The 54,280-nt window shown below is 74.7% G+C and carries 45 protein-coding genes and 1 tRNA gene; 20 read left to right on the forward strand and 26 right to left on the reverse strand.

What is annotated here, in order from left to right; translation table 11 throughout:
- Window positions 1-68: 68 nt before the first annotated feature.
- The gene (locus tag NT8_RS05680) at window positions 69-1,025 is read right to left on the reverse strand and encodes an ABC transporter substrate-binding protein (protein WP_067965001.1); all 957 of its coding nucleotides are present in this window, start codon (window positions 1,023-1,025) and stop codon (window positions 69-71) included.
- Between the two features lie 266 nt (window positions 1,026-1,291).
- On the opposite strand from NT8_RS05680, the gene NT8_RS05685 reads away from it, so the two are divergent.
- The 14 genes from NT8_RS05685 (at window position 1,292) to NT8_RS05750 (ending at window position 14,633) form a co-directional block, all read left to right on the forward strand.
- Window positions 1,292-2,125, forward strand: coding sequence for an IclR family transcriptional regulator domain-containing protein (locus NT8_RS05685; RefSeq protein ID WP_067965003.1), 834 nt, complete (start codon window positions 1,292-1,294; stop codon window positions 2,123-2,125).
- A gap of 178 nt (window positions 2,126-2,303) precedes the next feature.
- On the forward strand, window positions 2,304-3,137 hold the full coding sequence (locus NT8_RS05690; RefSeq protein ID WP_067965005.1) for a CoA transferase subunit A: 834 nt from the start codon (window positions 2,304-2,306) through the stop codon (window positions 3,135-3,137).
- The gene (locus NT8_RS05695; RefSeq protein WP_174549527.1) at window positions 3,131-3,886 is read left to right on the forward strand and encodes a CoA-transferase subunit beta; all 756 of its coding nucleotides are present in this window, start codon (window positions 3,131-3,133) and stop codon (window positions 3,884-3,886) included. The genes NT8_RS05690 and NT8_RS05695 overlap by 7 nt, the downstream gene beginning before the upstream one ends.
- Before the next feature lie 34 nt (window positions 3,887-3,920).
- The gene (locus NT8_RS05700) at window positions 3,921-5,096 is read left to right on the forward strand and encodes a thiolase family protein (RefSeq protein WP_067965008.1); all 1,176 of its coding nucleotides are present in this window, start codon (window positions 3,921-3,923) and stop codon (window positions 5,094-5,096) included.
- Between the two features lie 12 nt (window positions 5,097-5,108).
- Window positions 5,109-5,855: a protocatechuate 3,4-dioxygenase subunit beta gene (gene pcaH / locus NT8_RS05705; protein WP_067965010.1), complete on the forward strand. Its 747-nt coding sequence runs from the start codon at window positions 5,109-5,111 to the stop codon at window positions 5,853-5,855.
- A complete protein-coding gene (gene pcaG / locus NT8_RS05710) occupies window positions 5,855-6,415 on the forward strand; it encodes a protocatechuate 3,4-dioxygenase subunit alpha (RefSeq protein WP_067965011.1) in 561 nt (186 codons plus the stop codon). Before pcaH ends, pcaG begins: the two co-directional genes overlap by 1 nt.
- Window positions 6,416-6,446: 31 nt before the next feature.
- Window positions 6,447-7,790 carry a 3-carboxy-cis,cis-muconate cycloisomerase gene (gene pcaB, locus NT8_RS05715; RefSeq protein ID WP_174549528.1) on the forward strand — a complete coding sequence of 448 codons (1,344 nt, stop codon included), beginning with the start codon at window positions 6,447-6,449 and terminating at the stop codon, window positions 7,788-7,790.
- A gap of 51 nt (window positions 7,791-7,841) precedes the next feature.
- Window positions 7,842-8,972 (forward strand): bifunctional 3-oxoadipate enol-lactonase/4-carboxymuconolactone decarboxylase PcaDC, encoded by a 1,131-nt coding sequence (gene pcaDC / locus NT8_RS05720; protein ID WP_067965015.1) that lies wholly within the window; start codon window positions 7,842-7,844, stop codon window positions 8,970-8,972.
- 1 nt (window position 8,973) lies between these two features.
- Window positions 8,974-10,143: a 4-hydroxybenzoate 3-monooxygenase gene (locus tag NT8_RS05725; RefSeq protein WP_067965017.1), complete on the forward strand. Its 1,170-nt coding sequence runs from the start codon at window positions 8,974-8,976 to the stop codon at window positions 10,141-10,143.
- A gap of 136 nt (window positions 10,144-10,279) precedes the next feature.
- Complete coding sequence (locus NT8_RS05730) at window positions 10,280-11,143, forward strand: TetR/AcrR family transcriptional regulator (protein ID WP_067965018.1); 864 nt, start codon at window positions 10,280-10,282, stop codon at window positions 11,141-11,143.
- Window positions 11,140-12,039, forward strand: a complete 900-nt coding sequence (locus NT8_RS05735) for a BKACE family enzyme (RefSeq protein WP_067965020.1) — start codon at window positions 11,140-11,142, stop codon at window positions 12,037-12,039. The genes NT8_RS05730 and NT8_RS05735 overlap by 4 nt, the downstream gene beginning before the upstream one ends.
- Window positions 12,036-13,094: a 3-hydroxyacyl-CoA dehydrogenase NAD-binding domain-containing protein gene (locus NT8_RS05740; protein ID WP_067965023.1), complete on the forward strand. Its 1,059-nt coding sequence runs from the start codon at window positions 12,036-12,038 to the stop codon at window positions 13,092-13,094. Before NT8_RS05735 ends, NT8_RS05740 begins: the two co-directional genes overlap by 4 nt.
- On the forward strand, window positions 13,091-13,552 hold the full coding sequence (locus tag NT8_RS05745) for a thioesterase family protein (protein WP_067965024.1): 462 nt from the start codon (window positions 13,091-13,093) through the stop codon (window positions 13,550-13,552). The genes NT8_RS05740 and NT8_RS05745 overlap by 4 nt, the downstream gene beginning before the upstream one ends.
- A gap of 226 nt (window positions 13,553-13,778) precedes the next feature.
- Window positions 13,779-14,633: an SAM-dependent methyltransferase gene (locus NT8_RS05750; RefSeq protein ID WP_369406287.1), complete on the forward strand. Its 855-nt coding sequence runs from the start codon at window positions 13,779-13,781 to the stop codon at window positions 14,631-14,633.
- 31 nt (window positions 14,634-14,664) lie between these two features.
- Here the strand turns inward: NT8_RS05750 and aspT are convergent, their stop codons facing one another.
- From aspT to NT8_RS05780, 6 genes are all read right to left on the reverse strand, one after another.
- Window positions 14,665-16,356, reverse strand: a complete 1,692-nt coding sequence (aspT, locus tag NT8_RS05755; protein WP_067965028.1) for an aspartate-alanine antiporter — start codon at window positions 16,354-16,356, stop codon at window positions 14,665-14,667.
- Window positions 16,357-16,471: 115 nt separating this feature from the next.
- A complete protein-coding gene (locus NT8_RS05760) occupies window positions 16,472-18,100 on the reverse strand; it encodes a bifunctional aspartate transaminase/aspartate 4-decarboxylase (RefSeq protein WP_067965030.1) in 1,629 nt (542 codons plus the stop codon).
- A 105-nt stretch (window positions 18,101-18,205) separates the two neighbouring features.
- Window positions 18,206-18,484, reverse strand: a complete 279-nt coding sequence (locus tag NT8_RS05765) for a hypothetical protein (protein WP_067965032.1) — start codon at window positions 18,482-18,484, stop codon at window positions 18,206-18,208.
- Window positions 18,481-19,575 (reverse strand): helix-turn-helix domain-containing protein, encoded by a 1,095-nt coding sequence (locus NT8_RS05770; RefSeq protein ID WP_245646043.1) that lies wholly within the window; start codon window positions 19,573-19,575, stop codon window positions 18,481-18,483. The genes NT8_RS05765 and NT8_RS05770 overlap by 4 nt, the downstream gene beginning before the upstream one ends.
- A gap of 149 nt (window positions 19,576-19,724) precedes the next feature.
- Window positions 19,725-20,186: a hypothetical protein gene (locus NT8_RS05775; protein ID WP_067965034.1), complete on the reverse strand. Its 462-nt coding sequence runs from the start codon at window positions 20,184-20,186 to the stop codon at window positions 19,725-19,727.
- A 343-nt stretch (window positions 20,187-20,529) separates the two neighbouring features.
- Window positions 20,530-20,602, reverse strand: a tRNA-Asn gene (locus NT8_RS05780).
- 140 nt (window positions 20,603-20,742) lie between these two features.
- Here NT8_RS05780 and NT8_RS05785 point away from each other — a divergent pair.
- On the forward strand, window positions 20,743-21,051 hold the full coding sequence (locus NT8_RS05785; protein WP_067965036.1) for a hypothetical protein: 309 nt from the start codon (window positions 20,743-20,745) through the stop codon (window positions 21,049-21,051).
- A gap of 13 nt (window positions 21,052-21,064) precedes the next feature.
- Window positions 21,065-21,550 carry a hypothetical protein gene (locus tag NT8_RS05790; protein ID WP_067965079.1) on the forward strand — a complete coding sequence of 162 codons (486 nt, stop codon included), beginning with the start codon at window positions 21,065-21,067 and terminating at the stop codon, window positions 21,548-21,550.
- 152 nt (window positions 21,551-21,702) lie between these two features.
- Here NT8_RS05790 and NT8_RS05795 read toward each other — a convergent pair whose 3' ends face one another.
- Complete coding sequence (locus NT8_RS05795; protein ID WP_067965038.1) at window positions 21,703-24,591, reverse strand: FAD-binding and (Fe-S)-binding domain-containing protein; 2,889 nt, start codon at window positions 24,589-24,591, stop codon at window positions 21,703-21,705.
- A 610-nt stretch (window positions 24,592-25,201) separates the two neighbouring features.
- Here NT8_RS05795 and NT8_RS05800 point away from each other — a divergent pair.
- On the forward strand, window positions 25,202-25,687 hold the full coding sequence (locus NT8_RS05800; RefSeq protein ID WP_067965040.1) for a pyridoxamine 5'-phosphate oxidase family protein: 486 nt from the start codon (window positions 25,202-25,204) through the stop codon (window positions 25,685-25,687).
- A 185-nt stretch (window positions 25,688-25,872) separates the two neighbouring features.
- Here NT8_RS05800 and NT8_RS05805 read toward each other — a convergent pair whose 3' ends face one another.
- From NT8_RS05805 to dnaG, 3 genes are all read right to left on the reverse strand, one after another.
- Window positions 25,873-27,213 (reverse strand): glycoside hydrolase family 18 protein, encoded by a 1,341-nt coding sequence (locus NT8_RS05805; RefSeq protein WP_067965041.1) that lies wholly within the window; start codon window positions 27,211-27,213, stop codon window positions 25,873-25,875.
- 250 nt (window positions 27,214-27,463) lie between these two features.
- Window positions 27,464-28,609 (reverse strand): RNA polymerase sigma factor RpoD, encoded by a 1,146-nt coding sequence (gene rpoD / locus NT8_RS05810; protein ID WP_067965043.1) that lies wholly within the window; start codon window positions 28,607-28,609, stop codon window positions 27,464-27,466.
- A gap of 71 nt (window positions 28,610-28,680) precedes the next feature.
- Window positions 28,681-30,561 carry a DNA primase gene (gene dnaG / locus NT8_RS05815; protein ID WP_067965046.1) on the reverse strand — a complete coding sequence of 627 codons (1,881 nt, stop codon included), beginning with the start codon at window positions 30,559-30,561 and terminating at the stop codon, window positions 28,681-28,683.
- 146 nt (window positions 30,562-30,707) lie between these two features.
- Here dnaG and NT8_RS05820 point away from each other — a divergent pair, with 146 nt between their 5' ends.
- From NT8_RS05820 to NT8_RS05830, 3 genes are read left to right on the forward strand one after another with little or no spacing between them, the layout of a single operon-like run.
- On the forward strand, window positions 30,708-32,057 hold the full coding sequence (locus NT8_RS05820; protein WP_067965048.1) for an extracellular solute-binding protein: 1,350 nt from the start codon (window positions 30,708-30,710) through the stop codon (window positions 32,055-32,057).
- Between the two features lies 1 nt (window position 32,058).
- On the forward strand, window positions 32,059-32,952 hold the full coding sequence (locus NT8_RS05825) for a carbohydrate ABC transporter permease (protein ID WP_245646044.1): 894 nt from the start codon (window positions 32,059-32,061) through the stop codon (window positions 32,950-32,952).
- Entirely contained in the window at window positions 32,949-33,791 is an 843-nt protein-coding gene (locus tag NT8_RS05830) for a carbohydrate ABC transporter permease (RefSeq protein ID WP_067965050.1), read from the forward strand. Before NT8_RS05825 ends, NT8_RS05830 begins: the two co-directional genes overlap by 4 nt.
- 53 nt (window positions 33,792-33,844) lie before the next feature.
- Here the strand turns inward: NT8_RS05830 and mmsB are convergent, their stop codons facing one another.
- The 15 genes from mmsB to ppdK all read right to left on the reverse strand — a co-directional run bounded on the left by mmsB (window position 33,845) and on the right by ppdK (window position 54,058).
- Window positions 33,845-35,116, reverse strand: coding sequence for a multiple monosaccharide ABC transporter permease (gene mmsB, locus NT8_RS05835; protein ID WP_084468666.1), 1,272 nt, complete (start codon window positions 35,114-35,116; stop codon window positions 33,845-33,847).
- A 7-nt stretch (window positions 35,117-35,123) separates the two neighbouring features.
- The gene (gene mmsA / locus NT8_RS05840) at window positions 35,124-36,635 is read right to left on the reverse strand and encodes a multiple monosaccharide ABC transporter ATP-binding protein (RefSeq protein WP_067965082.1); all 1,512 of its coding nucleotides are present in this window, start codon (window positions 36,633-36,635) and stop codon (window positions 35,124-35,126) included.
- Between the two features lie 73 nt (window positions 36,636-36,708).
- The gene (chvE, locus tag NT8_RS05845; protein WP_067965052.1) at window positions 36,709-37,791 is read right to left on the reverse strand and encodes a multiple monosaccharide ABC transporter substrate-binding protein; all 1,083 of its coding nucleotides are present in this window, start codon (window positions 37,789-37,791) and stop codon (window positions 36,709-36,711) included.
- A 35-nt stretch (window positions 37,792-37,826) separates the two neighbouring features.
- Window positions 37,827-39,341, reverse strand: a complete 1,515-nt coding sequence (arfA, locus tag NT8_RS05850; protein ID WP_067965054.1) for an arabinosylfuranosidase ArfA — start codon at window positions 39,339-39,341, stop codon at window positions 37,827-37,829.
- A 97-nt stretch (window positions 39,342-39,438) separates the two neighbouring features.
- Window positions 39,439-40,449: an arabinan endo-1,5-alpha-L-arabinosidase gene (locus NT8_RS05855; protein WP_067965055.1), complete on the reverse strand. Its 1,011-nt coding sequence runs from the start codon at window positions 40,447-40,449 to the stop codon at window positions 39,439-39,441.
- A gap of 28 nt (window positions 40,450-40,477) precedes the next feature.
- Window positions 40,478-41,350, reverse strand: coding sequence for a carbohydrate ABC transporter permease (locus NT8_RS05860; RefSeq protein ID WP_067965057.1), 873 nt, complete (start codon window positions 41,348-41,350; stop codon window positions 40,478-40,480).
- Window positions 41,347-42,285, reverse strand: a complete 939-nt coding sequence (locus NT8_RS05865) for a carbohydrate ABC transporter permease (RefSeq protein ID WP_067965059.1) — start codon at window positions 42,283-42,285, stop codon at window positions 41,347-41,349. The genes NT8_RS05860 and NT8_RS05865 overlap by 4 nt, the downstream gene beginning before the upstream one ends.
- Window positions 42,286-42,328: 43 nt before the next feature.
- Window positions 42,329-43,633 carry an extracellular solute-binding protein gene (locus tag NT8_RS05870; protein WP_067965061.1) on the reverse strand — a complete coding sequence of 435 codons (1,305 nt, stop codon included), beginning with the start codon at window positions 43,631-43,633 and terminating at the stop codon, window positions 42,329-42,331.
- A gap of 187 nt (window positions 43,634-43,820) precedes the next feature.
- Window positions 43,821-45,179: an L-fucose/L-arabinose isomerase family protein gene (locus NT8_RS05875; RefSeq protein WP_245646048.1), complete on the reverse strand. Its 1,359-nt coding sequence runs from the start codon at window positions 45,177-45,179 to the stop codon at window positions 43,821-43,823.
- A 35-nt stretch (window positions 45,180-45,214) separates the two neighbouring features.
- A complete protein-coding gene (locus tag NT8_RS05880; RefSeq protein WP_067965066.1) occupies window positions 45,215-45,910 on the reverse strand; it encodes an L-ribulose-5-phosphate 4-epimerase in 696 nt (231 codons plus the stop codon).
- 8 nt (window positions 45,911-45,918) lie between these two features.
- Window positions 45,919-47,601, reverse strand: a complete 1,683-nt coding sequence (araB, locus tag NT8_RS05885) for a ribulokinase (protein WP_245646045.1) — start codon at window positions 47,599-47,601, stop codon at window positions 45,919-45,921.
- Window positions 47,602-47,626: 25 nt separating this feature from the next.
- Window positions 47,627-48,655, reverse strand: coding sequence for a LacI family DNA-binding transcriptional regulator (locus NT8_RS05890; RefSeq protein ID WP_174549529.1), 1,029 nt, complete (start codon window positions 48,653-48,655; stop codon window positions 47,627-47,629).
- Window positions 48,656-48,850: 195 nt separating this feature from the next.
- Complete coding sequence (locus tag NT8_RS05895) at window positions 48,851-50,110, reverse strand: deoxyguanosinetriphosphate triphosphohydrolase (RefSeq protein WP_067965070.1); 1,260 nt, start codon at window positions 50,108-50,110, stop codon at window positions 48,851-48,853.
- A gap of 39 nt (window positions 50,111-50,149) precedes the next feature.
- Window positions 50,150-51,247, reverse strand: coding sequence for a YdcF family protein (locus NT8_RS05900; RefSeq protein ID WP_084468667.1), 1,098 nt, complete (start codon window positions 51,245-51,247; stop codon window positions 50,150-50,152).
- A gap of 132 nt (window positions 51,248-51,379) precedes the next feature.
- Window positions 51,380-54,058: a pyruvate, phosphate dikinase gene (ppdK, locus tag NT8_RS05905; protein ID WP_067965073.1), complete on the reverse strand. Its 2,679-nt coding sequence runs from the start codon at window positions 54,056-54,058 to the stop codon at window positions 51,380-51,382.
- Window positions 54,059-54,280: the final 222 nt, after the last annotated feature.

Genomic DNA, 54,280 nt, shown 5'->3' on the forward strand with positions numbered 1-54,280 from the left:
GGCCCCCGCCGGACCCTGCGGTCCGGCGGGGGTGGGTTTGGGGGTCGCGGTGGTGGCTGTCATGGCGCTCACTGGCGGAAGAGCTCGTCCAGGTTCGGCTCCGACTCCACGACCTCGTCCTCGACCAGCAGGTCGGCGATGACCTGGGCGGACTCCTGGTCGGCCTCGGTCGGGAAGGCGGGGAGGCGGATCTCCTCGATGAGCTGGGCGTCCATCTCGGTGTAGGTGGTGAGGATGCGCCGCACCTCCTCGGGGTGGGCGTCGGCGTAGGCCAGGGACTCGTGCATGGCGGCGGTGAACGCGTCGACCATCTCCGGGTCCTCGGCGATGACCTGCTCGGTGGTGAAGTACGAGGCGATGGAGAGCGACTCGTGGGCGTCGACGAAGTTGGAGGTGACCTCGGTGGCGCCGGCCTCCAGGGAGGTGGTCAGGTAGGGCTCGACCACCCAGGCGGCGTCGACGTCGCCGCCCTCCAGGGCGGCGGGCATGTCCGGGAACGGCATCTCGATGAACTCGATGTCGGCGGGGTCGCCGCCGTCCTTGCGCACGGAGTTGCGGACGGTGGTGTCGCCGATGTTCTTCAGGTTGTTCACGGCGACGGTCTTGCCGGCGAGGTCGGCCGCGGAGGTGATGTCGCTGCCCTCGGGGGCGACGACGCCGCCGAAGTCGTTGCCCTGCTCGCCGGTGGTGGTGACGCCGTTGCTGACGATCTGCACCGGGAGGTCCTGGTCGCGGGCGACGAGCAGCGAGGTGATGTTGCCGAACGCGAAGTCGTAGGTGCCGTTGACGACGTTGGGGATGGCCTGGGCGCCGCCGCTGGTGTTCTCGACGGTGACGTCGAACCCGTGGTCCTCGAAGAAGCCCTGCTCCACGCCGAGGTGGAGGGGGGCCACGTCGACGATGGGGATGGCGCCGACGGTGATGGCGGTGAGACCGCCCTCGCCCTCCTCGGCTTCACCGCCCCCGCAGGCGGACGTGGTGGCCAGAACCGTCACTCCGGCCAGAGCGAGGATCTTTCGACGCATCGGGGGGTCTCCTGGTCTTCAAAAGGGGGCTGGGGGTCAGAGTGCGCGCCGACACGGCGGCGACCGCTGGGAGCGACGGATCCGCGCCTCGGCGCCCGCTCCGGTCCCCAAATGTGAAGTGACCGCCGCCCGACGGCACGCGGATACGCTGTGCGTCTTGCGAACGATCGTTCTGAACGCGAACGTAAGGGAATTCCATCGGCGCCGTCAACCCGTCAGCGGCCACTGTGTTCGATATGAGAACATCCCCCAGAGGAAGGGGGCACATGACCGCGAACGAGCGCGCCACCACGAGTGTCTCGCACCCGCAGGCTCCGCGGGGAGACCACTTCGTGCAATCCCTGGAACGCGGTCTCGCCGTGGTGCGCGCCTTCTCGGCGCGCACCCCCGCCATGACGCTGAGTGAGGTCGCGCGGGTGACCGGGCTCACCCGGGCGGCCGCCCGGCGCTTCCTGCTGACGCTGGCCGACCTGGGGTACGTGCGCACCGACGGCCGGATGTTCGCGCTCACGCCGCGCGTGCTGGAGCTGGGCTACGCCTACCTGTCCTCGGCCGGGCTGCCCGAGGTCGCCCAGCCCCACCTGCAGCGGCTCACCGCCGAGGTGCGCGAGTCCTCGTCGGTGTCGGTCCTCGACGGGCCCGACGTCGTCTACGTGGCCCGCGCCGCGACCGCGCGCATCATGACCGTCGCCATCAGCGTCGGGACCCGGTTCCCCGCCTACGCCACGTCGATGGGCCGGGTGCTGCTCGCCGGGCGCACGCCCGCCCAGCTCGACGCCTACCTGGAGGCCGCCGACCTGCGCCGGCTGACGGCGCACACGGTCACCGACCCCGACCGGCTGCGCGCCGAGGTCGCCCGCGCCCGCGCCCAGGGCTGGGCGATCGTGGACGAGGAGCTGGAGGAGGGGCTGCGGTCGGTGGCCGCGCCCGTGCGCGACCGCGACGGCGCGGTCATCGCGGCGGCCAACGTCTCCGTGCACGCCAACCGGACGTCCATCACGGAACTACGGCGCGACCTCCTTCCGTCACTCCTCGCGACCACCGCCCGCATCGAGGCGGACCTCGACATCGCCTCCCGGGCGAGCACCCGCCTGGTGTGAGGCCCGGGCGCCCGCGCCCCGCGCCCGCCCGCACGCCGTCCCGCCGCGCCCGCGCCCGGCCGCCGCCGGCCCGGCGCCACCCGCCCCTTGACCGGTGTTCCGACCGGCGTTACCTTCTGACCATTCGTGTTCGCCTTGAGAACACTTATTCGGCATCCGAACGAAGGACGGAACGCACATGATCGTGCCGCTGGACGAGGCCGTCCGCGAGCTCGTCCGCGACGGGGACACGGTCGCGCTGGAGGGCTTCACGCACCTGATCCCGGTGGCCGCCGGCCACGAGATCATCCGGCAGGGCCGGCGCGACCTCACCCTGGTGCGGATGACGCCCGACGTCGTCTACGACCAGATGATCGGCGCGGGCTGCGCGCGCCGCCTGGTGTTCTCCTGGGGCGGCAACCCCGGGGTGGGCTCCCTGCACCGCTTCCGCGACGCCATCCAGAACGGGTGGCCGCACCCCCTGGAGATCGAGGAGCACAGCCACGCCGGCATGGCCAACCGCTACGTCGCCGGCGCCTCCGGGCTGCCGTTCGCCGTGCTGCGCGGCTACGTCGGCACCGACCTGGTCGACCGCACCCCGACCATCGCCCCGATCACCTGCCCGTTCACCGGCGAGCGGCTGACCGCCGTGCCCGCCCTCAACCCCGATGTGACGATCGTGCACGCCCAGCGCGCCGACCGCGCCGGCAACGTCCAGCTCTGGGGCATCACGGGCGTGCAGAAGGAGGCCGTGCTCGCCGCGCGGCGCAGCCTGGTCACCGTCGAGGAGGTCGTCGACGGGCTGGAGCCCGTCCCCGGCCAGGTCGTACTGCCCGCCCGGGTGGTCACCGCGGTGGCCGAGGTCCCCGGCGGCGCCCGCCCGTCCTACGCCCACGGCTACTACGCCCGCGACAACGAGGCGTACCGCGCGTGGGACGCCGTCAGCCGCGACCGCGACGCCTTCGCGGAGTGGCTGCGCACCGACATCCACGGCGGCGCCCCCGCCACCCGCGAGGAGGAGCCGACATGGTGACCGCGACCGGCTACACCGCCGACGAGATCATGACCGTCACCGCGGCCCGCTCCCTCACCTCCGACACCGCCTGCTTCGTCGGCATCGGCCTGCCCAGCACCGCCGCCAACCTCGCCCGCCGCACGCACGCCCCCGGGCTGTGGATGGTCTACGAGTCCGGCACCCTCGGCGCCGAGCCCGACACCCTCCCGCTGTCCATCGGCGACGGCGTGCTCGCCGAGACCGCCGACGCCGTCGTGTCGGTCCCCGAGGTGTTCAACTACTGGCTGCAGCCCGGCCGCATCGACGTCGGGTTCCTCGGCGCCGCCCAGATCGACCGGTACGCCAACATCAACACCACCGTGGTCGGCGACTACACCGACCCCGAGGTCCGGTTGCCCGGGGCCGGCGGCGCGCCCGAGATCGCCGCGTCCTGCGGCGAGGTCGTCGTCATCGTCCGGCAGAGCCGGCGCACCTTCGTGGAGTCCGTCGACTTCGTGACCTCGGTCGGGCACGCCGGCGGGCCGGGCGGGCGCGAGCGCCTGGGCCTGCGCGGCCGCGGCCCCACCCGGGTCATCACCGACCTCGGCGTCCTCGAACCCGACCCCGCCACCCGCGAGCTGACCCTGGTCAGCGTCCACCCCGGCACCTCGCTGGACGACGTGCGCGCGGCCACCGGCTGGGACCTCGCCGCGGCGCCCGACCTGCGCACCACCGAGCCCCCCACCGACGGGGAACTCGCGGTACTACGCTCGCTGACGGGCCGGTAGACCCCCCACCTGGCCCCCCTCGACGGAGGACACCATGACCGACGTGTACGTGCTGGACGCGGTCCGCACCCCCTTCGGCCGCTACGGCGGCGAACTCTCCGGCGTCCGCCCCGACGACCTCGCCGCGCACACCCTGCGCGCGCTCGTGGACCGCTCCCCCGACCTCGACCCCGCGCGCATCGACGACGTCTACCTGGGCGACGCCAACGGCGCCGGCGAGGACAACCGCGACGTCGCCCGCATGGCGGTGCTCCTGGCCGGGCTGCCCACCTCGGTGCCCGGCGCCACCGTCAACCGGCTGTGCGGGTCGGGCCTGGAGGCGGTGATCGCCGCCAACCGCGCCGTGGCCGTGGGCGACGGGTCGCTGATGGTGGCGGGCGGCGTGGAGTCGATGAGCCGCGCCCCCTGGGTGCTGCCCAAGCCCGCCAAGGGCTTCCCCGCCGGCCCCGAGACCCTGCACTCCACCACGCTCGGCTGGCGCATGGTCAACCCGCGCATGCCCGCGGAGTGGACGGCGTCGCTGGGCGAGTGCACCGAGCAGGTCGCCGACCTGTACGGCATCGACCGGGCCGCCCAGGACGCGTTCGCCCTGCGCAGCCACGCCAACGCCGCCGCCGCCTGGGAGAAGGGCGTCTTCGACGCCGAGGTGGTGCCGGTGCCGGGGGTCGACCTGGCCCGCGACGAGAGCATCCGGAAGACCTCGGCCGAGAAGCTCGCCGCGCTCAAGCCGGCGTTCCGGCCGGACGGCACCATCACCGCGGGCAACGCGTCGCCGCTCAACGACGGCGCCGCGGCGCTGCTCATCGGCGACGCCGAGGGCGCCCGCGCGGCCGGCCGCGAGCCGCTGGCCCGCATCGTCAGCCGGGGCGCGGCCGCCGTCGACCCGCACCGGTTCGGCATCGGCCCGGTGGCGGCGGCCGAGACCGCGCTGCGCCGCGCCGGGATCGGCTGGGGCGACCTGGCCGCGGTCGAGCTGAACGAGGCGTTCGCCGCCCAGTCCCTCGCCTGCCTGAAGCTGTGGCCGGAGCTCGACCCGGCCATCGTCAACCCCAACGGCGGCGCCATCGCCATCGGCCACCCGCTGGGCGCCTCCGGCGCCCGCGTCCTCGGCTCGCTCGCCCACGAGCTGCGCCGCCGGGGCGGCGGCTGGGGGCTCGCCGCCATCTGTATCGGCGTGGGCCAGGGCCTCGCCGTCGTCCTGCACGCCTGAGAGGACCAGCGCATGACCTCCCACGACCCCGCCGCCCCCGCGTGGACGGACGCGCCGGGCTACCGGCGCGACCACGGCGTCCACCCCCCGCTGGACTACCCGGGCTACCGCAGCACGGCGCTGCGGCACCCGTCGCGGCGGCTGCGCCTGCTGCCGCACTCGCTCACCGAGGTCACCGGCCCCATGCTGGGCGAGGACCGCCTCGGCGCCCTCGACAACGACCTCACCCGCCAGCACGACGGCGAGCCGCAGGGCCAGCGGATCATCGTGCACGGCCGGCTGCTCGACGGCGACGGCCGGCCCGTGCCGCACAGCCTGGTCGAGATCTGGCAGGCCAACGCCGGCGGCCGCTACCGGCACACCGGCGACAACTGGCCGTGCCCGCTCGACCCGAACTTCACCGGTGTGGGCCGCACCCTCACCGACGCCGAGGGCCGGTACCGGTTCACCACGGTCCGCCCCGGCGCGTACCCGTGGCGCAACCACGACAACGCCTGGCGGCCCGCGCACATCCACTTCTCGCTGTTCGGGCGGGCGTTCACCCAGCGGCTGGTCACCCAGATGTACTTCCCGGACGACCCGCTGTTCTTCCAGGACCCGATGTGGAACTCGATCCCCGACGAGGCCGCCCGGCAGCGGCTGGTCGCGCGGTTCGACTACGCCAACACCGCCCCCGAGTGGGCGCTGGCCTACGAGTGGGACATCGTGCTGCGCGGCCGCGAGGCCACCCTCTTCGAGACGGAAGCGGACGACGACTGATGCCCGGCACCACCCCCTCCCAGACCGTCGGCCCATACCTGCACATCGGCCTGCCCTGGCCCGACGGCCCGTTCGCGCTGGCCGAGGGCGCCCCCGGCGGGATCTGGCTGCGCGGCGTCCTCTACGACGGCGCGGGCGCCCCGGTCCCGGACGGGCTCATCGAGACCTGGCAGGCCGACCCCGACGGCCGGTTCGACCACCCCGACGACCCGCGCGGCGCGGTGGCCTACCCGGGGCTGCGCGCGTTCGGCCGCTGCCCCACCGGGCCCGACGGCTCCTGGGGCGTGTACACGCTCAAGCCCGGCCCGGTGCCGGGCCCCGGCGGGGTGCCGCAGGCGCCGCACATCGACGTCTCGGTGTTCGCCCGGGGGATGCTGCACCGCACGGTCACCCGGGTGTACTTCCCCGACGAGCCCGACGCCAACGCCGCCGACCCGGTGCTGTCGGCGATCGAGGACCCCGCCGCCCGCGCCACACTCGTCGCCCGCCCCGCACCCGACGGCTACCGCTTCGACATCCGGTTGCAGGGGAACGACGAGACGGTGTTCTTCGACGTCTGAGGCCGGACGTCGCACAGGAGGGGCGGACGAGGTGACGGGGTTGTTCGACGGTGTGTTCGCGCGCGGCGGGGCCGCGGCGGAGGTGGACGGGGCGGCCTGGCTGCGGGCTTTGCTGGACGCCGAGGCGGCGCTGGCGCGCGCCCACGCGCGGGCGGGGCTGATCCCGGCGGCGCACGCCGAGGCGGTGGCGCGCGCGTGCGTGCCCGAGCGGGTCGACGCGGCGGCCGTCGCCGCGGCCGCCGCCGACGGCGGCAACCCGGTGATCCCGCTGGTGCGGGAGCTGACCCGGGCCGTGGACGGCGACGCCGCGCGGTCGGTGCACCAGGGCGCGACCAGCCAGGACATCATGGACACCGCGGCCATGCTGGTGGCGCGGCGGGCGGGCGCGGTCGTCCGCGCCGACGCCGCCGCAGCGGGTGACGCGCTCGCCGACCTGGCGCAGGCGCACCGGACGACCCCCATGGCCGGGCGCACCCTGCTCCAGCAGGCACTGCCGATCACGTTCGGGCTGGCCGCCGCCGGGTGGCTGAGCGGGCTGGACGCCGCCGCCGCGCGGCTGGGCGAGGTGCTGGACCACCGGGTCGCCGCCCAGCTCGGCGGCGCCGCGGGCACACTGGCGTCGCTGGGCGACGACGGCCCCCGGGTGGCGGCCGCGTTCGCCGCCGAGACCGGGCTGCCCGAGGCCCCGCTGCCCTGGCACACCGACCGGGGCCGCGTCGCGGAGCTGGCCGGCGCGCTGGCCCAGGTGTGCGGGGCCGTCGGCAAGGCGGCGGGCGACATCGTGCTGCTCGCCCAGACCGAGGTCGGCGAGGTGGTGGAGGACGGCGGGGCCGGGGTCGGCGGGTCGTCCACGCTGCCGCACAAGCGCAACCCGGTGGCGGCGGTGTCGGCGGCGGCGTGCGCGCACCGCGCCCCCGGCCTGGCGGCCACCCTGTTCGCCGCCCAGGTGCAGCAGCACCAGCGGGCGGCGGGCGCCTGGCACGCCGAGTGGCCGGCGCTGAGCGACCTGCTCGCCACGACCGGGTCGGCCGTGGCGTGGCTGCGCGCCTCGGTGGAGCGGCTGCGGGTCGACCCCGGCCGGATGCGCGCCAACCTCGACCTGACGGGCGGGTTCCCGCTCGCCGAGCGCGTCACCGCCGACCTCGCCGGCGAGCTGGGCCGGCTGGCGGCCCACGACCTGGTCTCGGCGGCCTGCGCCGAGGCGGCCGAGGGCGGCCGCGACCTGGCCGGGGTGCTCACCGAGCGCCTGGCGGGCCGGCGTTCCGGCTCCCGGGTCGCGGAGCTGCTCGACCCGGAGGGCTACCTGGGCCAGGCCGCCGCCTTCACCGACCGGGCGGTGCGGGCCCACCGCGAGCGGGCGGCCGGCGCCCGCTGACCGCCCCGCCGCGCCCGGGGCACCCATGACGCTTTCACGGAGGAGGAGCAGGTGAGCATCGACGTCCACCACGTCGTCGACGGCCCCGAGGGGGCACCCGTGGTGGTGCTGTCCGGGTCGCTGGGCAGCACCCTGGAGGTGTGGGAGCCGCAGGCCGCGGCGCTGTCCGACGAGTTCCGGGTCGTCCGCTACGACACCCGCGGGCACGGGTCCTCCCCTGCCCCCGACGGGCCCTATACGATCGCCGACCTCGGCGGCGACCTGCTCCGGCTGCTCGACCGGCTGGGGGTGGAGCGGGCGCACGTCGCCGGGATGTCCCTCGGCGGGATGACCGCGATGTGGCTGGCCGCCCACGCCCCCGAGCGGGTCGACCGGATCGCCCTGCTGTGCACGTCGGCGCTGCTGGGCCCGGCCCGGATGTGGGCCGACCGCGCGGCGGCGGTGCGCGCCGAGGGGTTCGCGCCCGTCACCGCCGGGCTGCCCGACCGCTGGTTCACGCCCGGTTACGCCGAGCGGCACCCCGACGTCGTCGCGCGGATGCGGGAGATGATGGCGGGCGGGTCGCCCGAGGGGTACGCGGCCTGCTGCGACGCCATCCGCGGCATGGACCTCCGCGCCGACCTGGGGCGCATCGCGGCGCCGGCCCTGGTGGTCGCCGGTCGGCAGGACCCGGCCACCCCGCCCGACCACGCCGAGGCGATCGCCGCCGGGATCGGCGGCGCCCGGCTGCACGTGCTGGACGGCGCCGCGCACCTGGCGAGCTGGGAGCGCGCAGGTGCGGTCAACGAGCTGCTGCGCGGCCACTTCGGCGCGGTCCGCCACGAGGCCGGGACGGCCGTCCGCCGCGAGGTGCTCGGCGACACCCACGTCGACCGGGCCGCCGCGGCCGCCACCCCCTTCACCGAGCCGTTCCAGGACCTCATCACCCGCTACGCGTGGGGCGAGGTCTGGACCCGCCCCGGCCTGGACCGCCGGACCCGCAGCTGCATGGTGCTCACCGCCCTGGTCGCCAAGGGGCACTGGGACGAGCTGGCCATGCACGTGCGGGCGGCCGTGCGCAACGGGCTGAGCGCCGGGGAGATCCGCGAGGTCTTCCTGCAGGCCGCGATCTACTGCGGCGTCCCCGCCGCGAACAAGGCGTTCGGCATCGCCCAGCGCGTGCTGACCGAACTGGAGGACTGAGTTGCGTACCGCCATCGGCATCATCGGGGCCGGCCCCGCGGGGCTGTTCCTGTCGCACCTGCTGCACCGGCGGGGCATCGCCTCCGTCGTGCTGGAGCGGCGCGACCGGGACTACTGCGAGCGGCGGCAGCGGGCGGGCGTGGTCGAGCACGGCGTGGCCGAGGCGCTGCGCGCGTCCGGCGCGGGCGCCCGGATGGACCGCGACGGGTTCGTACACGACGGCATCGAGCTGCGCCACGGCGGGCGCGGGCACCGCGTCGACTTCCCCGGGCTGACAGGGCGCAACGTGCTGATCTACGCGCAGACCGAGATCGTCAAGGACCTCATCGCGCGGCGGCTGGCCGACGGCGGCGAGGTGCTGTTCGAGGCCGAGGCCACCGCCATCGAGGACATCGGCACCGACCGGCCCCGGGTGCGGTTCACCCGGGGCGGCGCCGAGGAGGTCCTGGAGTGCGACTACGTGGTGGCCTGCGACGGCTTCCACGGCATCGGCCGGGCCTCCCTGCCCGCCGACGTGGTGCGCACGTTCGAGAAGGTCTACCCGTTCTCCTGGCTGGGCATCCTGGCCGACGCCGCCCCCTCCGGCGACGAACTGGTCTACGTCCACTCCCCGCGCGGGTTCGCCCTGCACAGCATGCGCTCGGAGCGGGTGAGCCGGCACTACCTCCAGGTGCCCAACGGCACCGACACCGCCGACTGGCCGGACGAGCGGATCTGGGCGGAGCTGGAGGCCCGGTCCGCCCGCCCGGGGTGGACGCTGAACCGGGGGCCCATCACCGACAAGGGCATCACCCCGATGCGCAGCTTCGTGACCGAGCCCATGCGCCACGGGTCGCTGTTCCTGGCCGGGGACGCCGCGCACATCGTGCCGCCCACCGGCGCCAAGGGCCTCAACCTCGCCATGCACGACGTCATGCTGCTCGCCGACGCCCTCGGACAGTGGGCGGACGACGGGGACACCGCGGGCCTGGACGCCTACTCGGCGACGGCGCTGCGGCGGGTCTGGCGGGCCGAGCACTTCTCCTACTGGATGACGACCCTGCTGCACACCGACCCCGAGGGCACGGAGTTCGACCGGCGGCTCCAGGTGGCGCACCTGGAGCACATCGCCGCGTCGGAGGCGGCGTCGCGGCACCTGGCGGAGAACTACACCGGGCTGCCCCGGGTCTGAGCGCGGGGGCGGGATCGCACCGACTGACCAACGGGTCAGCCGCCGTTGCGATCCCCGCCGCCACCAAGTGGTCCCTGCCCGGGGCGTTGCGATTTTCGCGACGCCCCTGGTACGGTCGCCAACCGTGGACGACCGGATGGAGGGCCTGCGCGCGCGGGTGCGGGAGGTGATCCGCCGGACCGGGCGGTCCCAGCAGGCGTTCGCGCGCGCCCTGGGCCTGGAGCCGTCGAAGCTCTCCAAGTCGCTCACCGGCACCCGGCGCTTCCGCGCCGAAGAGCTCATCGCCATCGCCGACACCGCCGACGTGACCGTCAACTGGCTGCTCAACGGACACGACGACGCGGCGACGGTGGTGGCGTCGCCCGCGCCGCGGCGGCGCGCCGCCGACCCGCCCGCCGCCCGCACCCCGGCGGCGCGCGACCGCCGCCGCCAGATCGTCGACGCCGCGTGGCGGCTCATCGCCGAGCGGGGCTACCACGCGGTGCGCACCGCCGACATCGCCCGCGCCTGCGGCACCTCCAGTGCGACCATCCACTACCACTTCCCGGCGCTGGCCGACCTGCTGGACGAGGCCCTGCGCTGGTCGGTGAAGCAGGCGTTCGACCGCCAGGTCGCGGCCCTGCACGGGGTGGCCGACGCGCGCGAGCGGCTGTACCGGCTCATCGACCTCCAGCTCCCCACTCCGGGGCACCTGCGCCGCGAGTGGTCGATCTGGCTCCAGGTCTGGACCGAGTCCAGCCTGGACCCGCGGGTGCGCGCCCTGCACTCCGACGCCTACCAGCGCTGGCACGACACCATCCGGCGGACCCTGCGCGAGGGGATCGCCGACGGCGTGTTCCGCGACCAGGACCCCGAGGCCGCGACCGTGGTGCTCACCGCCCTGGTCGACGGCCTGGGCATCCAGGTGCTCACCGGCCGCCCCGGCCGCACCGCCGAGACGATGCGCGCGGTCCTGCGCGCGCACGTCGCCACCCGGATCGAACGAGAGGACGGGACGTGAACGAGACCCTGAACACCGAGGTGGTGCTGACCGCCGCGCTCACCGGGGCGGGCGACACCGTCCGCCGCAGCGAGCACGTCCCCGTCACCCCCGCCCAGATCGCCGCATCGGCGCTGGAGGCCGCCGAGGCCGGGGCGAGCGCCGTGCACATCCACGTCCGCGACCCCGAGACCGGCGCCCCCTCCCGCGACCCCGCCCTGTACCGGGAGGTGGTCGAGCGCATCCGCGAGACCGGGGTGGACATCGTCATCAACCTGACCGCCGGCATGGGCGGCGACCTGGAGATCGGCGCCGAGGACCCGCTGGCGTTCGGCCCGGCCACCGACCTGGTGAACGGGCTCGACCGGCTCCCGCACGTCGAGGACCTGCTGCCGGAGATCTGCACGCTCGACTGCGGCAGCCTCAACTTCGGCGACGGCGGCATGGTCTACGTGTCGACGCCCGACATGCTGCGCGCGGGCGCCCGGCGCATCCGGGAGCTGGGCGTGCGCCCGGAGCTGGAGGTGTTCGACACCGGGCACCTGTGGTTCGCCCGGCAGATGTACGCCGAAGGGCTGATCGACGACCCCGCCGTGGTGCAGCTGTGCACGGGCATCCCCTACGGCGCCCCGGCCGACCCGGGCGTGCTGCAGTCCATGGTGCGGCTGCTGCCGCCGGGCGCGCAGTGGGCGAGCTTCGCCATCGGCCGCATGCAGATGCCGTGGGTGGCCCAGTCGGTGCTGCTCGGCGGGCACGCCCGGGTGGGGCTGGAGGACAACCTCTACCTCAGCCGCGGGGTGAAGGCCACCAACGGGCAGCTGGTGGAGAAGGCGGTGCGGATCATCGAGCTGCTGGGCGCCCGCGTGGTGTCCCCGGCCGAGACCCGCGTCAAGCTCGGCCTGCGCGGTGCCCGGTGACGGGCGCGCGGGACGGCGCGGAAGGCGCGGCGGGGTACGGGCCGGCGGTCGACCCGCGCGCTGTGCGCACGGTGGCGTGCGTCGGCGCGGGGGTGATCGGCGGCGGCTGGGCCGCGCACTACCTGGCCCGGGGCTACCGGGTGACCGCGTGGGACCCGGCGCCCGGCGCCGAGGAGCGGCTGCGGGCCGTGGTCGACGCCGCGTGGCCGGCCCTGGAGCGGCTGGGGCTGGCCGAGGGCGCCTCGCGCGACCGGCTGGACTTCGCCCCGTCGCTGGCCGCGGCGGTCTCCGGCGCCGACGTGGTGCAGGAGAGCGCGCCGGAGCGGCTGGAGCTGAAGCGGGCACTGCTGGCCGAGATCGACGCGGCGGCGCCGCCGCACGTGGTGGTCTGCTCCTCCACGTCGGGCTACGGCATGTCGGAGATGCAGGGCGACGCGGCGGTGCCGGGCCGGCTGGTCGTGGGCCACCCCTTCAACCCGCCCTACCTGGTGCCGCTGGTGGAGGTCGCCGGGGGCGAGGCCACCGAGCCGTGGGCGGTGGCGTGGGCGGCGGAGTTCTACCGCGCGGCGGGCAAGGCCGTGATCACGCTCGACCGGGAGCTGCCGGGGTTCGTGGGCAACCGGATCCAGGAGGCGGCGTGGCGCGAGGCGCTGCACATGGTGGCCAACGGGGAGGCGACCGTCGAGCAGATCGACCTCGCCATGACCGCCGGGCCGGGGCTGCGCTGGGCGTTCCACGGGCCGTGCCTGACCTTCCACCTGGCGGGCGGCGAGGGCGGCATGGCGCACATGCTCGACCACTTCGGGCCGTCCCTGGAGGCGCCGTGGACCCGGTTGGCGGCCCCCGAGCTGACCCCCGAGCTGCGCGCGGCCATGGTCGAGGGCACGGCCGCGGCGGCGGCCGGGCGCCCGGTGGCCGAGCTGGTGGCCCAGCGCGACCGGCGGCTGATCGCGGTCATGCGCGCCCTGGCCGAGGTCGAGGCAGAGGAGGCCCGGGAGGCCGCTGCGGCGGACGCCGCGGCGGCGCCGGGCGCGGGCGGCGGGGCCGCGCGGTGAGCGGTTCCGCGCCCGCGCCGCCGGAGCACGCCTACCGGGTCCGGCCGGAGTGGATCGACTACAACGGGCACCTCAGCGAGGCGTACTACGTGCTGCTGTTCGGCTACGCCACGGACGCGCTGATGGACCTGGTGGGCCTGGACGCCGCGTACCGCGCGCGCACGGGGTGCTCGCTGTACACGGTCGAGGCGCACGTGCGCTACCTGCGCGAGGTCGGGCCGGACAGCGAGGTCCGGGTGGCCACCCGGGTGGTGTCGGCCGGGGCCCGCAAGGTGCGGCTCTGCCACGAGATGCGCCTGGACGGCGAGCTGCGCGCCACCGAGGAGCTGCTGGCGGTGCACGTCGACGGCGCGGCGGGCCGGGCCGCCCCCTTCCCCCCGGCGGCGGCCGCCCGGCTGGCCGACCTGGCCGCCGGTTCCGGCGGGCCGCCCGACTACGCGGGCCGGTCGATCGGCTAGCCCGCCCCGGAACGCCCCCGCGCCCGACCGTCCACGGGCGCGGGGGCCGCGCCTTTCCCGGCGCCTTTTCCAGACGGAACCAGGGATGGGTACGGCGAAAAAGGGCGGGGAATTCGCGGGGGTCCGCTTACCCGGCGCGGGCGGAAAGAATACAATCCGGAGCAACATGCGGACTTCCCCACCTTCGCAGAGGACGGCCATGTCGCGTCCCACGTCACCCTCATTCATGAAAAAAGCGGGCGAAAGGTACCAACCGCCCCCGAACATCGACATGACGAAGCCGAGTATCGCCCGCGTCTATTCATACCTGCTCGGCGGAAAAGATCATTTCGAGGTCGACCGCGAGATGGCGAACTACGCCGAGAACGCCGTTCCCGGCGTCACCGATCTCGCCCTGGGCAACCGCGCGTTCGTCCAGCGGGCGGTGCGCCACCTCGCCGAGACCACGGGCCTGCGCCAGTTCCTCGACATCGGCTCGGGGCTGCCCAGCGACGGCAACGTGCACGAGATCGCGCACCAGGCCGCGCCCGACTGCCGCGTCGTCTACGTCGACAACGACCCCATGGTGCTCGCCCACGCGCGCGCCCTGCTCGCCGACGACCGCACCACGGTCGTGGTCACCGCCGACCTCAACCAGCCGGCGGACATCCTCACCCAGGCCGAGCGCAGCGGGATCATCGACTTCGGCCGACCGGTCGGGCTCATCCTCGGCGGCATCCTGCACCACCTGCACGACCACGAGGACCCCGGCCGGCTCACCCGCGAGCTGTGCGGCGCGCTCGCCCCCGGCAGCCACGTCGCCATCAGCCACTTCCACCGACCCGATCCGGCGGCACACCCCCGCGACGCCGAGCACGCCCGGCGCCTGCAGAAGGCGTTCCTCGACAAGCTCAGCACCGGACTGTGGCGGTCCACCGAGGAGATCCGCGCCTACTTCGGCGATTGGGAACTCCTCCCGCCCGGCCTGGTCCCCCTGAACGAGTGGCACCCCCTGCCGCGCGGCGACGACCGCCCCGGCGCCTACCTGATGCCCAACCGCAACCGGCGCATCATCGTCGGCGGGGTCGCCCGCAGGCCGTGACCCACCTCGGGCGGGCGCGCGGTCGGGCGCGTCACGCCACGGCCCCGGCCAGGGCCACGATCACCGGGCCCATCAGCGGCAGCAGCACGTTGGAGACCGCGTAGGTGATGGTGTAGGAGATCATCGGCACGCTGTTGCCGGCCGTCGACACCACCTGGCTGATGGCGGGTGTACTGCACTGCTGGCCGGCCACGGCCCCCACCAGCAGCGGCGGCTCGATCCGCAGCAGGTACCGGCCGATCAGCAGCGAGGCGGTCGCCGGCACCAGCGTCGTCAGCACGGCCGCCACCGGCAGCACGATCCCGTACCGCTCCAGCAGGACCAGCGCCTGCGGGCCGGCCGCCAGCCCCGTCGCGGCGATGAACGTCGCCAGACCGAGGTCCTTCATCACCGACGCCGCCACCGGGTGGAACGACCCGAACGTGGGGCGGCGGGCGCGCAGGAACCCGAACACCAGCCCCGACAGCAGCGCGCCGCCACCCGTGCCCAGGGTCAGCTCCGCGCCGCCCACCGGCAGGACCACCTGGCCGATGAGGATGCCGATGACCAGGCCCAGCCCGAGGTAGACGAAGTCGGTGCGCTCGGGCGCGGCCATCCGGTAGCCCAGCGCCCACTGCGCGGCGTCGACGTCGCTGGGCGCGCCGACGACCGTGAGCACGTCGCCGGTCTGCAACCGGGTCCGGGGCAGCGCCGGGATCTCCCGCTCGGTGCGCGTCACCCGCTGCACGAACACCGCCTCGCGCAGGCCGGGACCGAGCAGCCCGGAGATCCGGCCGAGCGGCAGGTGGTTCACCGCGCGGTGGGTGAGGACGATGTCGCGCGACTCCACCACCACGTCGGGTTCGACCGCCTGCTCCGGGCCCACGACGCCGTCGGCGCCCACCAGGGCGGCCCGGCGGCCGACGAGCACCACCAGGTCACCGGAGCGCAGCCGGGTGCCGGCGTCGCCTTGGAGGGTCTGGTCGCCGCGCCGGACCTGTTCGACGGTGGCGCGGTCGGGCAGCGCCGCCTCCACCTCGCCCACGGTCCGCCCGTCGGCCGCCTCGACCCGGTAGGCGCGGCCCACCAGGTCGGGCAGCGCCGACGCCTGGCCGGGGCCGTGCTCGTGGCCGCCGCTGAGGCGCTGCCACAGGCGGGCGGACTCCTCGCGCAGGTCGAACCGCATCAGCAGCGGGGCGAGCTGGCTGGTCAGCAGCACGATCGTGATCAGCCCGCACAGGTAGCTGATGGTGTAGGCGGTGGCGACGTTGGACTGGAGTTCGGTGGTGCGCTCGTCGGACAGCCCGAGGCGGCCGATGGCCTCTGACGCGGTGCCGAGGGCGGCCGACTCGGTGGCGCCGCCCGCCATCAGCCCGGCGGCGGTGCCCTGGTCGAACCGCAGGACGGCGGTGAAGGCGAGGACGACGGCGAGCACGGTGACGATCTCGATGACCGGGAAGCCGAGGTAGCGCAGGCCCTTGCGGTTGAGGTTGGCGAAGAACTGCGGCCCGCTGCTGAACCCCAGGGCGAAGATGAACAGGGCGAACGCCAGGTTCTTCACCCCGTCGTCCAGCCGGGCGCCGGTGAGGTGGCCGATGACCAGGGCGGTGATGAGCGTGCCGCAGATGCCGCCCAACCGGATCGGGCCGAACGGGACGCGGCCGAACGCGTAGCCGATCGCCAGCGACGCGAACAGCGCGATCTCCGGTGTGCCCCGGAACAGCTCACTCAGCCAGGACCACACGCCGGCCTCCCCTCGTGGCGGCCCGCGCCCACGGCGGACGCGGCGGACGCGGCGGCCTCAGCGGGGACGGCGGGGACGCCCCGGCCGGTCGGCCCGGGGCTCGGGGCGCGGCCGGTCACCGGCGGCCGGTCTCGGCCCGGTACCGGGTCAGGTAGTAGTCGCCGATCTCGGTCAGGGCGCGGCCGATGCGCTCGTAGGCGTCGTGGGTCAGGTTGGCCATCGACACCCGGACCGACCACTCCGGGCCGTCGAACCCGCCGCCGTTCAGCAGCACGACGGAGTCGTCGGCCGCCAGCCGGAACACCGGGTCGACGGGTTCGAAGGTGGCGCGCAGCCACGCCGCGAACTCCGGCCCCCACTGGCGCTCGGCCCATTCGAGCAGGTCCAGTTCGACGTAGTAGCCGGCCTGGAGCGGGTTCTCCGGCGGGTCGACCGCCGCGCCGTCGGCGAGGGCGCGCAGCCGGCGGGCGATGATCTCCCGCGTCGGCCCCCGGTACTCGCGGTCGTCCGACAGGCGGTCGAACAGGGCGAAGAGCGCCATCTGCGCCTGCTGCGGCGTGGACAGCCCGGCGGTGTGGTTGAGCGCGACCGCGCGGCTGTCGGCGACCATCCGGTCGATGAACCGCAGGGAGCCCGGGTCGAGGGTGATCGACCCGTAGCGGCGGCGCAGCGCCTCGGTGTCGTCGGCGCCGAGCCGGGCGATGCGCTCGTCGATGACGTTGTCCGGGTGCAGCGCGACCACGCCCAGGCGCCACCCGGTGGCGCCGAAGTACTTGGAGAACGAGTACACGCCGATGGTGTTGCGGGGGGCGGCGGCCAGCAGCGAGGTGAAGCCCTCCACGAAGGTGCCGTAGACGTCGTCGGTGACGATGATCAGATCGCGGTTGCGTTCGGCGGCGATGCGCGCGATGCGGTCGAGCGTGCGCCCGTCGAGCATGACCGACGGCGGGTTGCTCGGGTTGACCAGGCAGAGCAGGCGGATGGCCGGATCGGCGAGCCGGTCGATCTCGGCGTCGTCGTACTGCCAGGTGTGGAACCCGCGCACGGTGGTGCGCGACGCCCGGATGTGCGTGACGTCGAACGCGTAGCGCTCCAGCCCCGGGATCTCCAGGTAGGGGGTGAAGATGGGGGTCATGAGCGCGATGCGGTCGCCCCGGTGCAGCAGCCGGTTGGCCTGGAGCGAGTCGAACACGTAGCACATGGCGGCGGTGCCGCCCTCGGTGGCGAACAGGTCGTAGGGGCGGTCGGGGGCGGCGCCCGCGCACAGCGCGTCGACCAGGTAGTCGTGCACGATGCGCTCCATGTGCGGCAGCATCCGGTCGGGCACCGGGTAGTTGTCGCCGATGACGGCGTCCGCGAACTCGTGCACGAGGGCGTCGGCGTCGCCCTCCGGGACGCCGTCGAGCATCCGGCGCAGCAGGTCGGCGCCGGGTTCGCCGGCGTGGCCGTCGAGGAACACCCGCAGCCGCTCGGCGATGCCGTCGGCGCGCGGCATCCCGGCGACGGCCGGCCACTCGTCCCAGTCCCGCTTGCACTCCAGGACGGCGAACCGGCCGAGCAGGAAGAGCGCGTCGCGCGGCGGCGCCGCCGTCCAGTTGGGGTTGCCGCGCCCGGCGTTCAGCATCGCCAGCGCGTCCTTCTTCTTGTGGTCGCCGGCGAGCCGGATGAGCCGGCCCTTCAGCTCGAACGGGCTCAGCCGCTCCAACCGCCGCTGCTCCGCACGCGAGGTCTCGGCCTGGGTCATGGCGGTTCCTTCCGCAGGTGGCGCGCCGTCCACGCTACAGAGCGAACCGTATCGACCACTCCAAGCCACCACCCCCCACCGGCCAACAACACGCAACGCGCCGCGTCAGCCGAGCAGCTTCTTCTCCCGCGCCCACGACTCGAACCCGCCCTTGGCGAACGGCAGCCGCATCCCCGTGGTGTGCAGATCGTCGACCAGCACCGACGCGTTGGTGACGGTGCAGAGGGCGTCGGTGTGGCGGCGCCCGATCTCGTCCAGGACGGCGCGTGTCGTCACGCACTCGGCATCGCGGACGAGATCACCCAGGACGTCGAGACGGTCGGCCTTGGCCGAGTGCAGCAGCGGGGACGCGTCGAACAGGAGCCGCGCGGGTGGGGAGGTCACTCCTCGACTTCCTCCGTGAGTTCGTCGATGGAGACCTGGCCGCGCATCATCTCGACGGCGCGGGCCGGGGTGATGGAGTCGGCGTGCAGCGCGGCGACCACGGCGGAGGCGTAGCGCGGGGGGACGCGGACCTTCGACAGGTCCGGTTGCGGCTTCCACCCCACGGCGACCCGGAACTCGACGTCGGTGGGCGTGCGCGACCGCAGCCGCCGCGCCTCGTCGGCGGATACCGCGTCGGCGCGCCGGAGCTGGGTGACCGCCAGCCCCCACGAGACCCGGTAGGTCGCCGAGATGCGGACGAGCGACGAGCGGCGCGCCTCGGGGTCGCCGTCGTGGGCGGCCCGGCGCGCTTCGGCGGCGGGCAGCAGGAACTCGGCGGCGAACGCCTCGACGACCTTCTCACGGTCGTCGCGGGACGCGTGGACGCCGAGGTCGCTGGAGAACTCGTCGCCGAGCACCATGTGGCCGAGTTCGTGGGCCGCCGTACTGCGCCGCCGCCCCGGGGGGTGGTCCGATGCGACGACGGAGACCGCAACGTCACCGTCGACCAGGGAGGCGCCGTCCGATGGCAGCGCGACGGCGGCGACCGACTGTCCCGCGTCCTCGCACGCCTTCGCGACCGAGTCGATCGGGCCCCTCCCCAAGCCCAGTTCGTCGCGGAGCCACTGGGCGGCCTGGGCGGCCCCTCTGGCATCGGTCGCCTTGCCCGGGTAGCGGCGCGGGGGCTCCGGGTGGAGGAACCCCTCCGCCACCAGTTGGCGGACGTCCCGCAGCCACGCGGAGAGGACGGCGTCGGTGCGGTAGGCGTCGCGCGCCGCCCGGCTGTCGCCGACGTCCTCGGCGTCGGCGATGGCCGCCCTGCGGGAGACGACCTCCGGGGGCCGCGTCAGGAAGTGGGCTATGGGCAGGTCGAGCGCCCGGGCGAGCCGGGCGAGTTCGACCGCGTCGATACGGCGGTCGCCCTTCTCCAATTTGGAGATCATGCTGCGTTCCAAGCCGACCCGGTCCGCGAGCGCCTGCTGCGAGAACCCGGCGGCCGCCCTGCTCTCCCGCACGCGCTCGCCGATCAGCGTCCAGCTCAGCTCCGTCATGTGTGCGATGATCGCACAACGTCGGGCACGGGAACATGCTTTCCCGGCAAAGAACGCTCCCCTGGCAGCATGTGGCCGCGGTCGCGGAACGGACGCGCGGGCGGTCGGCGGAACCGCCGTACCCGTATCCGCCGGTCCGGGCGCGAGGGCTACGCCGAGCGGCGGAAGTAGGGGTTGGCGGTGGGGAGGAAGAGGAGGATGAGGGCGGCGAGGGCCAGGAGCGCGGGGGCGATGGTGCTGATGGCCGTGAAGGCCGTCATGCCCGCCCACGGGGGGCCGTCCATGGTGATGGTGGCCAGGTCGAGGAGGACCACCAGGGCGGCGATGCCGACGAGGACGAGGCGCGCCCAGTTGCGGCCCCGGCGGATCAGGACGGCGAGGACGACGCCCACGGCCGCGATCACCGCCGTGAAGGCGCCGGAGACGGCGGCCTGGCGGAGCCCCGCCTCGGGCCCGGCGGCCGCGCGCATCTCGTCCAGTCCCGTGGGGGCGATGACGAACATGCCCAGCGCCCAGGTCACCACGTCGACGGCGATCAGCGCGAGCAGCAGCAGGAACGCCGCCTCCACCACTCGGGGACGTCCGGCGCGCGCGGCGGTTGTGGTGGTCATCGGTCCCCTCCCGGGAGCGGTCGCGGCGGGGCGGGCCGCGTCGTTGGCCTGAACGGTGCGCCAGCCTACAGCAGAGCAACCGCTTTCCCGGCCCTCCGGGACGGAGCCGATGCCGTGCTGAGGGCGCGGCCGCCCGGGCGCCGCGCGGCGCCCGGGCGGCCGCGACGCACTCCATGGCCGCCGGGCCGCGTGCGACGGGGTCGGTCGCGGTTGACCGCCCCGGGGATCGGCGACGGTCGGTCGCGGTGGGTCGTGCCGAGGACGACAACGGGGATCGTTCGCGACGGACCGCTCCGGGAAAGGAACGGGGCCCGCTCTCGATGAGAGCGGGCCCCGGAGGCTGCTCCCGCGATTGGACTCGAACCAATAACCTGCCGGTTAACAGCCGGCTGCTCTGCCAATTGAGCTACGCGGGATGGTGCTCGCCGCCCAGGTCCTGTGGCCCCTGGCGACAGGAAATAGACTAGCGCATCCGCGGAGCTGCTCGGGCCAGCATCATCCGGCCCCTCGGGGGTAACGTCCTCGGGGACAGCACCGTCGACGCCGAGAGGGCACCATGCGCTACAAAATCACGTTCGTCGCCGGACTCGCCATCGGCTACGTGCTCGGGGCCAAGGCCGGCACGGCCCGCTACGAGCAGATCGCCCGCACCGCACGCCGCATCGCCGACAGCCCCACCGTGCAGGAGACCGCCGGGGTCGTGGGCGCCCAGGTGAGCAGCGCCGGCAAGGCCGTCTACGGCAAGGTGAGCGAGAAGATCCCCGTCTCCTCCGTCAAGGACTTCCTGTCCCGCCCCACCGAGGAGGAGAAGGCCGAGATGCAGAACGCCGGGCTCAACGGCACCGGTCCCTCCGGCCGCTCCTGACGCCCCCGTGCGCCTGCACCTGCGCCGGTCCGCGCTCCCCGACCCCGTCCGCGCCCGCCTGCGGCTGGTGCCGGGCGAGCGCGTCCTGGCCCACGCCGACGCCGTCGAGGGCACACTGGTCGCCACCACGCGCGCCCTGCACCTGCCCGACGGCCACGCCGCCCCCTGGGAGCGCATCGACCGCGCCCGCTGGTCCGACACCGGGCTGTCGTTCGTCGAGGAGGGCGTGGGGACGCGCGCGTTCGGCGTCGAGCGGCCCGGCCGGCTGGCCGAGACGGTCTACGAGCGGGTCACCGCCACCATCGTCGTCAGCCGCCACGTCCCGCTGACCGGCGACCCGGGCGGCCGCGGTCTGACCGTGGTCGCCCGGCGTCCGCCGGGCGGGTCCGACATCACCTGGCGGGTCCACGTGGACGAGGGCGTCGACCCCGACGATCCCCGCGTGGCCGACCACGCCGCCCGCGCCCTGGCCGCCCTGCGCGAGCAGACCGGGGTCTGAGCCCCGGGCCACCCGGCCCGGCCCACCCGGCCCGGCGCGGGTCCGGTGCTCGGATCCGGGGCCCGGCCCGCCGCCTGCGGGCGGGCTCCGCCGACCCCGGCCCCGCCCGCCCGTGCCCGTCCGGTGGCGCGGCCGTGCCGGGTGGGGCGGCGTCAGTCGCGGGGCAGGGCGCGGGCCAGGGCCTGGGCGAGGTGGAGGGCGGGGCGGCCGGTCTCCTGGGCGACCTGGGTGCGGCAGCTGAACCCGTCGGCGAGCACGAGCGTGTCGGGGTCGGCCGCGCGCACCGCGGGCAGCAGCACCCGCTCCCCCACCGCCCGCGACACCTCGTAGTGCCCCTTCTCGAACCCGAAGTTCCCCGCCAGCCCGCAGCACCCCGAGTCGAGCACGTCGGCGTCGATCCCGGCGCGCTCCATCAGCTCCCGGTCCGGGTCGAACCCGGTCACGGCGTGCTGGTGGCAGTGGACCTGGCCGATGGCGCGCGCCGCCACCTGCGGCGGCGCCCAGTCGGGGGCGTGGGAGCGCAGGAACCCGGCGAAGGTGTGCACCGACGCCGCGACGCGCTCGCTCGCCGCCCCGGGCAGCAGCTCGACCAGGTCGGTGCGGAGCGCGGCGGTGCAGCTCGGCTCCAGGCCGACGACGGGCACCCCCGCGACGACGTGCGGGGCCAGCGCGCGCACCGCGCGGCGCATCACCGCCCGCGCCACCCCGAGCTGCCCGGTGGACACCCAGGTCAGCCCGCAGCAGACCGGCCCCTTCGGCAGCTCGACGCGGAACCCCGCGTCCTCCAGGACCCGCACGGCCGCGACGGCCACCCCGGGTTCCAGCCGGTCGGAGAACGTGTCGGGCCACAGCACCACGCGCCCCCGCTCCCCCGGCGCGGGCCGGTGCCGGCGGAACCAGCGGGTGAAGGAGGTGCGCGGGAACGACGGGATCGACCGCTCCGGCGCGATCCCCGCCACCCGCTTGGCCAGCGCCGCCATCCCCGGCGCGCGCACCGCCCGGTCGACCTCGGCCGGGGCGAGCCCGGCCAGCCGCGCCCACACCGGCAGCCACCCCATGGAGTAGTGCGCCGCCGGGCGGAGCCGCCCCCGGTAGTGGTGGTGCAGGAACTCGGCCTTGTAGGCGGCCATGTCGACGTCGACCGGGCAGTCGCTGCGGCAGCCCTTGCACGACAGGCACAGGTCGAGGCCGTCGCGGACCTCCTCCGACCGCCACCCGTCGGTGATGACCTCCCCGTTGACCATCTCGAACAGCAGCCGCGCCCGCCCCCGCGTGGAGTGCTTCTCCTCCCGGGTGACCATGTAGCTGGGGCACATCACGCCCGGCCCGGAGTGGCGGCGGCACTTGCCGACGCCGGAGCAGCGGCGCAACGCGCGGGCGAAGTCGCCGCCGTCGCCGGGGTAGTCGAGGACGGTCAGCGGGGCGGACAGGGCGGCGGGCACGCGCAGGTCGGCGTCGAGCGGGCGCGGGTCGACGATGACGCCCGGGTTCATCAGGTTCTCCGGGTCCCACACCGCTTTGAACGCGGCGAACGCCGCGCGCAGCCGCGGCCCGTACATGCGCGGGAGCAGCTCCGAGCGGGCCTGGCCGTCGCCGTGCTCGCCGGAGACCGACCCGCCGTGGGCGGCGACGAGGTCGGCGGCCTCCTCCAGGAACGCGCGGTACCCGCGCCGGCCGGAGCCGCCGGTGAGGTCGAAGTCGATGCGGACGTGCAGGCAGCCCTCGCCGAAGTGGCCGTAGACCACGCCGTCGCGGCCGTGCCGGGCCATCAGCGCGTCGAACGCGCGCAGGTAGGAGCCCAACCGCTCGGGCGGGACGGCGGCGTCCTCCCACCCCGACCACGCCTCGGCGCCCGCGGGGGTGCGCGAGGCCAGCCCGGCGCCCTCCTCGCGGATGCGCCACAGGGCGCGGGTGTGCGCGGGGTCGGTGGCGACGACCGCGCCCAGCGGGCGGGCGGCGCCGCGCAGGCCGCGCAGCAGCGCGCGGCCGGCCTCGGCGGCGGCGTCCGGGTCGTCCCCGCCCATCTCGACCATGAGCCAGGCGCGGCCGTCGGGCAGCGCCACCCCCGACCGGGCGCCGGGGCGGTCGAGTCCGGCGACCAGCCGGTGGTTGAGGCCCTCGACGGTGAGGGGGCCGTGGCCGAGGAGTTCGGGGACCGCGTCGGCGGCGGCCGGGGCGTCGGGGTAGCCGAGGACGACGAGGGCGCGGGCGGGCGGCGCGGGCACCAGGCGGACGGTGGCGCCGAGGACGGTGACGCAGGTGCCCTCGGTGCCGACGAGCGCCCGGGCGACGTGGCCGCCCTTCTCCGGCAGCAGCCGGTCCAGGGCGTAGCCGGAGACGCGGCGGGCGAGGTCGGGCATCCCGGTGCGCAGGTCCGCGAGGTGGGCGTCGGTGAGGTCGCGCAGGGCGGCGTACACCCGGCCGTCGCGGGTGGGCAGGGCGGCGCGGCGGTCGAACTCGGCCCGGGGGGTGGCGCCGACGGCCATGCGGGTGCCGTCGGGCAGCAGGACGTCGAGCGACTCGACGTTGTCGGCGGTGGTCCCCCACGCCACCGAGTGCGACCCGCACGCGTTGTTGCCGATCATGCCGCCGAGGGTGCACCGGTTGTGGGTGGAGGGGTCCGGGCCGAACGTGAGGCCGTGCGGGGCGGCGGCCGCGCGCAGGTCGTCCAGGATGACGCCGGGCTGGACGCGGGCGGTGCGCGCGGCCGGGTCGACGTCCTCGATGGCCGTGAGGTGCCGGGACGTGTCGATGACCAGCCCCGGCCCGATGGCGTTGCCCGCGATGCTGGTTCCGGCGCCGCGCGGGGTGACGGGCACGCCGTGGGCGGCGCAGGCGGCGACGGCGGCGGCGACGTCGTCCACGGTGCGGGGGACGACCACCGCGAGGGGCACGTGCCGGTAGTTGGAGGCGTCGGCGGTGTAGAGGGCGCGGGTGCCCGCGTCGAAGGCGACCGTCCCGGCGACGCCGTCCCGCAGTGCGCGGCGGAAGGCGGGGAGGTCGACGTCGGCGGCGGTCCGGAGCGAGGAGTCGGCGGCCATCCCCCCAGCGTGGCCGCCGGAGGCGGCACCTGGCAACCACGCCACCCGCCGGGCGTGGGGGTGCAGGACCCGCCCCCCGGCAAGCGCGGGGGTGTGACGCCCACCACCCGACCCGGTCCTCGGCCGGCAGCGGGGGCCAGGCGCGGGAGTGCGGGACCTGTCACCCCTCAGGCGCGATGGTGCGGCCCGCATCCGGCAGGCACAGGAAAGTGGCGCCCGCCGCGCGACAGGCACGGTGTGGTACGGGGCCCGCCCCCGGCAGACGCGGGAGTGCGGTGTCCGGCGCGCGCGGCGGTACGGGATTAGCCGCCCGGCGGGTGCGGCGGTGCGGGGCCGCCCGCCGCCCGCATCGGTGGTGGAGCGCGATCGGCCGCGAGGCCGGAGCGTACGGCGGCCCGCCCCGGGTGGGCGGTGCCGTGCGAGGGCCCGGCTCCCGGTCCGGCCCGGCGGGCGCGCGCCGGGCCGGGTGTCCCGGCGGGCCGCACCGGGTGGTGGACCGGGCCGCACCGGCCGGTGATCGGGTCGCGGCATCGGGGCGGCCGGGCGGGGCTCTCCGACGCGCCGGGGGAACCTGACAGAAGGTGTCAGGTGCGGCGGGGATACTGCGGGCATGACGGTGAAGGACACGACGGCCGTGAGTTGGGCCGAGTTCGCCGCGGCGGAGCCCGCGTTCGCCGCGGCGGTGCGGGCGCGGTTCACCGCGGCCAAGCACCATGTACTGGCGACGCTGCGGGCGGACGGCGCGCCCCGGGTGAGCGGGACGGAGGTCGACTACCAGCGGGGCCACCTGCTGCTGGGGTCGATGCCGCAGGCCCGCAAGGCGCTCGACCTGCGGCGGGACGGCCGGTACGCGCTGCACGCGAGTACGGCCGACGAGACGCTGGCGGACGGTGACGCCAAGGTGTCGGGGGTGGCGGTGGAGGTGGTCGACCCCGACGAGATCGAGCGGCACCGGACCCCGGGCACGCCTCCGGGCCCGTTCCACCTGTTCCGCCTGCTGCTGACCGACGTGGTGCTCACGGTGGTGGACGGCGACCGGCTGGTCATCCGCCACTGGCGCCCCGGCGCGGGTCTCACGGAGACCTCCCGCACCTGATCCCGGGAGCGAGGCGGGGGCCGCGCACGGGCGCCGCCCCGGGAACCGTCCGGGCACCGGACCGGTGGTCGCCCCGCCCGGCCGACGCCCTCCGCGACCGGGTCGACGGCGCGAACGGCCCCCGGTCCCGCGTCCGCGCCCCGGCGAGGCGCGCGGCGCCCGGCTCGACGGGGTGCCGCCGCCGGTCAGGGGGTGAGGGCGGCGTCCATCGCGGTGACCAGGTCGCCCGACGGGTCCATGTCGAGGTTCCAGAGCATGAGGCCGGCCAGGCCGTTGTCGCGGACGTAGCGCCCCTTGAGGGCGATGGTCTCGGGGGTGTCGTAGCTCCACCACTCACCGCCGTCGTGCAGCCAGTAGGCGCCGTTCACGGGATCGAGGAAGCGGCGCCCCTCGCGGCGCTCCAGGTCGGCGTAGGCCTCGGTGCCGTCGCCGTAGCCGCCCTCGGCGGCGCCCTCGGCCGGGGCGAACCGGCCGAAGCCCTCGGGGCCGACCCCCGTCCAGCCGCGCCCGTACCCCGGGACCCCCACGACGAGCTTCTCCGGCGGCAGCCCCGCCGCCAGGTAGGCGCGCACGGTCGCGTCGACGCTGGCCGCCGCCGCGTCCGGGGCGCCCTCGGGCGCGTGCAGCTGGGCGTGGTGGCCGGTGGTGGTGCTCCACGACCCGGTGAGGTCGTAGCCCTGCACGGCCGCCGCGTCGACGTGGGCCCACAGCCCGGGTTCGAACCCGGCCGCCGCCTCGGCGTCGTTCGGCAGCGACACCGTCAGGGTGTAGGAGCGCCCGGTCTCGGCCGCCAGGGCGTCGAGCCGGTCGCGGAACTCGGCGGCGAGCAGGGTGAGGTTGCGCAGGTCGTCGGGGTGCTCGGCGGTCCCCGGCCGCCCGCCCCCGCCCGGCCACTCCCAATCGAGGTCGATGCCGTCGAACACGCCCTCGGCCGCGCCCGGCCCGCCCTGCGGCTCGCCGTCGCGCACCGGCAGGTCGCCGCGCAGCCACAGGTCGACGCAGGACGCGGCGAACGCGGCCCGCGACTCGGGGGTGCGGGCGGCGCGGGAGAAGTGCGTCGACCAGTTCCACCCGCCGAGGGAGATGCTGGCGTGCAGGTCCGGGTGGCGTTCGCGCAGCGCGCGGAGCTGGTTGAGGCCGCCCGCGAGGGGCTGCTCGTAGGCGTCGGCCCGGCCGTCGACGCTGTCCTCGGCGGCGTAGCGCCGCTGGTACAGCTCCCACGCCTGGACGTCGCCGTCGGCGGGGATGCCGCACCGGCCGTCGGCGGTGACGTCGCCGAACGCCCACATGATCCGGGTGAGGCGGGCGGCGGCCCCGCTGCCGTCGACGTCGGCGAGGGTGTGGCCGCGATTGGCGATGTTCCAGTCGGCGAAATAGGCGAAGCGGTGCGGCGGCGCGGCGGGGGTGTCGGCGGCGGGGTCGGACAGCGCGACGAGGGCGCCGGCGGCGAGGGCGGCGATCGCCGCCGCCGCGCCGGCCCCCAGGGCCGCCCGGCGGACGCGCGCCCACCGCCGCTGTGCTGACATCACCCCGACCGTAGCGGCGGCGCCGCCGCCCGGGGGCGGGAGCGGGCGGACACGGCCACAACAGGCCGGACCGGCGCGGCGGGGAACCCCGGCCCGCGCCGGCGCGTTGGGACGGGCCCGGCGGTGCGGTGCGGCGGGGCCGATCCCGGGGGGCGCGGAGGGGCGCGGCGGACCGCGCGCCCCCCGGAGCCGGGAGCGCCCGGGTGCGGCCGGCCCCCGCTCGGTCGCGGGACGCCGTGCTGCGCCCGGGTCACTCCAGGAAGTCGCGGAGGGTGCGGGCGCGGGAGGGGTGGCGGAGTTTGGCGAGGGTCTTGGACTCGATCTGGCGGATGCGCTCGCGGGTCACCCCGAACTCGCGGCCGACCTCTTCGAGGGTGCGCGGGTGGCCGTCGGCCAGGCCGAAGCGGAGCCGGATGATGCGCCGCTCGCGGGCCGACAGGTCGCCCAGCAGCGCCACGAGGCGGTCCTGGAGCAGCACGAACGCCGCGGCCTCGACCGGGGCGATCGCGTCGGAGTCCTCGATGAAGTCGCCGAAGTCGGAGTCCTCCTCGCCGATGGGGGCCTGGAGCGACACGGGCTCCTGGGCGAGGCGCTGGATCTCGCGCACCCGGTCGTGGCCGAACCCCATCTCGCGCGAGAGCTCGGCCGGGGTGGGTTCGCGGCCGAGCTCCTGGTGCATCCGCCGCTGCACCCGCATGAGCTTGTTGATGGTCTCGACCATGTGCACCGGGATGCGGATGGTGCGGGCCTGGTCGGCGATGGCGCGGGTGATGGCTTGGCGGATCCACCAGGTGGCGTAGGTGGAGAACTTGAAGCCCTTGGTGTAGTCGAACTTCTCGACCGCGCGGATCAGCCCGAGGTTGCCCTCCTGCACCAGGTCGAGCAGGAGCATGCCGCGGCCGATGTAGCGCTTGGCGATGGACACCACGAGCCGCAGGTTGGACTCGATGAGCCGGCGCTTGGCGCGTTCGCCCTCGGCGACGAGGGCGCGCAGGTCGTCGGGTGCGGCCGCGCCGGGGCCGTCCGCCGGGGGGCCGGCGCGGAGCTTCTGCGCGGCGTACAGCCCGACCTCGATGGATTTGGCGAGTTCCACTTCGTCTTCTGCCGAGAGCAGCGGCACGCGGCCGATCTCGCGCAGGTAGATGCGTACCAGGTCGCCGGTCGGCGCCCTGTGCCCGGGGTCGTCCAGGGCGGGCGCCGGCTCGTCGGCTGACGGGTCGACGACGTCGACGCCCTGCTGCGCCAGGCCGCGGACGACCTGGTCCAGCGATTCGGGAGGGGCGTCGAGGCGGTCCAGGGCGGAGGCGACCTCGGTGAGGGTCACCGGTCCGCCGGACGTGTCGGCCGCGACCAGGTGCGCCACCTGCCGGATGGGAGGTGTGTCGCCGGGCAGCACCGTGAGAGCCACCCCTCCAGTGTGCCCGCTCACCCCCCGGAAGGGAGGGGCCTACTTTTGTCACCTCGGTGCTACGTGGCCCCCGCCGCGCGCTCGCGCATCAGGCGTCGCTGCTGCTCAAGGGCCATGAGGTCGGCGAAGACGCGCTGGTACTCGTCGGCGTCGGCGGCGGGGTCGAGCCGCCCGAGCCGGGATTTGAGGTTTGCGACCTGCCGATTGATGGAATGCACGCGGATCGTGCCGAGGATCTCGCGGGCCTGGAACTCGTCCAGCTCGCCGTAGACCTCGATGGGCTCGACCGCGAGGCGGGTGACGAACGCCCGCTGGGCGTCGTTGGGGGCGGCCGCGCGCAGGGCCGCCGCCCACGACGCGGAGTCGCCGGCCGCGCCCACCCCGCCGAGTTCGCGGACCAGGCCGTGCACGGCCCGGTGCTGGGGCACGGTGAACGACTCCTCGGTGAGGTCGTCGAAGTCGGCCGCCAGCCCGGGGTGCTGCACCGCGATCTTGAGCGCCTGGCGTTCGCGCTGGAGCGAGGGGTCGCGCAGGTCGTAGGGCGCGGAGTCGGCGGCGCCGGGCGGGGCCGGGGGCGCGGGGCGGCGCGGCGCGGTGCCGCCGCGCCGGGCGGCGCCGAGGTGCTGGGCGACCCGGCGCTGCACGAAGCCTTCGTCCATGATGCCGAGCCAGCGGTCGAGGTTGACCGCGTAGAGCTTGCGCACCCCCTCGTTGCGGATGCTGGCGACGATCTCGGCGGCGGCGTCGAGCCCGGCCATGCGCCCCTCGGGGGTGTCGAGGTCGTACTGCTCGATGACGTTGCGGATCATGAACTCGTACAGCGGTTTGCGGGCGTCGACGAGGTCGACCACCGCGGAGTCGCCGTGGCGCAGCCGGAGGTCGCAGGGGTCGAGGCCGTCGGGCTGGACGGCGACGAAGGTCTCGGAGGCGAAGCCGTGCTCCTCGGCGAACGCGCGGACGGCGGCCTTCTGCCCGGCGGCGTCGCCGTCGAAGGTGAACACGACCTCGCCGCCCTGGTTGGAGCGGCCCAGCAGCATCCGGCGCAGCACCCGCAGGTGCTCCTCGCCGAAGGAGGTGCCGCAGGTGGCCACGGCGGTGGTGACGCCCGCGAGGTGGCAGGCCATGACGTCGGTGTAGCCCTCGACGATGACCGCGCGGCGGGTGCGGGAGATGTCGCGCTTGGCGAGGTCGAGCCCGTAGAGCAGGTTGCCCTTCTTGAAGATGGGGGTCTCGGGGGTGTTGAGGTACTTGGGGCCGTCGTCGTCGGGGTCGAGCCTGCGGGCGCCGAACCCCACGACCTCGCCGGTGACCTCGCGGACCGGCCAGACCAGGCGGCCGCGGAACTTGTCGTAGGCGCCGCGCCGCCCCTGCCCGGCCAGGCCGGCGGTGATGATCTCCTGGTCGGTGAAGCCCTTGGCGCGCAGGTGGGAGGTGAGGGCCTCCCAGCCGGGCGGGGCGAAGCCGACCCCGAACCGCTCGGCGTCGGCGCGGGTGAAGCCGCGTTCGCCGAGGAACCGGCGGCCCTCCTGGGCGGCGGGGGTGAGCAGCTGCTCGGCGTAGAACTCCTGGGCGGCGCGGTGGGCGTCGACCAGGCGCTGGCGGCGGCCGGGGTCGCCGCGGCCGGAGGTGCCGCCCTGCTCGTAGCGGAGCCGGACGCCGGCCTGCTGGGCCAGGGACTCGACGGCCTCGACGAACCCGAGCCCCTCGATGCGCTGGAGGAAGCCGATGACGTCGCCGCCCTCGCCGCAGCCGAAGCAGTACCAGAGGTTGCGGGCCGGGGTGACGTTGAACGACGGGGACTTCTCGTCGTGGAAGGGGCACAGGCCCTTGAGGGAGCCGCCGCCGGCGCTGCGCAGCTGGAGGTACTCGCCGATGACGTCGGCGATGGGGGCGCGCTCGCGGACGAGCGCGACGTCTTCATCTCGGATGCGGCCGGCCACGGGCCCAGCGTAGTTCGCCCGCGGCGTCCCCGCGACGGCCGGCCGCCCCCTGGGGACGGCGGTGGATCGCGGGCGCCCCGCGTGCGACAGTCGGGAGTGATGCACGTCACCCCCAGGTGCATCATCCTTCGCAGGAGGAGGAGCCCATGCGTCGAACGCCGATCTCCCTTTCCGCCGCCGCCCTGGCCGCCGCGCTGACCGCCGCCGGCTGCGGGGCGTCCGAGGACGACCCCGACACCATCACCGTGGTCTACCAGGACTACGGCACCTTCCACGCCGCCGACACCCTGTTCCGCAAGGTGAAGGAGGAGTTCGAGGCCGCCCACCCCGAGGCCACCGTGGAGCTGCGGCCGATCGAGGCCCCCGCCGAGGACTACCAGACCCAGGTCAACCTCATGAACGGCTCCCCCGCCGAGGCGCCGGACGTGATCTACGAGGACACGTTCACCATCAACCAGGACGTCGAGGCGGGCTACCTCGCGCCCATCGACGACTACTGGGCGGCGTGGCCCGACGCCGAGCAGTACCACGCGCGCGCCGACGCCGCGGTGACCGCGCTCGACGGGCACCGCTACGGCGTGATGCTCGGCACCGACACCCGCGGCCTCTGGTACAACGCCGACCTGCTGGAGCGCGCGGGTGTGGCGGTCCCGTGGGAGCCCGCGACCTGGGACGAGGTGCTGGAGGCGGCGCGCGCCGTCAAGGAGGAGTTCGGCGCCGAGGTCACCCCGCTCAACGTGTACGCCGGCACCCCCGCCGGGGAGATGGCGTCGATGCAGGGCTTCCAGATGCTGCTCAGCGGCACCGGCGACACCCTCTACGACGAGGACGCCCGCGAGTGGCGCACCGGCACGCCCGGGTTCCTCGCGTCGCTGGAGTTCGTGCGCGCCGTGTACGCCGAAGGGCTGGCGCTCGACCCCCGGGACGCGCTGAACCCGGCGGTCGGCACGCTCAACAACGAGGAGCGCATCCCGGCCGGCGAGCTGGCGATCAGCCTGGAGGGGTCGTGGGCGACCCAGTCCTGGATCGAGAGCGCCAACCAGCCGTGGCCGGAGTGGGCGGACACCATGCGGTTCGCCCCCATGCCGACGCGGGAGGGCCAGGACCCCGGCGCCACCAGCATGTCGGGCGGGTGGAGCCTGGCGCTGGGCTCCGCGAGCACCAACCCCGACCTCGCGTGGGAGGTCATGGCGCACGCCCTGAACCGGGAGAACGCCACCCTGTTCGCGGTCGAAGGGGCGCAGATCCCGCTGCGCGACGACGTCGCCTCGTCCGAGGAGTTCCAGGCGGCGGACCCCACCCCCGACGCGGCCGCCGACCTGGTCGACGTCACCCACTTCCGCCCGGCCTACGGCGACTACCCGCGGGTCTCCCTGGCGATCCAGCAGGCGATGGAGGCCGTGATGCTGGGCGACGCCACCCCGGAGGAGGCGGCCGCCGCCTACGCCGACGAGGTGGCGGGCGTGGTCGGCCCCGACAACGTGCGGGAGGGCTGAGGTGGCCGCCGTGACGGCGGGCGGCCCGCGCGCCGCCGCCCTGCGCCTGCTCCCGCTGGCGCCGGCGGTCCTGCTGCTCCTGGCGTTCTTCGCCGGGCCGATCGTCTGGACGGTGTGGGCGTCGTTCACCAACGCGGCGCTCACCGGCGCCGCGGCCGCCGACACCCGCTTCGTGGGCTTCGCCAACTTCGCGCGGCTGCTCGCCGACCCCGCGTTCCTCGACGCGACGGTGCTCACCGCGGTGTTCCTGCTCGCCTCCGGCGTGGTCGGCCAGACCGCGCTCGGGCTGGTGCTGGCGCTGCTGGCGCGCCACCGCTCGGCGCCGGTGCGGGGCGCGGTCACCGTCGTGGTGGTCGGCGCGTGGGTGGTGCCGGAGGTGGTGGCCGGGTTCGTGTGGGTGGCGTTCCTGGAGCGCGAGGGCACGCTCAACGCCCTGCTGGGCGCGGTGGGCGCCGCCCCGCAGAACTGGCTCTACACGGCGCCGATGCTGGCGGTCGTGCTGGCCAACGTGTGGAAGGGGACGGCGTTCTCGATGATGACCTACGCCGCCGGCCTGGCCGAGGTGCCCACCGACCTGGAGGAGGCGGCGCGGGTCGACGGCGCGGGCCGGCTCCAGGTGCTGTGGCACGTGGTCCTGCCGCTGCTGCGCCGCACGCTGGCGACCACGCTGCTGCTGGTGACGCTGCAGACGGTGCAGGTGTTCACGCTGATCTACGTGATGACGGCGGGCGGCCCGGGCGGGCGCACCACAACGCTGCCGCTGCTGATGTACCAGGAGGCGCTGCGGTTCGGCGACCTCGGCTACGGCACCGCCGTGGCGCTGGCGCTGCTGGTGGTGGCCGGCCTGTTCTCCGCGGTCTACATCCGCGCCCTGCGTCCCGAGGAGGTCCGATGACGCGCTCGGTGTCCTCGCCGTCGCGGGCGGCGGCGTCGGCCGCGGCGCACCTCGCGCTGGCCGTCCTGGCGGCGGCGTTCCTGGTGCCGCTGCTGTGGCTGGTGTTCGCGGCGGTCGACCCGCGGGCGTCGCTGCGGGCCCGCCCGCCGTCCGGGCTGACCCTGGACCACTTCCGGGCGGTGCTCACGCCGGAGACCGTGTTCGTGCCGGTGGGCAACAGCCTGCTGCTGTGCGGCGGCGCCGCCCTGGTCACGGTGGCCGCGTCGGTGCTCGCCGCCTACCCGCTGTCGCGCTACACGCTGCGGTTCCGCCGGCCGTTCCTGTACACGGTGCTGTTCGCGACCGGGCTCCCGCTGACCGCCATCATGGTGCCGGTCTACAGCATGTTCGTGCAGGCCGGGCTGCTGGACTCCCGGTTCGCCACGATGCTGTTCCTGGCCGCGTCGAGCCTGCCGTTCGGCATCTGGCTGACGAAGAACTTCCTCGACGGGGTGCCGGTGGAGCTGGAGGAGGCGGCCTGGGTCGACGGCGCGTCGGCCTGGCAGTCGCTGCGGTTCCTGGTGGTGCCGCTGCTGGCGCCGGGGATGGCGGTGGTGGGCGTGTTCACCCTGGTGGCGACCTGGGGGAACTTCTTCGTCCCGTTCATCCTGCTGAAGAGCCCGGACCGGCTTCCCGCCGCGGTCCGCGTCTACACCTTCTTCGACCAGTACGGGACGGTCCGCTACGGCGAGCTGGCGGCGTTCTCGCTGGTCTACACGCTGCCCGTGGTGGTGCTGTACCTCGCGGTGTCGCGGGCCCTGGGCGGGCGGTTCGCGCTGGGCGGGGCGATGAAGGGGTGAGGCGGCGCCGGGGGTCGCCCGTGCGGGCGGCCCCCGGCGGTCGCGCCGGCCGGTCAGCCGCCGGGGCGGCCCGCCCCGGCGCCCGACGCGGCCCGGTCGCCCGCGTCGCCGGGTGGGGCGGGCGCGGGATCGGGGGCGGGGGTGGACGCCGCGTGCGCGCGGCCCGAGCCGACGCGCTTCTTGTTGTAGATGTCGAAGGCGACGGCGGCGAGCAGCACCAGGCCCTTGATGAGCTGCTGCCAGTCGACGCCGAGGCCGATGAGCGACATGCCGTTGTTCATCACGCCCATGACCAGGGCGCCGACGACGGCGCCGATGACGGTGCCCACGCCGCCCGAGGCCGACGCGCCGCCGATGAACGCGGCGGCGATCGCGTCGAGCTCGAACATGGTGCCGGCGCGCGGGGTGGCGGCGTTGAGCCGGGCGGTGAAGACCAGGCCGGCCAGCGCCGACAGGACGCCCATGTTGACGAACACCCAGAAGGTGGTGCGCTTCGTCTTCACCCCGGACAGCATGGCGGCCTTCTCGCTGCCGCCCACCGCGTAGATGTGCCGCCCGGTGGTGGTGGAGTTCATGACGAACGAGTAGCCCACGATCAGCACGATCAGCAGCAGCCCGACGACGGGGATGCCGTTGTAGACCGCCAGCGCGTAGGCGAACACCAGGACGACCAGCGCGGTCGCCGCCGAGGCGGCGGCGGTGGTGGCGGGCGAGGCGACCGGCAGCTCGTAGCGGAGGTTGCGCGCCCGGGTGCGCCACCGCAGCCAGACGAGGACCGCCGCGGCGGCCACCGCCAGGACCATGGTGGGCACGTGCACCCCGGTGTCGCCGATGTCGGGCACGAACCCGCTGGCGAGGGCGCGCAGCGACTCCGGCAGCGGGCCGATGGACTCGCCGCCGAGGACGACCATGGTGGCGCCGCGGAACACCAGCATCCCGGCGAGGGTGACGATGAACGCGGGGATGCGCACGTAGGCGATCCAGAACCCCTGCCAGGCGCCGATGAGGGCGCCCAGCACCAGGGCGAGCGGCACCACGACCGGCATGGGCAGCCCCCACCCGGTCAGCATGATCGCCGACACCGCGCCGACGAACGCCACCACCGACCCCACCGACAGGTCGATGTGGCCGGTGACGATCACCAGCATCACCCCGATCGCCAGGATCAGGACGTAGGAGTTCTGCATGATCAGGTTGGTGATGTTCAGCGGGCGCAGCAGCAGCCCGCCGGTGAGGATCTGGAACAGGATCACGATGATCGCCAGGGCGATCACCATGCCGTACTGGCGTGCGTTGTTGCGCAGCACGTCGCGGATGGCATTCATCGGTCGGTCACGCCCTCGTCCGGGTCATCAGCTTCATCAGGGGCTCCTGTCCGGCCTGCGCGCGGGGCAGTTCGCCGGTGATGCGGCCCTCGCACATGGCGTAGATGCGGTCGCACATGCCGAGCAGTTCGGGCAGCTCCGAGGAGATGAGCAGGACGCTCGCCCCCTGGGCCGCCAGCCGCTGCACGATCAGGTAGATCTCGTACTTGGCGCCGACGTCGATCCCGCGCGTCGGCTCGTCCAGGATCAGCAGGTCCGGTTCGGTGAACATCCACTTGCCGAGGACGACCTTCTGCTGGTTGCCGCCGCTGAGGTCGCCGGTGGCCTGGAAGACGTCGCGGCTCTTGACCCGCATCCGCCCGCGCATCTCCTCGGCGGCGACCGCCTCGCGCGCGGAGTCGATGACCCCCCGGCCGCTGACCCGGCGCAGCCCGGCCAGCGTGAGGTTGCGCCGGATGTCGTCGTCCAGGATGAGCCCCAGCTCCTTGCGGTCCTCGGGCACGTAGGCGATGCCGCCGGCGATGGCGTCGCCGACGTCGCGCACCCGCAGGTCGGCGCCGTCCTTGCGGACCGTCCCGGAGACGTAGCGCCCGTAGGAGCGGCCGAACAGGCTCATCGCGAACTCGGTGCGGCCGGCGCCCATGAGCCCGGCCAGGCCGACGATCTCGCCGCGGCGCACGGTCAGTCCGACCCCGTCGACCACGCGCCGGCCCACCTGGGTGGGGTGGTCGACCGTCCAGTCGCGGACCTCGAACCGCACCTCCCCGATGTCGGGGACCCGCTCGGGGTAGCGGTGGTCGAGGTCGCGGCCGACCATCCCGCGGATGATGCGGTCCTCGTCGACGCCGCCGTCGGCCATGGCCAGGGTCTCCACGCACCGCCCGTCGCGCAGCACGGTGATGGTGTCGGCGACCCGGGTCACCTCGCCGAGCTTGTGCGAGATCAGGATGGCGGTGATGCCCTGCCCCCGCAGCTCGCGCAGCAGCTCCAGCAGGTTGTCGCTCTCGGCCTCGTTGAGGGCGGAGGTGGGCTCGTCCAGGATGAGCAGCCGCACCTCCTTGGAGAGCGCCTTGGCGATCTCGACCAGCTGCTGCCGGCCGACGCTGAGCGAGGCCACCGGCAGGGTGGGGTCCTCGTCCAGGCCGACCCGGCGCAGCAGCGCCCGCGCCTCGCCCGCGGTGCGGCCCCAGTCGACCACGCCGCGCCCGCGCGTCCGCTCGTTGCCGAGGAAGATGTTCTCGGCGATGGACAGCTGCGGGATGAGCGCCAGCTCCTGGTGGATGATGGCGATGCCGGCGCGCTCGCTGTCGCGCACCCCGGAGAACCGGGCGGGTTCACCGTCGACCAGGATCTCCCCGCTGTAGGAGCCGTGCGGGTAGACCCCGCTGAGCACCTTCATCAGGGTGGACTTGCCGGCGCCGTTCTCGCCCATGAGGGCGTGGATCTCGCCGCGCGCCACCCGCAGGTCCACCCCGTCGAGCGCGCGCACGCCGGGGAACTCCTTGCCGATGCCGCGCATCCGCAGGATCACGTCGTCCACGGCGCCCGCCCTCTCCGCGGCCCGGCGGCCGCCGTCCGGTGTCGATGGGCGCTCATGCGAGGTCCGACTCCTCGTAGTAGCCGCTCTCGATCAGTTCGGCCTCGTAGTTGTCGGCGTCGACGGAGACCGGCTCCAGCAGGAAGGACGGGACGACCTTGGTGCCGTTGTCGTAGCTCTCGGTGTCGTTGACCTCGGGCTCCTCGCCCTGGACCACGGCGTCGGTCATGGACACCGCGACCTCGGCCAGCTCGCGGGTGTCCTTGAAGACGGTCTGGGTCTGCTCGCCCGCGATGATCGACTTGACCGAGGCGACCTCGGCGTCCTGGCCGGTGATGACCGGCAGCGGCTTGTCCTCGGTGCCGTAGCCGACGCCCTTGAGCGAGGAGATCACCCCGATGCTGATGCCGTCGTAGGGCGACAGCACGGCGTCGAGGTCCTCGTCGGAGTAGTTGGCGCTGAGCAGGTTGTCCATGCGGGCCTGGGCGGTGGCGCCGTCCCAGCGCAGGGTGGCGATCTGCTCCATGTCGGTCTGGCCGCTGCGCACCTCCAGGACGCCCTCGTCGATGTAGGGCTGCAGGACCGACATGGCGCCGTCGTAGAAGAAGTAGGCGTTGTTGTCGTCGGGCGAGCCGCCGAACAGCTCGATGGTGAACGGGCCCTCCTCGTTCGCCAGGTCGAGGGCCTCCTCGATGTAGGTGCCCTGGAGCACGCCCACCTGGTAGTTGTCGAAGGTGGCGTAGTAGTCGACGTTCTCGGTGCCGAGGATGAGCCGGTCGTAGGAGATGACCGGGATGTCGCTGTCGGCGGCCATCTGCAGGACGTCGCTCAGCGCCTCGCCGTCGATGGCGGCGATGACCAGGGCGTCGACGCCCTTGGTGATCATGTTCTCGATCTGCGAGACCTGGTTCTCGACCACGTCCTCGGCGTACTGGAGGTCGGTGCCGTAGCCGGCCTCCTCGAACTGCTCGACCATGCCCTGGCCGTCGGCCACCCACCGCTCGGAGGACTGGGTGGGCATCGCGATGCCGATGAGGCCGTTCTCGCCGTCCTCGCGGGCGGCGTCGCCGACGCCGCCGCACGACGACAGCAGCAGGGAGGTCCCCAGCAGGGACGCGGCAAGGAGTCTTCCGTTCATGTCTGCACCTCGTTGTGTCGCACTTCCGATGGGGGTCAGGCCGCCGTCGTGGCGAGCCGGATGACGGTCCAGGACACCGGGGGGAGGACGGCGGTCAGCCGGCCGCCGGACAGGGTGGTGTCCTTGTTGGGGCGGGGGCGCACCCGGTCGGGGTCCTCCGCGGTGTTGGTGGCGTAGACGTCGTCGTCGGAGAGGGTGAGGCACTCGGTGACCCGCTCAGCATCGAGGCCGCGGAGGTCGATGTCGAGGGTCAGCGGGTGGTCGGTGGACCGGTTCACGGCGAACACGGCGGCGGCCCCGTTGCCGGGGTCGTGGGTGGCGACGGCGTCGAGCACCGGGGCGTCGCCGTGGCGCTCGGTGGTGTACAGCGGCGCCTCGGGCTCCACCCGCAGCACGTGCCCCGCCGCCGCGCGGGCGGTCAGCGCGAAGGGGTGGAAGACCGTCTGCCGCCAGGCGGGGCCGCCCGGCTCGGTCATGATGGGCGCGATGACGTTGACGAGCTGCGCCTGGCTGGCCGCGGTCACCCGGTCGCTGTGCCGCAGCAGGGAGATCAGCAGGTTGCCGACGACGACGGCGTCGGCGAGGGAGTAGCGGTCCTCGATGACGCGGGGGGCGGTGGGCCAGTCGGTGCGCTGCTCCTCGCCCTGGAACCGGCTGAGGTACCAGACGTTCCACTCGTCGAAGGAGAGCATGATGCGCTTGCGCGCCTTGAGGCGGGCGCGGACGGCGTCGGCGGTGGCCGCCACGGACTCGATGAAGTGGTCCATGTCGGTTGCGGAGGCGAGGAAGCTGCCGAGGTCGCCGTCGTGCTCCTCGTAGTAGGCGTGCAGCGACACGTAGTCGACCGCGTCGTAGCACTCCTGGAGCACCTCGGCCTCCCAGGCGCCGAAGGTGGGCATGCCCGACCCGGAGCTGCCGCAGGCGACGAGCTCCAGCCCCGGGTCGCTCATCCGCATGGCGCGGGCGGTCCGGGCGGCCAGCCGCCCGTACTCGCGGGCGGTCATGTGGCCGACCTGCCAGGGGCCGTCCATCTCGTTGCCCAGGCACCACATGCGGACGCCGTGCGGCTCGGGGTGGCCGTGGGCGGCGCGGCGGTCGGACAGCTCGGTGCCGCCGGGGTGGTTGGCGTACTCCAGCAGGTCGAGGGCCTCCTGGACGCCCCGGGTGCCGAGGTTGACCGCCATCATCGGTTCGATGCCGAGCGACCGGGTCCACCGGATGAACTCGTTCAGGCCGAAGTGGTTGGTCTCGGTGCTGTGCCAGGCGAGGTCGCGGCGGACGGGGCGCCGCTCGCGCGGGCCGACGCCGTCCTCCCACCGGTAGCCGGAGACGAAGTTGCCGCCGGGGTAGCGCACGGTGGTCACCCCCAGTTCACGGGTGAGGTCGGCGACGTCGCGGCGGAACCCGTCGGCGTCGGCGGTGGGGTGGCCGGGCTCGTAGATACCGGTGTAGACGCAGCGGCCCATGTGTTCCACGAACGAGCCGAAGGTGCGGCGGTGGACGGGGGCGACGCGGAACGCGGGGTCGAGGGTCATGGCGGCGGTGAGCATGTGCGGGTCCCTGGAGTCTCGGCGGCGGGGCCGGTACGGGCGAGGCGGTGGCGGGCGGTGGGGCGGGCGGCCGCCGCGCGGCGGCCGCCCGTGCGGGTCAGGGGGCGAGCCGGGGCCAGCCGCCGGACCAGGTGACGGCCTCGATCCCGAGGCGGAACGCCCCGGGGGTGTCGTAGGGGCCGTAGCGGTGGTAGGCGATGTAGGCGCCGCCGGGGCCGGACAGCGACTGGCCGCCGGCGGCGACGTCGGCGCCGCGGCCGGCGAGCAGCACGGTGCCGCCGCCCTGGAGGAGGGGGACCCCGGCGCGGTCGACGTAGGGGCCGGTCACCGAGGTGGAGCGGCCGACGGCGATCCGGTAGGTGCTGTCGAGTCCGGCGCAGCAGGTGTCGAAGGAGACGAACAGGTAGTAGTAGCCGCCGCGGTGGACGATGTAGGGCGCCTCGACGGCGTTGGGCGGCGAGCGGCGGTCGGCCAGGTGCAGCACCTCGGCGCCGGGCACGGCGGTGCCGGAGGGCCAGGACAGCTCCACCATGCGGATGCCGCTCCAGAACGAGCCGAACGCCATCCACGGGGTGCCGTCGGCGTCCTCGACGATGCCGGGGTCGATGGCGTTGTAGGGGTCGCCGCTGTGCGACTCGAACACCTTGCCCCGGTCGGTCCAGCCGTAGTCGGGGTCGTCGGGGTCGAGGGTGGGGCTGGTGGCCAGGCCGATGAGGGAGCGGTTGGAGCCGAAGGTGGACGCCGAGTAGTAGAGGTAGTAGGTGCCGTCGTGCTCGTAGACCTCGGGCGCCCACAGGTTGGTGGCGCCGGGGATCTCCCGGGTGATCCAGGCGGGCTTGGTGCGCCAGACGTGCCCGGCGGGGGTCCAGTCGTCGCCGTCGGGCGAGGTGTGGATGGTGATGTTGCCGTCGGCGACGGCGGCGTCGCCGGTGCCGAAGACGTACCAGTCCTCGCCGGCGCCGCCGGCGACGAGGGCGGGGTCGTGGACGGCGACGTCGACGGGGTCGGCGGCCGCGGGGGCGGCGGTGGCCGCGGCGAGGGGGACGGCGGCGGCGAGGGCGGCCGCGGCCGCCGCGGCCCGCAGTCCGGTGGGGGTGGAGACGTGCATGGGGGACTCTCCTTCGGACGGTCGGTGCTCACTTCAGCCCGGCGTCGGTGACGCCGCGGACGACTTGGCGCTGGAAGAGCAGGAAGACGACGATCAACGGGAGGGCGCCGAGGACGGCGGCCGCCATGTTCTGCGCGTACTGGATGCCGTAGGCGCCCTGGACGGTGCCCAGGCCCACGGGGACGGTCATCAGAGCGGGGTCGTTGGTCGCCACGAACGGCCACAGGAAGTTGTTCCACGCCTGGACGAAGGTGAAGATGGCGACCGCGGCGAGGATCGGGGCGGACATCGGCAGGACGACGCTCCACAGGACGCGCAGGTGGCCGGCGCCGTCGAGGCGGGCGGCCTCCTGGTAGTCGCGGGGGATGCCCTCGAAGAACCGGGTGAGGACGAACACGAACACCGGGGCGACGACCTGGGGCAGCGCGACGCCCCAGTAGGTGTCGACCAGCCCCAGGGCGGTCATCTGGTCGAACAGCGGGACGATGAGGACCTGCGGCGGCACCAGGATGCCCGCGAGGAACAACGCGAACAGCGCCCGGCGGCCGGGGAACGCGGTCGCGGCGAACCCGTAGGCGGCGAGCACGCACACCACCAGGGTGAGCACGGTGACCGCGGTGGAGACGGCCACGCTGTTCACCAGCCACTGCTGGAGGTCGCCGCGGGCCAGGATGCTGCGGTAGGCCGCGAAGGTGGGCTCCAGCGGCAGCCACCGGACGGGGACGGCGGTGGTCTCGGCCTCGGGCTTGAGCGAGGTGAGCACCGCCCACGCCAGCGGGACCAGCCAGAGCACGGCGAGGACGAGCGCGGAGACGGTGGCGGCGGCGCCGACGGGGGTGACGCGCCGGCGGCGGGGGGTGCGGCGGACGGTGCGGCGGACGGCCGGGGCGGTGGCGCTCACTCGGCCTCCTTGCGGGAGAAGAGGCGGAACTGCAGGACGGAGACGGCGACCACCACGGCGAAGAACAGGTAGGAGACCGCCGACGCGTAGCCGATGCGCAGCCCGGTGAACCCGGACTCGAAGACGTAGCCGATGATCGGCCGGGCGGCGTAGTTGGGCCCGCCCGACCCCGCGGTCATGAGGTACGCCTGGTCGAACAGCTTGAGCGAGGCCACCAGCTGCAGCAGCACGACCAGGGCGGTGGTGCGGCGCAGCAGCGGCAGGGTGACGCGGGTGAGGCGCTGCCACGCCCCGGCGCCGTCGATGGCGGCGGCCTCGTACACGTGGCCGGGGATGCCCTGGAGGGCGGCGAGGTAGAGCAGGTAGTTGAACCCGGCGGTCCACCAGACGGTGGTGACCGCGATGGCGGCGAGCACGGTGTCCTCGTCGGTCAGCCAGGCCACCTCGGGCAGGCCGACCGCCTGGAGCGCGCCGTTGACCACGCCGAACCCGGGCTGGTACATCCAGGTCCAGATCAGGGTGACCACGGCCACCGGGAGCAGGAACGGCGCGAAGAACGAGAACCGCAGGAACCAGCCGAGGCGGGCGGCGACGCGCTGCGTGAGCACCGCCATCGCCAGCGCCACGGCCACCAGCGGCGGGGTGCTGATGAGGGTGAACAGCAGGGTGGTCCACAGCGAGCGCCAGACGGCGGCGTCGCCGGCCAGTTCGCGCCAGTTGGCCAGCCCGACGAACGCCGCGTCGGGGCGGGCCAGGCTGCGGTCGGTGAAGCTCGCCCACAGCCCGGCGAGCATGGGCCAGACCAGGAACACCGCGAACAGCACGGCGAACGGCAGGACGAACCCCAGGCCGGCCAGGGAGGCGCGGCGGCGGGCGGGGCGGGCGGCGGGCGGGCGGGGGCGCGGCGGCGTCGCCGCGGCGGCGGGTACGGTCATGCGGGCCTCCCAGCGGGCGGCGGGCGGTGGGCGCGGCGGGGCGTCACACCGGCTCCGGGGTGTCGATGAGCCGCTCGGCGGCCCGGCGGAAGCGGGCCAGCGCCTCTTCGGGGGTGGCCGACCCGTTGTGGACGCCGGCCATCACGGAGTTCGCCTCGGCGAACAGCGGGGCGGCCGACCCGCTGAACCACGCCTCCGGGTCGAACTGGACGTCCTCGGCGGCGTGCCGGTACTCGGCCTGGGGCCGCAGCTCCGCGTACTCCGCGCTCTCGGCGACGGGGAGGTAGGCCGGGGTGTGGCCGCCGCCGGCCCACACGATGCTGTTCTTGAGCATCCAGGCGGCGTACTCGACGGCGGTGCGCACGGCGCGGTCGTCGCGGGTGCGGCGGTGCGGCAGGACGAGCACGTGGCAGTCGCCCTGGCCCAGTTCGGCGCCGAAGATACCCGGGAACGGGCGCATCCCGAAGTCCATGCCGGCCGTCTGGAAGGTGGGCAGCTCCCAGTTGCCCGCGAACATCAGCCCGGCGATGCCGTTCTGGAAGTTGGCGGGGGTGCCGGGGGCGTCGGAGGCGGGCGGCGCCAGCCCGTCGTCGCAGACCCGGCGCAGGAAGTCCAGGGCCTGGAGGGCCAGGTCGTCGTCCAGGCCGAGCCCGCCGTCGAAGGTCATCTCCCCGCCGAGCTGGCGGTACAGCGACCAGAACTGGCGCCAGGCCCCGGTGGTGTCCATGACGACGCCGAAGTGGCCGGTGGCCTCCTTGACGGCGGCGAGCACGTCGAGGAACTCCTCGGGGCCGGAGGTGGCGACGAGGCTCCCGTCGGGTTCGAGGACGCCGGCGCGCTCGCACGCCCCGCGCTCGTAGTAGGTGACGACCAGGTGGGTGTCGAGCGGGACCGCGTACAACTCGCCGTCGACCACGCACTTGTCCCACACGTTGGGCAGCACGTCGTCGCGGGTGACCCCGTACTCGGCGAGCAGGTCCGCCGGGACCGGGTCGATGAGGGTGCCCGCGCCCATGCCGCGCAGCCGCGAGGCGTGCAGGGTGGCGACGTCGAACGCGCGCCCGCCGGCGGCGCCCATGGCGAACTTGGTGTAGTAGGGGTTGCCCCACAGGTAGGTGGTGGGGCGCAGCTCGACACCGGGGTGCTCCCGCGTGTAGGCGTCGTGCATCTCGACCATGCGGGCGCCGTCGCCGCCGGTGAACAGGTTCCATTGGCGCAGCGGTGTCCGGCCGCCGGCGGCGGACGCGCCGCAGCCGGCCAGGCCGAGCCCGGCGGCGGCCAGCCCGCCGGCCAGGAACGCGCGGCGGCCGGGCCCCGCCGCCGGAGGTGGGGTGCTGGTGGTGCGCATGTCGGCTCCTCGTGTTGCCCTAGCGCCGGTGCGGCCGTCCCCCCGGCCGCGGGTCGGTGGTCGCGGACCTCGCGCGGCGGCGCGGTGCGCCGTCGCGCGGCGCCCCGCGCGTGCCCCGTCCGCCGCCCGGGTGCGCCGCCGCAGCGGGCGGCGGCGCGGTCCCGGTCGCGCGGTCCGCGATCGTGGATCAGACCCGGACGTACTCGATGCCGGCGAGCCGGCAGAAGACCTCCCAGTCGGCCGCGGTGCGGCCGAGGTTCATCACCATGTGGTGGGTGCCGCCGGCGCGCAGCCAGGCGTCCATGCAGCCGCGCACCCCCGACTCCGGTCGGAACTGGCCGTAGGGCATCTCCAGCGCGGGCAGCTCCGGGGAGTCGAGCACCTCGCCCTCGGCGACGACCAGCCGGAAGTCCTCACCGCCCAGCGCCACCAGGGAGGCGAGCGTGGCCGGCCCCGGCTGGACGCGGAACAGCAGGGTGGGCGGGTCGTCCAGGCCGCCGATGCCCAGCGGGCGCTTGATCAGCCGGACCGGCTCGTCGGACCGCGCGACCTTCCAGTTGCCCTCCCCCATGTGGCTCATCAGGATCGAGTCGCTGGGAAAGTCCATGGCGTACATCTCGGTGAAGTGGCCGTCCCCGGCGAGCCGGTGGCCCGCGTGCACGATCGACGCGGCCAGCACGTCGCCCTCGCCGGCGAACCCGTAGCCCTTGGCCATGAGGCTGGAGGCGGCGGCCATGGGCAGCCGGGCGAACCGGCCGTCCTCGCCGATGGCGTCGAAGTGGGTGGAGTACGCGCCGCAGCCGTGCTCGGTCAGCAGGTGCTCGATGCCGAGCTGCATCCGCGCGTGGTCCTCGCGCTCCTCCTTGGACAGCCGCGGGTCGACCTCGAACCGGGCGTCCTCCCACGCCATCAGGTCGGTGACCGCGCCGTCGGGCAGGCCGGACATGGTGCGGTGCAGCGCCCCCGGGGCGATCACCTGGATCTCCACGCCGAGCCGGCGCAGCAGCGCGGTCTCGTCCACCCGGGCGTCGCCCATGCCGTTCATGGCGTAGCCGAACACGCCCACCCGCAGCCGCTTCCAGGCGGTGACGGCGCGGGCCGCCCGCGCCCACCGGCCGACCCGGTCGCGGAAGGCGTCGCTGGGCCACTCCTCGGTGACCACGTCGAACGGCAGCCCGGCCCGCACCATGGCGTTGGCGGTGTCCTGCGCGCCGTGGATGCCCTGGTTGTAGGTCATGTCGGCCATGTCCCAGGCGGGGGTGACCGCCGGGTCGGGCTGGATGTTGGCCAGGCAGACGGGCAGCCGCATCTGCGCGAACAGGCGGGTGACGCGCAGCGAGGGGCCGTAGGTGAGCATCACGACGAGGACCCCGTCGAGGTCGTCGTTCTCGAACCCGCGCATCGCCCGCTCGGCGTCGGCGCGGCCGCGCACCGGTTCGCTGACGACGCAGTCGGCGACCTCGGCCAGGCTCTCGGCGATCCGCCGCGCGTAGGCGGCCTGGCGCTCGGTGATGCCGGGGACCATGTCGTCGTAGAGGGGCTGCATGATGCCCAGGATTCCGATGCTGGGGAGGCGTTCGGTCACGAGTGGGTTCCTCTCGGCTGGCCGTAGGCGTTCTGGTAGCGGTCGTAGAGGGCGTCGATGTGCTCCTGCGGCAGCCGGGACACGGGCCCGTGCTCGCGGGCCAGGTGGACCGTGCGGGCGACGTCCTCGCACATCACCGCCGCCTTGACCGCCGACCGCGCGTCGCGCCCGATGGTGAAGACGCCGTGGGAGCGCATCAGCACCGCCGGGGAGCGGCGGCCGCGCAGCGTGGCGACGATGCCCCGGCCGATGTCGTCCCCGCCGATGAGCGCGAAGGGGCCGACCGGGATGTCGTCGCCGAACTCGTCGGCCATGGCGGTGACCGCGCACGGCACGGGCTCGCCGCGGGCGGCCCACGCGGTGGCGTAGGGGCTGTGGGTGTGCACGACGCCGCCGACCTCGGGCATCTCCCGGTAGACGTAGGCGTGCGCGCCGGTGTCGCTGGAGGGGGCGTGCGCGCCCTCCACGGCGGTGCCGTCGAGGTCGCACACCACCATGGAGTCGGGGGTGAGGTCGTCGTAGGTGACCCCGCTGGGCTTGATGACCATGAGGCCGGTCCCGGGGACCCGGGCGGAGATGTTTCCGCTGGTCCAGGTCACCAGGTTCCAGCGGGTGAGTTCGGCGTGCAGGGCGCACACCTCGCGGCGGGCGGCCGCGACGGCGTCGGCGGCCTGGGGGGCGATGGCGGTCATGGCGTCCTTCACCGGGTGAGGCTGCGGTTGCGGAGGGCGCGCAGGCGGTGCAGCGCGTCGCTGCCGCCGCGCCCGAAGTGGTCGTGCAGTTCGGTGTAGATGCGGTAGAGGTCGTCGTAGACGGCGGCCCGCCCGGGGTCGGGCACGACGGCGTCGCGGGTGGCCCCGCCCATGGCGGCGGAGGCGGCGGCGATGTCGGGGTGGGCGCCGGCGGCGACCGCGGCGTGGATGGCCGAGCCGAGCGCGGGCGCCTCGTCGGAGTCGGCGACGTGCAGGGGGCGGTCGAGGACGTCGGCGTAGATGCGGGTGACGAACGCGTTGCGCTTCAGGCCGCCGGCCAGGGTGACCTCCTCCACCGGCACGCCGGCGCCGGCGAACGCGTCGAGGATGGTGCGGGTGCCGAACGCGGTGGCCTCCACCAGGGCGGCGTAGACGTCCTCGGGCCGGGTGGCGAGGGTCAGCCCGGCGACGACGCCGGACAGGTCGTGGTCGACCAGGACCGACCGGTTGCCGCTGTGCCAGTCGAGGGCGATGAGGCCGTGCGCGCCGACGGGCCGCTCGGCGGCCTTGCGCGACAGCAGCTCGTGCGCGGTGACGCCGAGGTCGGCGGCCTCGCGGGCGTACTCGGCGGGGAACAGGCGGTCGGTGAACCAGCCGAAGATGTCACCGACCCCGCTCTGCCCGGCCTCGTAGCCCCACAGCCCGGGGGCGATGCCGTCGCGGACCACGCCGCACATGCCGGGCACCTCGGCGGCCGCGGTGCCGTTCATGACGTGGCAGGTGCTGGTGCCCATGACCGCGAGCATCCGCCCGGGGGCGACGGTCTGCGCGGCGGCGGCGGTGACGTGCGCGTCGACGTTGCCGACGGCCACCGCGATGCCCTCGGGCAGCCCGGTCCAGGCGGCGGCCCGCTCGGTGAGGCCGCCGGCGCGGCCGCCCAGCTGGGCCAGCGGGTGGGCGATCTTGTCCTCGGCGAACCCGGCGAAGCGGGGGTCGAGGGCGGCGAGGTAGTCGCGGCTGGGCCAGGCCCCGTCCTGGTGCATGCCCTTGTAGCCGGCGGTGCAGACGTTGCGGGTCTCGCGGCCGCACAGCTCCCAGACGATCCAGTCGGCGGCCTCGATCCACCGTTCGGTGCGGTGGTAGACCTCCGCGTCCTCGCGGAGCACCTGCAGGCCCTTGGCGAACTCCCACTCCGAGGAGATCCGCCCGCCGTAGCGGGCCAGCCAGGGTTCGCCGCGCTCGGCGGCGAGCGCGGTGATCTCGTCGGCCTCGCGCTGGGCGGCGTGGTGCTTCCACAGCTTGGGGTAGGCGTGCGGGCGGTCCGCGAACCCGGGCAGCTCGCACAGCGGCGTGCCGTCGGCGGTGGTCGGCAGCACGGTGCAGGCGGTGAAGTCGGTGCCGATCCCGATGACGGCGGACGCCGGGACCCCGCTGGCGGCGAGGGCCTTGGGGACGGCGTCGGCGAGGACGGCCCGGTAGTCGGCCGGGACCTGCAGCGCGGTGTCGGGGGGCAGCGGGACGGAGGAGCCGGGCAGGGCGGTCTCGACGACGCCGTGCGCGTAGGGGTGGACGGCGGTGGCGAGTTCGGCGCCGTCGCGGACGCGGACCACGACGGCCCGGCCGGAGAGGGTGCCGAAATCGACGCCGATCACGACCGCGTCGTTGTTGTTAGCGCTAACAATGGCGGGCACGGGGGGCTCCTGGGGGTCGGTCGGACTACGCTCGGGGTGCGGCCGCGGTGCTCGTACGGACGACCAGGCGGGCGGGGACGACGTGGCGCGCGGGGGCGGCGGAGGCGCCGTCGGCCAGCCGCAGCCGTTCCAGCAGCAGCCGGATGCCGTGCCGGCCGACCTCGCTGAAGTCCTGCGCGACCGTGGTCAGCGGCGGGGTGAAGAACTCGGCCTCGGGGATGTCGTCGAACCCGACGACGCTGACGTCCTCGGGCACGCGCACCCCGGCCTCGGCGAGGGCGCGCAGCGCGCCCAGCGCCATCTGGTCGTTGGCGACGAACATCGCGGTGACGGAGCGGTCGCGGGCGAGCGCGCCGCCGAGGTCGTAGCCGGAGCGCGGCCGCCAGTCGCCGAAGAGCGGTTCGGGCACCGGCGCCCCGGCGGCCTCCAGGGCCCGCCGCCAGCCGGCCACCCGGTACTCGGCCTCCAGCCAGTGGCGCGGACCGGCGATGTGGTGCACGGTGCGGTGGCCGAGGTCGAGCAGGTGGCGGACGGCGAGTTCGGCACCGCCGCCCTGGTCGACGGTCGCCACGGGCAGGTCGGGGGCCTCGCCGCCCTCGACCGCCACCACCGGGCGGTCGGCGGCGGCGTCGGCCAGCCCTTCGACCACGGTCCGGTGCGGGGCGATGACGACGTAACCCTCGACCGCCTGCTGGGCGAGGTAGTCCATCGCCTCGCTGACCTCCTGGCGGGTGACCCGCTGGAGGGTGACGACGCTGAGGAAGTATCCGGCGGCACGGGCGGCCTGCTCGATCCCGGCGAGGGTCTGGGCGGGGCCGTAGAGGGTGGTGTCGAAGGCGACCACCCCGATGACCCCGGTGCGCCGGGTGACCAGCGCCCGCGCCGAGGAGTTGCGCCGGTAGCCCAGCTCCTCGATGGCGGCCTGGACCCGGGCCTGGGTCTCGGTCTTGACGTTGGGGTGGCCGTTGAGGACGCGCGAGACGGTCTGGTGGGAGACGCCCGCGAGCCGCGCGACGTCGGCCATGACGGGGCTGCGGCCGGATGGGACCGACATGCGGGAGCCACCCCCTTCGAGGGGCGCCGAAGCGCCCGAACGTGATGTGGGCTACATTGTTAGCGCTCACATTCACGACCGTCAAGGGTGGTCGCCCGAACGGTTTCCCCGGGGAGGGCCCGGCACGCGGGCCCGGCGGACCGGCCGCCGGTCCACTCTCCGGCATGCCCCGGGGCCCGCGCCGGGGCGGGCGGCTCAGGCGGGGCGCAGCCGGGTGTGCCAAGCGGTGGCCGAGGTGTCGGTCAGGGACGCGACCTGGTCGACCACCACGCGCAGCGCGGCCGCGTCGTCGGCCGCGCGCGCGTGGTCCTCGCGGAACGGAGCCTCCAGGGTGCCGGGCGCCCCGGCGGCGACGGCGGCGACGAGTTCGGCGATCAGCTCCCGCTCGCGCGCCCGGTGCGCCTGGGCCTCGCGGCTGGCCATGACGTAGTGCGCGGCGACGGCCTTCAGCAGCGCGCACTCCAGCAGCAGCCGGCGGGGCACCACCAGGTCGGCGGCGTAGCGGGTGAGCGGGGCGTCGCCGTGGACCGCGCGGGTGGCCCGCTCGGCGCCCCGGCAGAACCGGCCGATCAGCTCGCTGGTGAGGTTCTTCAGCGCCGCCAGCGAGGCCAGCCCGCCGTCGAACCCGCGCGGCCAGAAGGGCTCGGCCATCAGCTCGTCGAAGACGGCGGCGAGTTCGGCGGGGTCGGCGTCGCAGTAGGAGCGGGCGGCGACCGCGCACACCTCGGCGCGCTCGGCCGGGTCGGCCAGGCCGGCGTAGGAGACCAGGCCGGAGTACAGGCCGTCCTCCAGGTCGTGCACGGAGTAGGCGACGTCGTCGGACCAGTCCATGACCTGCGCCTCGAAGCAGGTGCGCAGGTCGGGGGCGCCGTCGCGGATCCAGTCGAAGACGCCGGTGTCGTCGGGGTAGCAGTTGAACTTGTGCGTGCCGGCGCGGCCGCCCCGCTGCCACGGGTACTTGAGGGTGGCGTCCAGGGCGGCCCGGGTGAGGTTGAGCCCGGCGCTGCGGCGCTCCGGCCCGTCGACCACGACCTTGCCCTCCAGCCGGGTGAGCAGCCGCAGGCTCTGCGCGTTGCCTTCGAACCCGCCGCAGGCCGCCGCGGCGGCGTCGAGCGCGGTCTCGCCGTTGTGCCCGAAGGGCGGGTGGCCGAGGTCGTGGGCGAGGCAGGCGGCCTCGACCAGGTCGGGGTCGCAGCCCAGGGCGGCGCCGAGTTCGCGGCCGATCTGCGCGCACTCCAGGGAGTGGGTGAGCCGGGTGCGCGGGAAGTCGCTGGCGCCCGGCCGCACGACCTGGGTCTTGGCGGCGAGCCGGCGCAGCGCGAAGCTGTGCAGGACGCGGGCCCGGTCGCGTTCGAACGGGCCGCGCGCCCGGTTCTTCTTCGCGGGTTCGGGGATCCAGCGCTCGCGGTCGCGCGGCGCGTAGCCGGGCGGAGCGGATTCGGTGGAGTCTGCCATGTGGGGTCCCCGACTGTCGGATGGATGCGAGGACGCGCGTCAGCTCGCGGCGTCGACCTCGATGTCGCTGCTGTCGCCGAAGATCCAGTAGTACCAGAGCGACGCGGTCTCGCGGGTGATGTACCAGAGCTGGGTCCGGCGCTCCAGGACGGCCGGACCCGACCGCGACGGCGAGGTGGCGGCCTCCATGGCGAAGTCCTCGGCCATCACGCGCGACCGCAGGCTGTGCCAGGGGTCGGTGACGATGACGGCGGTCGACCAGCCGCGCTGCTGGAACACGGCCGACACCATCTCGACGCTCTCCAGGGTGTCGCTGCCCTGCTCGATGGCGACGATGGCGTCGGCGGGCACGCCCCCCGAGGCGGCGAGCCAGTCGCGGCCGCTGCCGCCCTCGGTGTAGGCGTCGCCGGGCTGGTTGCCGCCGACGGTGACGATCATCGGCGCGACGCCCTCGGCGTAGAGGTCGGCGGCGTGCTGGAGGCGGGCCTCGAAGATGGGCGACGGCACCCCGTTGTACTGGCTGGCGCCCAGGACGACGATCGCGTCCGAGGCGGGGCGGTCGTCGAGGCGGGCGGTGTACCAGACCCACGCCCAGGTGCCGGGCGGCAGCGCGATCGCCACCAGGACCACCAGGGCGACGAACCGGCCCCAGCGGAAGCGGCGGCGCTGCCGCCGGCCCGCCGGGCGGCGGGGGCCGCCGTAGGGGTCGGGGTCGCGGTCGGCGTACGGATCGGGGTCGCGGTCGCCGTAGGGATCGCCGTAGGGACCGGGGTCGGCGTAGCGGCCCGGGCCGCCGTCGGACCCGGTGTCCGGGTCCGGATCGGCGTAGGCGTCCGGGCCGGGCGCGCCGTGGTCGTCGCGGCGCAGCGTCCGGGTGCTGTCGGCGGCCGGCCGGGTGAACGCGCGGGTGGTGGCGGCACCGCCGGGGTCGCCGGCGCCGGGGTCGTCCATGGGCCGGGGCAGGGCGCCGGCGGGCTGCCGGACGAAGCCGCGGACGCGGTCGTCGGGGCGCTCGGGGGCGCCGTCGGCCGGCCGGGCGGATTCGGGTACGCCGCGGGTGAAGGCCCTGGTGGCCTCGGCGTCCGGGGACCCGTCCCCGCGCGGCCCGTCGCCGCGTCCGTCGCCCGCTGTCCGCACCTCTCACCCCCGCACCGTGACCGGATGGCCTGACGATAGCCCACGTCCGGGCGCATCGGCGCCGCTCGACCGGGCGCGGCCGTCAGCACATATTACGGGAAGGTCACGACCGTTCGGTCCGCCCGCCGTACGTCAGCGGCGCGCCGCGGCCCGCCCGGCCTCCAACCGGGCCACCGGGACGCGGAACGGCGAGCAGGACACGTAGTCGAGCCCCGCCGCGTGGAAGAAGTGCACCGACACGGGGTCACCGCCGTGCTCGCCGCAGATGCCGAGCTTGATCCCGGGCCGGGCGCGGCGGCCCTCCTCGACGGCGATGCGGATGAGCCGGCCGACGCCGTCGACGTCCAGCGACTCGAACGGGGAGACGCCGAACACGCCCTTCTCCAGGTAGGCGGAGAAGAACGACGCCTCGACGTCGTCGCGCGAGAAGCCCCACACGGTCTGCGTGAGGTCGTTGGTGCCGAACGAGAAGAACTCGGCGTGCTCCGCGATCTGCCCCGCGGTCAGCGCGGCCCGCGGCAGCTCGATCATGGTCCCGACCGGGAAGTCCAGCTCGACGCCGTACTCCTCGCCCACCTCGGCCAGGACGCGCAGCGAGGCGTCGCGGATGATCTCCAGCTCCTGCACCGTGCCGACCAGCGGGATCATGACCTCCGGCCGGGGCCGCCCACCGGCCCGCAGGCGCTCGGCGGCGGCCCGCGCGATCGCCCGCACCTGCATGGTGAACAGGCCGGGCACGACCAGGCCCAGCCGGACCCCGCGCAGGCCGAGCATGGGGTTCTGCTCGTGCAGCCGGTGCACGGCCTGGAGCAGCCGCAGGTCGTTCTCGTGCTTCTCGCCGCGCGCCTCGGCCACCGCCACGCGCACCGACAGCTCGGTGATGTCGGGCAGGAACTCGTGCAGCGGGGGGTCGAGCAGCCGCACGGTCACCGGCAGGCCGTCCATGGCCGCCAGCAGCTCCACGAAGTCGTCCTGCTGGAGTGGCAGCAGGGTGTCCAGCGCCTCCTCCTGCTCCTCCTCGGTGTCGGCGAGGATCAGCCGCTCCACGAGCTGGCGGCGGTCGCCGAGGAACATGTGCTCGGTGCGGCACAGGCCGATGCCCTGGGCGCCCATGCGGCGGGCGCGGGCGGCGTCCTCGGCGTTGTCGGCGTTGGCGCGCACGTAGAGGCGGCGGGCGGCGTCGACGTAGTGCATGATGCGGTGCACGGCGCGCACCAGGTCGTCGGCCTGGTCGGAGGCGGGGTCGATCTCGCCCTCGAAGTAGCGCACGACCGGCGACGCCACCACCGGGACCGCGCCGAGGAACACCTCGCCGGTGGTGCCGTCGATGGAGATGACGTCGCCCTCCTCCACGGTGGTCCCGTCGGGGGCGGTCAGCCGCCGGTTCTTGGTGTCGACGTCGATCTCCTCGGCGCCGCACACGCAGGTCTTGCCCATGCCCCGGGCGACCACCGCGGCGTGCGAGGTCTTGCCGCCGCGGCTGGTGAGGATGCCCTGGGCGGCGATCATCCCCTCCAGGTCGTCGGGGTTGGTCTCGCGGCGGCACAGGATGACGTCCTCGCCGCTGCGCGACCACTTGATGGCGGTGTAGGAGTCGAAGACCGCCCGGCCGACGGCGGCTCCGGGCGAGGCGTTCATGCCGCGGCCGAGCCGGGTGCGCTCGGCGCCCTCGTCGAAGCGGGGGAACATGAGCTGGGCGAGCTGGTCGCCGGTGACGCGGGCGACGGCCTCGTCCAGGGTGATGACCCCCTGGTCGACGAGCTGGTCGGCGATGCGGAACGCGGCCGCCGCGGTGCGCTTGCCGACGCGGGTCTGCAGCATCCAGAGCCGGCCGCGCTCGATGGTGAACTCGATGTCGCACAGGTCGCGGTAGTGGTTCTCCAGCCGCTCCATGATGGACATGAGCTCGTCGTAGCTGCGCTTGTCGATGCGCTCCAGGTCGCCGAGCGGAACGGTGTTGCGGATGCCGGCGACCACGTCCTCGCCCTGGGCGTTCTGCAGGTAGTCGCCGTAGACGCCCTGCCGGCCGGAGGCGGGGTCGCGGGTGAACGCCACACCGGTGCCGGAGTCCATGCCGAGGTTGCCGAACACCATGGCGCAGACGTTGACGGCGGTGCCGAGGTCGGCGGGGATGCGCTCCTGGCGGCGGTAGAGCACGGCGCGGGGGGCGTTCCAGGAGGAGAAGACGGCCCGGACGGCGAGGTCCATCTGCTCGCGGGGGTCGTCGGGGAAGGCGCGGCCGGTCCGCTCGGCGACGATGCCCTTGAACACCTCGACCAGCTTGCGGAGGTCGTCGGCGTCGAGGCCGACGTCGCTGGTGACGCCCTTGTCGCGCTTGGCCGCCTCGATGGCGTCCTCGAACAGCTCGCCGTCGATGCCCTGCACCGTCCGGCCGAACATCTGGATCAGGCGGCGGTAGGAGTCCCAGGCGAAGCGCGCGTCGCCGGACTGGGCGGCGAGGCCTTCGACGGAGGCGTCGTTGAGGCCGATGTTGAGGACGGTCTCCATCATGCCGGGCATGGAGAACGCGGCGCCGGAGCGGACGCTGACGAGCAGGGGGTCGTCGGCCTGGCCGAGCCGCTTGCCCATGGCCGCCTCCAGCGCGGCGAGCCGTTCGGCGACCTCGCCGGCGAGGCCGTCGGGTACCTCGCCGTGCTCCAGGTAGTGCCGGCACGCCTCGGTGGTGATGGTGAAGCCGGGCGGTACCGGCAGGCCGAGGTTGGTCATCTCGGCGAGGTTGGCGCCCTTGCCGCCGAGCAGCTCCTTGAGGTCCTTGTTGCCCTCGCTGAATTCGTACACGTACTTCGGCACGGGAGGCTCCCTGCTTCTCATCCGCCCGGACCCGCCGCCCGGACCGGGATGGCGCGACTCTAACCCAGCGCCGCCGATCAACTCCGCCACTACAGCCTCCATCTCGACGTCGCCGCAGGTCAAGACCGCATGACCGGTATAGACCAATGGTTCAGAGTCGCCGCGTGCGCCCCACCCGCCCCGGCGGCCCCGCCCGGCGCGTCGCGGCGCCCGCCGCCGCGA

The sequence above is a fragment of the Nocardiopsis trehalosi NBRC 14201 genome (assembly GCF_001552555.1).
Taxonomy (GTDB): domain Bacteria; phylum Actinomycetota; class Actinomycetes; order Streptosporangiales; family Streptosporangiaceae; genus Nocardiopsis_B; species Nocardiopsis_B trehalosi.

Bases quoted from the DNA above. Each gene is read 5' to 3' on its own strand.
- NT8_RS05680 (WP_067965001.1), bottom strand. From the start codon at position 1,025: ATGCGTCGAAAGATCCTCGCTCTGGCCGGAGTGACGGTTCTGGCCACC.
- NT8_RS05685 (WP_067965003.1), top strand. From the start codon at position 1,292: ATGACCGCGAACGAGCGCGCCACCACGAGTGTCTCGCACCCGCAGGCT.
- NT8_RS05690 (WP_067965005.1), top strand. From the start codon at position 2,304: ATGATCGTGCCGCTGGACGAGGCCGTCCGCGAGCTCGTCCGCGACGGG.
- NT8_RS05695 (WP_174549527.1), top strand. From the start codon at position 3,131: ATGGTGACCGCGACCGGCTACACCGCCGACGAGATCATGACCGTCACC.
- NT8_RS05700 (WP_067965008.1), top strand. From the start codon at position 3,921: ATGACCGACGTGTACGTGCTGGACGCGGTCCGCACCCCCTTCGGCCGC.
- pcaH (WP_067965010.1), top strand. From the start codon at position 5,109: ATGACCTCCCACGACCCCGCCGCCCCCGCGTGGACGGACGCGCCGGGC.
- pcaG (WP_067965011.1), top strand. From the start codon at position 5,855: ATGCCCGGCACCACCCCCTCCCAGACCGTCGGCCCATACCTGCACATC.
- NT8_RS05730 (WP_067965018.1), top strand. From the start codon at position 10,280: ATGGAGGGCCTGCGCGCGCGGGTGCGGGAGGTGATCCGCCGGACCGGG.
- NT8_RS05750 (WP_369406287.1), top strand. From the start codon at position 13,779: ATGAAAAAAGCGGGCGAAAGGTACCAACCGCCCCCGAACATCGACATG.
- NT8_RS05760 (WP_067965030.1), bottom strand. From the start codon at position 18,100: ATGACCCAGGCCGAGACCTCGCGTGCGGAGCAGCGGCGGTTGGAGCGG.
- NT8_RS05770 (WP_245646043.1), bottom strand. From the start codon at position 19,575: ATGACGGAGCTGAGCTGGACGCTGATCGGCGAGCGCGTGCGGGAGAGC.
- NT8_RS05775 (WP_067965034.1), bottom strand. From the start codon at position 20,186: ATGACCACCACAACCGCCGCGCGCGCCGGACGTCCCCGAGTGGTGGAG.
- NT8_RS05785 (WP_067965036.1), top strand. From the start codon at position 20,743: ATGCGCTACAAAATCACGTTCGTCGCCGGACTCGCCATCGGCTACGTG.
- NT8_RS05795 (WP_067965038.1), bottom strand. From the start codon at position 24,591: ATGGCCGCCGACTCCTCGCTCCGGACCGCCGCCGACGTCGACCTCCCC.
- NT8_RS05800 (WP_067965040.1), top strand. From the start codon at position 25,202: ATGACGGTGAAGGACACGACGGCCGTGAGTTGGGCCGAGTTCGCCGCG.
- NT8_RS05805 (WP_067965041.1), bottom strand. From the start codon at position 27,213: ATGTCAGCACAGCGGCGGTGGGCGCGCGTCCGCCGGGCGGCCCTGGGG.
- NT8_RS05820 (WP_067965048.1), top strand. From the start codon at position 30,708: ATGCGTCGAACGCCGATCTCCCTTTCCGCCGCCGCCCTGGCCGCCGCG.
- NT8_RS05830 (WP_067965050.1), top strand. From the start codon at position 32,949: ATGACGCGCTCGGTGTCCTCGCCGTCGCGGGCGGCGGCGTCGGCCGCG.
- mmsB (WP_084468666.1), bottom strand. From the start codon at position 35,116: ATGAATGCCATCCGCGACGTGCTGCGCAACAACGCACGCCAGTACGGC.
- mmsA (WP_067965082.1), bottom strand. From the start codon at position 36,635: ATGCGCGGCATCGGCAAGGAGTTCCCCGGCGTGCGCGCGCTCGACGGG.
- chvE (WP_067965052.1), bottom strand. From the start codon at position 37,791: ATGAACGGAAGACTCCTTGCCGCGTCCCTGCTGGGGACCTCCCTGCTG.
- arfA (WP_067965054.1), bottom strand. From the start codon at position 39,341: ATGCTCACCGCCGCCATGACCCTCGACCCCGCGTTCCGCGTCGCCCCC.
- NT8_RS05855 (WP_067965055.1), bottom strand. From the start codon at position 40,449: ATGCACGTCTCCACCCCCACCGGACTGCGGGCCGCGGCGGCCGCGGCC.
- NT8_RS05865 (WP_067965059.1), bottom strand. From the start codon at position 42,285: ATGACCGTACCCGCCGCCGCGGCGACGCCGCCGCGCCCCCGCCCGCCC.
- NT8_RS05870 (WP_067965061.1), bottom strand. From the start codon at position 43,633: ATGCGCACCACCAGCACCCCACCTCCGGCGGCGGGGCCCGGCCGCCGC.
- NT8_RS05875 (WP_245646048.1), bottom strand. From the start codon at position 45,179: ATGCAGCCCCTCTACGACGACATGGTCCCCGGCATCACCGAGCGCCAG.
- NT8_RS05880 (WP_067965066.1), bottom strand. From the start codon at position 45,910: ATGACCGCCATCGCCCCCCAGGCCGCCGACGCCGTCGCGGCCGCCCGC.
- NT8_RS05890 (WP_174549529.1), bottom strand. From the start codon at position 48,655: ATGTCGGTCCCATCCGGCCGCAGCCCCGTCATGGCCGACGTCGCGCGG.
- NT8_RS05895 (WP_067965070.1), bottom strand. From the start codon at position 50,110: ATGGCAGACTCCACCGAATCCGCTCCGCCCGGCTACGCGCCGCGCGAC.